Genomic DNA, 56,352 nt, shown 5'->3' with positions numbered 1-56,352 from the left:
CGGACTCGGTCGGCATCGGCCCGATCGACCTGCGCATCCCGACCGGCGGGATCACCGCGCTGATCGGCCCCAACGGCGCGGGCAAGTCGACGCTGCTGACGATGGCCGGCCGGCTGCTCGGGATGGATGCCGGCACGATCGAGGTCGCCGGGCTCGACGTCGCCCGCAGCAGGTCGAAGGATCTCGCCAAGGTCGTCTCGGTGCTGCGGCAGGAGAACCACTTCATCACCCGGCTCACGGTGCGCCAGCTGGTCGGGTTCGGGCGGTTCCCGCACTCCCGCGGACGTCTGACCGTCGCCGACGAGGAGGCGATCAGTCGGGCGATCGAGTTCCTCGAGCTCACCGAGCTCGAGACCCGATACCTCGACGAACTGTCAGGCGGTCAGCGGCAGCGGGCGTACGTCGCGATGGTGCTCGCGCAGGACACCGACGTTGTGCTGCTGGACGAACCGCTGAACAACCTCGACATGCGGCACGCCGTGCGGATGATGGCGCAGCTGCGTCGCGCCGCCGACGAGCTCGGACGCACCATCGTGATCGTGCTGCACGACATCAACTTCGCCGGGCACTACGCCGATCGCATCTGCGCGATGCGCGACGGGAACGTCGTCGAGTTCGGGACACCCGCCGAGATCATGACCGACGAGGTGCTCACCAGGGTCTTCGACACCCCGGTGCAGGTGATCGAGGGGCCCCACGGCCCGCTCGCCGTCTACTACTAGACCTCGACGCCGTTCGACTCGTCGTTCACGCCCTGGTTTCCGCCGCGACGGGACTCCACGGCGATCAGCCAGATCACGGAGACGAACGCGGCGATCGCGATGCCGAGCCACACGTTCTGCAGGATCAGCCCGAAGATCACGCCCAGCACGAGCAGCACCACCGTGCCGCCGAGCCATGTGAAGCGGCCTCGTCGCTTGTTTTCCATGGGCGCAACACTAACGTCTGCGGTGGTCCTCGGGCGCGAGTCGAGGACCGCGGCGGGGCTCGGCCACGCCGCTGGCGAGGATGAACCGCACGGCACGCTGCCGCTGGCCGGCCCATGGGGCCAGCAGCTCGAGCATCCCGGCGTCGTCCGTCCGCGATCCCGTGAGCGCATACCCGACCTCGTGGGCGAGGTGGTAGTCGCCGACGCTCACGGCATCGGGATCGCCGAGCGCGCGCTGGCGAGTCTCGGCCGACGTCCAGGTGCCGACGCCCGGCAGGCTGGTCAGCGCGCGTTCGCGCGCGTCGCCGTCGGATGCCCGGAGCACGGCGCGTTCGACGCTGTCTCCGCGCGCGGCAGCACGGACGAGCGTGCGGGACTGCTGGGGCTGCACGGCCGCGCGCTGCCACGCCCACGACGGGATGCGCCGCCAGGTCTCCGCGGTCGGCGGGACGAACATCGGTCGAGGTGTGGGCCCGGGGACGCGTTCCCCGAATCGGGTGACGAGCTGGCGCCAGGCGCCGAACGCCTGCATCCCCGTGACCTTCTGCTCGATGATCGCCCCCGCGAGCGCCTCGAACACGCGGTCGGTGCGGGTCAGCCGCATTCCGGGATGGCGCTGCGCCGCGGCTTCGACGAGCGGATGCTGCGACGCGTCGAACCCGGAGGAGTCGTCGTCCGCGCCGCACAGTCGCGGGACGGCGTCGAGCGCCTCCGCGGCGCCCGGCCCCCAGGCGGAGGCGTGCACCTCGCCGCGCGCGGCGCGCAGCGCGAGGCTTGCGAGACCGGCATCCGTGCGCAGTGCGAGCCAGATCACGGTTCCGGCGACGGCCGTCGTCGGATCACCGGCACCACGCTGCAGCACGCCGAGCGTGCGGGGCAGGTCGAGCGGATGCCCCGGCGAGTACACGGCCTGCAGCGGAGCGGTCGCGCGCGCAGCGCCGGCATCCGCTGTCAGGGTCATGCGCTCACTCTACGTCCGGTCCCTGACAGTCCCTGCGCCGGGCATCCGGCGGGCGGCAGGTTCGCGATCCGGCAGGTGCGCGCGGCACTCTTCTGCTTGCGCGGCATTTCTCGGCTCGTGCGGCGCGTATCTGCGTCGCATGTGTACGGAACTGCAGCGCGTGCGTTCGGGTGTGTGCGGATAGGTGCAGCACGTAGCGCGATCGTTGATTGGTGAGCCGCGGCCGGCCACAGCGGTGCCGCCGCGGCGACGTCCGGTCTTCTACCGGTTGCGCGGCACCTTTCTGCTCGTGCGGCACCTTTCTGCTCGTGCGGCGCGTATCTGCGTCGCGTGTGCACGGAACTGCAGCGCGAGCGTCCGAGCGCGCACGGAACTGCAGCGCGGGCGTCCGAGCGCAGAGGAACTGCAACGCGAGCCGACCGAGTCGCGGGGCGGAACCTCAGAAGCGGTCGGGCGAGGGGGTGCCGTGGCCGTAGCGGATCACGACGTCGGCGTGCCGGTCGAACCGGTAGCCGACTCCGCGCACCGTGCGCACGATGTCCTCGTAGCGGCCGAGCTTGGCGCGCAGCCGGCGCACGTGCACGTCGATGGTGCGCTCGCCGGGGGCGGCTTCCTCATCGCTGGCCTGCCAGAGTGCGCCGACAAGCTCGGAGCGCTCGATCGTGCGGCCCTCGCGCAGCACCAGGTACTGCAGCAGCTCGAACTCCTTGTAGGTGAACGCGGCGGATTCACCGTCGATGAGCACGCGCTTGCGGGAGATGTCGACGACGACGCCGAGCTCCTCGTCCTTCTCCTCCTCGACAGCGGCCTTGGAGCGGGCGATCGCACCGGGCTCCTGCAGAGCGAGGCGGACGACATCGAGGTCGCGGCCGCCGGAACCGTGCGGGGCGAGGGCGACGGTCGCGTGGGTCTCGGCGCCGGGGGCGAGCTCTGCGAGCGTGCGGCGCAGGGCGTCGACCAGGACCGGAAGGCTCACGCCGGCCTCAGCAGCCTTGATCTCGTCGAGACCGACGTAGAGGGCGAAGCCACGGGGCGAACGGACGGAGGGCAGGTCGGCAGCGGCATCCGAGGGGGACACGACGCGGACGGGGGCGGTGACGGGACGCTCGAGAAGGGCGGTGTTCGACATGATGATGGATCCTCAGAGGGGATGCGAGCCGATGGCTCTGATGCGTTGCAGAAAGACCGGGCGGAGCCGGAAAGAAAGGCACACGGGTGCGGTGCCCTGGCTCACGCTCCGCAGATGGCGGAAGAGGTGAGCGAAGAGGGGTGGTTGCGCCTTAGCAACACATTCGGCAACACATGCCAACGCGACCGGGCATCATCATCCCGGCAGTCCTGTTCGCCTCCTGGGCGGACAAAGGGCTTGCGTTGGTGGTCATGGGGGGATTATTGCCGATCATGACCCGTCATGTCAAAACGTGACCGGTCGACGATTTGGTATCCCGAATTCGTCACACGCCGTCACGACGATTCGGATGCCTGTCACGCCGCGCGTACGCTCCAGAACACCCCTCCCCGAAAAGTGTTCGATAGGAACCGCTCATGAGACTGACCAAGAGATCGATCGCCGCCCCCGCCGCACTGCTGGCGGGAATGCTGGCACTCGGCGGATGCGCCGCCACGGCCGACCCCGGGCCGGATGCCGAGAAGAACGATCTCAGCTCCATGGAGGACGAGTTCTACAAGGCGACGGACCCGAGCAAGAGCCCGGCAGCGGCGAACGCCCGCACCGACGTCTTCGTCAGCACCATCAGCAAACCCGGCGGAGTGTTCCTGCCCGGCTTCTACGACAACGGCTGGGACGGCAATGCCGTGCAGCCGATCTTCGCGTCGCTGGTCGTCACCGACAAGTCCGGTGAGGCGGTCGCCGACCTCGCCGACGAGTGGAAGGTCTCGGACGACGGACTCACCTACACGTTCCACATTCGCGACGGTGCGAAGTTCAGCGACGGCTCGCCGGTCACTGCAGAGGATGTCGCCTTCACGCTGACGCTGCTGAACGACCCGCAGTACGCGGGCGGCGTCGACTTCAGCGCCATCGTGATCAAGGGCACCGACGAGTACAAGAACGGCTCCGCCACCTCGCTCTCGGGTCTCGACGTGGTCGACAAGCAGACGATCAAGATCACCACCGAGAAGCAGAACCCGCTCGCGCTGCGCACGCTCGGCGGCCAGGTCATCTCGAAGGCCTACTACGGCAAGGGATATGTCAAGGGCCAGCTCGACTACCTGAAGGCCCTCTACGGCGCACCGCTCGGCGCAGGTCCCTACGCGCTCGACGAGTATGTCGAGGGGCAGGAGATCCGCTACAAGGCGAACCCGAACTACTACTCGGGCGAGCCGTCCATCCCGCGCCTGATCTTCAAGGTCGTCTCCAGCGACTCCGCACTGCAGAACTTCGAGAACGGCGACATCGACCAGGGCGGCTTCGGCAGCGACCCCGCCGTGCTGGAGGAGCTGCAGGGGCTCGGGTTCGCGAACATCCGCGCCGCCGTGGTTCCCGACATCGGCCAGATCTGGGTGAACAACAAGAAGCCCGCGCTCGCCGACACCGAGGTGCGCCAGGCTCTCTACTACGGTCTGGATCGTCAGCAGATCGTGGACGCCAAGTACAAGGGCCTCGGACAGGTCGCCGACGTCTACGCCGCGCCCACGCAATGGTCCTACACGGACAAGGGCGTGACGAAATACGACTACGACCCGAAGAAGGCCGGCAAGCTGCTCGACGAGGCCGGGTGGAAGAAGGGGGCTGACGGCGTCCGCGAGAAGGACGGCGTCAAGCTCAAGCTCTCGTACATCACCACGAAGGACGACGACCCGATCATCCCGATCGCCGAGAACACCTACACCGAGCTCGGCATCGACTTCGTGCCCGAGGTGCTGGACTCCAACACCGCGTTCGATCGCCTCTACAGCGGCGACTACGACCTCGCAGGGTTCCGCACCAGCGGCCTGTCCGACCCCAACGACGCCGTCAGCGAGTTCGGCACCGACGACCCCGACATCAATGTCACCGGGTACTCGAACCCGGAGGTCACCAAGCTGATCCAGCAGGGCACGTCGACCTTCGACCAGGACGAGCGTCAGAAGATCTACACCGAGCTGTACAAGAAGCTCAGCGAGGACCCGCCCACGATCCTGATCGACTACCGCAAGTCGATCTCGGCGTGGAACGCCCGCATCGAGGGCGGCGAGAAGTACTCCACCGGTGCTGACGATGCGGCGATCGCGCTCGCGCAGCTGAAGATCGCGGAGTAGGACCCAGGATGCTTCCGGACGGGGTGTGGACCCCCGTCCGGAAGCATTCGGTGCGTCCACATCCCGACAGCTGCGTGCAATGACCCGATACATCCTCAAGAGACTCGCCCTGATGGCAGCACTGCTCATCGGCGTCTCCGTCCTCGTCTTCTTCCTGTTCTCCCTCATGCCGGGCGATTACTACAGTTCGAACCGTACGCTCACGCCCGAGCGCAAGGCCGAGCTGCGCGCCCTCGCCGGCCTCGACAAGCCGGTGATCGTGCAGTACTTCATCTGGTTCGGCAACATGCTGCACGGCGACTTCGGCTACTCGCTGGAGCACAAGCAGCCGGTCGCCGAGGTGATCGCACCGCTGATCTGGAACTCGTTCATCATCGCGTTCGCGGCGTTCGTGCTCACCTGGATCATCGCCGTGGTCTCCGGCGTGCTGGCCGCGGTCAAGCAGTACTCCTGGTTCGACAAGCTCGTCACCATCGGCCTGTTCGCGTCGCTCTCGATCCCGTCGTTCTTCATCGGCCTGCTGCTGATCAAGGTGTTCGCCGTCGACCTGCACTGGCTTCCCACCGGGGGAATGCTCGACACCGGCAGCAACTCCACGGGCATGGCCAGGGTGCTCGAGGTCATGCGGCACATGATCCTGCCGGTGGCGATCCTCACCTTCCTCGGCGCCGGGTCGCTGACCCGCTACTTCCGCACCGGGATGCTCGAGGTGCTGCGCGCCGACTTCATCCGCACCGCCCGCGCGAAGGGGCTCAAGGAGCGTTCCGTGGTGTTCTCGCATGGGCTGCGTAACGCGCTGCTGCCGGCGATCACGCTGCTCGCCTTCGAGCTCCCCGGCCTGTTCGCCGGCGCCATCATCACGGAGCAGATCTTCAACTGGCCGGGCGTGGGACGCATGCAGCTGGACTCCGTCGCGACCCGCGACTACGCGGTGCTGATGACCATCACCATGCTGCTCGCCTTCCTCACCGTGCTGGGCAGTTTCCTCGCCGACATCCTGTACGCGGTCGCCGACCCCAGGGTGCGGCTCGTCGACGCGAGGAGCGCATCATGAGCGGCGGCGGAGAGCTCATCGTCACCCAGATCACGGACCCGGAGCTCGGCCCGGCGCCGGAGCCGCCGGCGCCTCGCCGCACCCGGTCCGGCAGGCGGCGCTCGCTGTGGGGCGACTCGTTCGCGCGGCTGCTGCGGATGCCGGCGGCGAGCATCAGCCTCGCGCTGCTGGTGTTCATGCTGCTGTTCAGCTTCGTCGGCCCGCTGCTGACGGGGTACACCGGCGACGAGATCAACCTGCGCATCCAGGACCACGAACCCACGATGGATCACTGGCTGGGCACCGACGGCTACGGCCGCGACGTGCTCACGCGGCTCATGCTCGCCGGTCGCATCTCGCTGACCATCGGCATCGCCTCGATGCTGCTGTCGCTGCTGATCGGCGCGGTGCTCGGCATCATCGCCGGGTACTACGGCGGTCTGGCCGACACGATCATCATGCGCGCGGCCGACCTGCTGATGTCGATCCCCGGTCTGCCGCTACTGATCGTCATGGCCGCGGTGCTCTCCGAGCTGAAGGTCGATCCCTCGCAGCGCATCTACATCGTCATGCTGCTGCTCAGCTTCATCGGCTGGCCGTCGCTGGCCCGCCTGATCCGCGGACAGGTGCTGTCACTGCGCGAGGCGCCGTACATGCGCGCCGCCGAGGTGCTCGGCCTGAGCGCGGCATCCCGTCAGTTCCGGCACCTGCTGCCGAACGTCATGCCGCTGCTGATCGTGGTGGCCACGCTGAGCACCGCATCCGGCATCCTCAGCGAATCCGCGCTCAGCTTCCTCGGCCTCGGCGTGCAGCCGCCGAACGCGTCCTGGGGCAACATGATCAGTTCTGCCAACAACCTCATCGACTTCCAGCAGCACTGGTGGCTGTGGGTGCCGCCCGGCGTCGCGCTGCTGATCACGATCGCGGCGATCAACGTGTTCGGCGATCGGATGCGCGATGTCTTCGACCCGAGGATGAAGAAGTGAGTGCCATGGGAGATCTGCTCGTACAGGTGGAGGACCTCTCGGTGCGGTTCCCCACCGAGAACGGCCCGCGCACCGTCGTCGACGGCGTGGGCTTCGAGGTGCACGCCGGTGAGGTCGTCAGCATCGTCGGCGAGTCCGGATCGGGCAAGAGCATCACCGCGCTCTCACTGCTCAACCTCGTCGATGAACCAGGCGAGGTCTTCTCGGGCCGGGTGCTGTTCGACGGCGACGACGTGCTGAGGATGAAGGGCACAGCGCTGCAGAAGCTGCGCGGCGGGGAGGTCGGCATGATCTTCCAGGAGCCCATGCGGTCGCTGAACCCGGTCTTCACGATCGGCAAGCAGCTGATCGAGACGATCAGGGCGCACGAGAGCGTGAGCGTCGGAGACGCGCACGACCAGTCCGTGGAGTGGCTGCGCCGCGTCGGGCTGCCGAACCCGGACCGCATCATGCGCTCGTACCCGCACGAGATGTCGGGCGGGATGCTGCAGCGCGCGATGATCGCGGTCGCACTGTGCTGCCGCCCCCGGCTGCTCATCGCAGACGAGCCCACCACGGCTCTGGACGTCACGATCCAGGCGCAGATCCTCGACCTGCTGCTGGACCTGCGCGATGAGACCGGCATGGCACTGCTGTTCATCACGCACGATCTGGGTGTCGTGGCCGAGGTCGCGGACACCGTGCTTGTCATGTACGGCGGGCACATCGTCGAGCGCGGCGACGTGTTCGGGCTCTTCGAGAATCCGCAGCATCCGTATACCGATGCGCTGTTGAAGGCGCGGCCGATGCCGGGTCAGCGCTTGGACCGGCTGCCGGTGATCTCGGACGAGGTGCGCCGACTGGCGCTGGCAGGAACGGAGGCGTCGGCATGAGCGCTCCCGTCATCGAAGAGCCCCTCGTCGAGGCGACCGACATCGTCAAGCACTTCGTGTCGCGCGGCGATGGCCGCGGCGGGAAGAAGCGCACTGTCAAGGCCGTCGACGGCGTCACCCTGAGCATCCGCGAGGGCGAGATGTTCGGTCTGGTGGGGGAGTCCGGCAGCGGCAAGACCACCTTCGGGCAGTCGCTGCTGCGCATGCACGAGCCGACATCGGGCTCGGTGCGGTTCCGCGGCGAGGAGATCCTCGGGCTGGGCAAGAAGGATCTCCGCCGGCTGCGGCCGAAGATGCAGTACGTGTTCCAGGATCCGTTCAGCGCGCTGAATCCGCGCCTGTCGATCGCTGCGGCGATCGGCGAGCCGATGCGCGCGCACGGGCTGGCCGGCAGGCACGACGAGCGCGACCGCGTGATCGAGGTGCTGGAACAGTGCGGCATGGAGCAGGACGCCATGGATCGCTACCCGCACGAGTTCTCCGGCGGGCAGCGTCAGCGCATCGTGATCGCGCGGGCGATGGCGCTGCAGCCCGAGTTCGTCGTCGCCGACGAGCCGGTCTCGGCGCTCGACGTGTCGGTGCAGGGGCAGATCGTGAACCTGCTGACGGATCTGCGCGAGCAGCGGCGCACGTCGTTCCTGTTCATCTCGCACGACCTCAGCGTGGTCGAGCACATGTGCACGAGCGTGGCGATCATGTACCGCGGGCAGATCGTCGAGCAGGGCACGCGCGACCAGATCTTCGGCTCGCCGCAGCATCCGTACACGCAGGAGCTGCTCGCGGCCGTGCCGATCGCCGACCCTCGGCAGCGCGGCAGACGCCGCGGCCGCCGGGTGAGCAGGGACTGGGACGATCCGGATGCGGCGCGGCCGACGCTGCAGGACGTCGGCGACGGGCACCTGGTGGCGCTTCCCGGCGCCTCCGGTTCCTGAGCGCACCTCGTTGCGCCTCGCGGATCCTGAGCGAGCGAAGCGAGACGAAGGGCGCTCAGGATCCGCGAGAGCGAGACGAAGGGCCGAATTCGGACGTAGCGTGGAGGGGTGACGATCGACGCGCAGACCGAGGGATTCCAGCTGACCGACGAGAAGGATGCCTCGCGCTACACGCTGACGCACGACGGCACCCTCGTGAGCGTGCTCGACTACCGCGACGACGGCAGCACCGTGGCCCTGACCAGGGCGTACACGATCCCGGCCTTCCGCGGGCGCGGCTACGCCGCCGTCGTCACGGAGGGCGCGGTCGCCGACATCGAGTCCCGCGGTGACCGCGAGATCGATCCGGTCTGCTGGTACGTCGCGGACTGGTTCGAGCTGCACCCGGAGAAGCAGGGGCTGCTGCGCCGGCGGTGAGGGTTCGGGCCCGCGCGGCACGCCTCGGAGGCGATGTCGGAGGCTCTCCGTACCGTGGGGGTATGCGAATCCTGCACACCTCCGACTGGCACATCGGGCGCACCTTCCATGGGCACGCCACGCTCGATGCGCTCGGAGCCGTGCTCGATGCGCTGGTGGCGCAGGTCCGCGAGAACGACGTCGACGTCGTGATCGTCGCGGGTGATGTCTTCGACTCCGCGACGCCCGCCGCCTCGGCCTACACGCTGCTCGACGACGCGCTGATCGCGCTGCACGAGACCGGCGCGACGGTCATCGTCACGAGCGGCAACCACGACTCCGCGGCGCGGCTCGGGTTCCATTCCCGGCTGCTGCGCGACGGCATCCACGTGCTGACCGATCCCACCGCGATCGCGACGCCCGTGACGGTCGAAGACGAGCACGGGGCGGTGCGGTTCTTCGGCATCCCGTACCTCGAACCCGCGATCGTGCGACAGCACTGGCCGGAGGCGTCGCTGAAGAACCAGGCGCAGACCATGGCACACGCGATGGACCTCGTGCGGGACGGCATCGCGAGCGACGAGGGGCGATCGGTGGCGATCGCGCACTGCTTCGCCGCGGGCGTCGATGCGACAGCGGGCCTCGAGCGCGAGGTGCGGCAGGGCGGGCTCGACGTCGTGCCGCTGGCGGTGTTCGACGGGCCCGACTACGTCGCCCTCGGCCACATCCACGGGCGTCAGCAGCTCAGCGACCGGGTGCGCTACTCGGGTGCTCCGCTGCACTACAGCTTCGGCGAGCAGCACAAGGAGCGCGGCTCCTGGCTGATCGAGCTGGATGCCGGGGGACTGGCGTCCACCGAGTGGCTCGCGCTGCCGGTGCCGCGGCGGCTGGTCACGCTGACCGGCTCGCTCGACGAGATCCTCACCGATGAGAACGTCGCTGCGCACGCCGACGACTGGGTGTGCGCGGTGTACACCGATCCCGTGCCGCAGCACGAGCCGATGCGGCGGCTGCGCGAGCGTTTCCCGTTCTGCGCGCTCGTGCAGCACGCGCCGGTCGGTGCCGGTGCCGCAGAGGAGCAGTCCTACGCGCAGCGCCTGCACGGAGCAGTGACCGATACCGAGCGCATCGAGGCCTTCCTCGAGCACGTCCGCGCCGGAGCCGGGGCGAGCGAGCGGGAGGCTGAGCTGATCCGCGACGTGCTCGACGATCGCGTGCGCGCAGAGGCACTCGTTTGAGGCTGCACCGCCTGGAAGTCGAGGGCTTCGGCCCCTTCCGGGCCCGGCAGGTCGTGGACTTCGACGCGTTCGCCGACGACGGCATCTTCCTCATCGGCGGGCGCACCGGCGCCGGAAAGTCGTCGATCCTCGACGCCGTCTGCTTCGGCCTCTACGGCGGTGTTCCGCGGTACGACGGCGGCGAGAAGCGGCTGCGCAGCGACCACAGCGAGCCCGACGACCCCACCGAGGTGGTCGTCGAGTTCAGCACGGTCGCCGGGCGCTTCCGCGTCACACGCTCGCCCGAGTACCTGCGCCCCGCCAAGCGCGGCGGCGGGCTCACCAAGCAGGCGGCCGCGGTCTCGCTCGAGGAGTGGACGGACGCCGGATGGGTCGGGAGAGCGGCCCGCGCCGTCGACGTGGCGAATGAGCTCACCGACATCCTGCAGCTCACCCAGGAGCAGTTCCTGCAGGTGATCCTGCTCGCGCAGAACAGGTTCGCCGACTTCCTGCTGTCCGACAGCCGTGAGCGCCAGCGACTGCTGCGCCGGCTGTTCGGCACCGAGCGCTTCGAGGACTACCAGGCGCGGTTCGATGAGCGTCGCCGGGCTGCGGAGCAGGCGCTCGGCACGCGCCGCGCGACGGTGGAGGCGCGACTGGAGCAGGCCGAGGAGATCGTCGCCTCGGCCGAGCTCGGTGGCGAAGAGACCCCGCTCGCCGCCGGCGCGGGTGCTGACGAGCGCATCGCCGCGCTGCGCCGTGCCGTGGCACGCGGTGAATACCGGTCGGAGAGGCTGGACGCCGAGCGTGACGAGGCAGAGAAGCGCCTCGCCGCGGCGGACGTCGGTCTCGCCGACCTCAAGGAGCTGCGCACGGCGCAGACGGAGCGCGACCGGGCACGCAGGGCACTCGACGCGCTGGAGGCGCAGTCGGCCGACATCGCAGACGCGAAGGAGCGCCGTGATCGGGCACGGGCCGCGGAGTCGCTGCGCAGCGTCATCCAGGCCACGGCGCGGGCCGAGAGGGCACACGAAGCAGCGGTTGAGGCCGAGGCCGAGGCTCGCGCGAGCTGGGATGTCCACGGCATCGTCGTCGAGCCGTGGGGCGAGGAAAGCGCGCCGGGCTCTCGGGGCGAGCGCGGCGCCACAGACCCCGCCGAGCGCGCCGAGGCGGACCACGACTCCGAGGCCGTGGCCCTCCGCGTCTGGGCCACTGCCCGCACCCGCGAGATCGGCGCGTGGAAGCACGCCGCCGAGCTCGAGCGGCAGTCCGACGAGCGCACCGCAGCTGTGGCATCCGCTCGTCAGTCCGTCGACGAGGCCACGGACGCCCTTGCCGCCGTGGGCAGGGAGCGCGAGGAGCTCCCTGCCCAGCTCGCCGAGCTCACCGAACGCCGCGACGCGGCGCGGCGGCTGGCCGACCGCGTCGATGATCTGACCCGGGCGAAGGACGAGGCCGAGCGTCGCCGAGTGGCTGCCGACGACGTCGGCAGACGAGCAGCCGAGCAGACCGACGCCGAACGTGCCGTCGTCGAGGCGAGCGCCGCGCATGCCGCGGCACAGAACGCGCTGGCCGCGCTGCGCAGGCGCCGGCTGGACGGATTCGCGGGCGAACTGGCCGCCGCGCTCGTGCCGGGCGAGGCATGTGCGGTGTGCGGGGCGACCGAGCACCCGAGCCCCGCCGAGCACGCCGACCCCGTGTCGGCCGACGACATCGACGAAGCCGAGGCGGCGCGCGACGCCGCCGCCGTCGCCGAGCGCACCGCTGCCGCCCACGAATCCGCGGTGCGGGCCGCTCTCGCCGCCGTGCGCGAGCGTGCAGACGGCCGTACGGCCGAGCAGGCCGCTGCCGAGCTCGAGAGCGCGACGATCGAGCTGGCCTCCGCCCGCGCGGCGGCGGAACAGGTCGCGCGGCTCGATGCCGACCTGCGCGCGGCCGCGACCCGTCGCGACCAGAATGAGCAGCGTCGGGCAGAGGCCGAGCAGCAGCTCTCCGGCGCGCGCGAGAGACTCGCCCTCGCCGAGCAGTCCGCGAACCAGGCCGACGCCGTCATCGCGGAGGCCAGGGCGGAGCATCCGTCGGTGGCGGCACGCATCGAAACGGTGACCGAGCAGACCTCCGACGCGGGCGCCCTCGCCGACGCGATCGATACCAGAGTGGCGCGCGCCGCCGCTGTGTCCGAGGCCCTTGCGGATCGCACTGCTGCGCTGCAGCATTCGCCGTTCGACGAGCCGACCGCCGCCAAGGCCGCGCTGCTGGCACCCGCCGACCTCACCGCCCTCGAGGAGCGGATCAGCGCGCACGCCGTCGAACTCGGAAAGGAACGCGCGATCCTGCTCGATCTCGAGCTGCGCACGCTTCCCGAGGAGCTGGTCGACCTCGCGCCGGCGCAGCAGGCAGCTGCGGATGCCCGCACCTCCTGGACCACTGCGATGGATGCCGCGAACCGTGCCCGCGGCACGGTCGCCCAGTTGCGCGGGCTGATCGACACGGCGGCATCCGAACATGCCGCCGGTGCCGAGCAGCAGGCCGAGTACGACGTGCTTCGCGGTCTCGCCGACACTCTGGCCGGGCGGGGCGCGAACACGCACAAGATGAACCTCGAGACGTTCGTGCTCGCCGCCGAGCTCGAGGAGATCGTATCGGCCGCCAACCTGCGTCTGCACGACATGTCGGCCGGGCGCTACCAGCTGCGGCACTCCGACGCCCTCGCCGCCCGCGGGGCAGCGTCCGGGCTGGGCATCGTCGTCTTCGACGCCTTCACCGGCCAGACCCGGCCGGCGCGCTCACTGTCAGGCGGCGAGACGTTCCTGTCGTCGCTCGCACTCGCGCTCGGGCTCGCAGAGGTCGTCACGGCCAGGGCCGGCGGCATCCGCCTCGACACGCTGTTCATCGACGAGGGCTTCGGGTCGCTCGACGCGGACACCCTCGAGGTCGCGATGCGCACCCTCGACGAACTCCGCCAGGGCGGCCGCACCGTCGGCGTGATCAGCCACGTCGAGGCGATGCAGGAGCAGATCCCCGCTCAGCTCACCGTGCGGACGCTGCCCGACGGTCCCAGCGTGATCGACGCGCCGGCCTAGACCGCGAAACCCGCACTGGTCTGCGTCCGGTTCGCGCGGCCCGGTCTGGTTCGCGCGGGTACTGTTGTCGCGCGGTCTGGTCTGGTTCGCGCGGCGTGATTCGGTTCGCGCTACACGTCCTGGTTCGCGCTACGCGTATGTCCGCCGCGCGAGCCAGGAACTGGAGCGCGAAGCGCCGCGAGCGCCAGAAACTGCCGCGCGAGACACGAGATGTCGCGCGAAGCGCCGAGCACGAACCGTTGCGAGCGCCAGAAACTGCAGCGCGAGATGCGAGATGTCGCGCGAAGCCCCGAGCACGAAGCGCCGAGTGCGTCAGGAACTGCAGCGCGAAGCGCTGCCATCGAGGAGGCGCCGGTCTAGACCGAGTACTCATCCTTCACGCGCGCCCAGAGCTGTGCGCTGCAGGCGGCGACGACCTCGTCCCAGAGCTGCGTCGCACCGTCTTGCGCCCGGTCGGACACCGCACGCAGCACGCGGATCGGCACCCCGAACTGCTGCGCGACCCAGATGTAGGAGAAGGTCTCCATATCGACGAGCACCCCTCCGAGCGAGCGGATACGGCCGACGGCGTCGGCATCGTCGACGAAGATGTCGCCGGTGGCGATCGTGTGGCCGTCGCGCCCGGTCTCCACGTGCGAGGGCAGCGAGACATGCTGCCCCACGACGCCGTCCAGGTCCTGCACATCGTGCTGGATCGCGGCGCTGACCTCGTAGACCCCGGAGTCCAGGTCGTCATCGACGGCGCCGGCTGTGCCGACCACGAGGATCTCGTCGTAGGCGGCGGCGTCGAGCGCGCGGGTCAGGCCGTAGGCCGCCTTGAGCTTGCCCGGCCCGGTGACCAGACGGTCGAAACCAGGGAGTTCGGCGGGGAAGGCCTGCAGCTCGGAGGCGAGGGCGGCGACGAGGAGTTTCACGCATCCATCCTCTCAGGTACAGACTGGGGTACATCGTCGAAGGAGGATGCCCGTGACCATGCAGCAGCAGATCGCCGAAGCTCTCGGAGTCAAGCCCGAGATCGACCCGCGCACGGAGATCGAGGCCAGGATCGGCTTCCTCGCCGACTACCTGGCCGCCACAGGGGCGAAGGGGTTCGTGCTCGGCATCTCGGGCGGGCAGGACTCGACCCTCGCCGGCAGGCTCGCTCAGCTCGCCGTCGAGCGGATCCGCGCGGACGGCGGGGACGCCTCGTTCCTCGCCGTGCGGCTGCCGTACCGCGTGCAGCACGACGCCGACGACGCCGAGGCCGCACTCGCGTTCATCGCCGCCGATCGGACCGTCGAGGTGAACATCCAGAACGGCGTGGACGGTGTCGAGAAGGACATCGAGAATGCGCTCGGGTCCGACACTTCGGCAGGCTCAGTGCACCGCATCACCGACTTCAACCGCGGCAACATCAAGGCCCGCATCCGCATGGTCACTCAGTTCGCCCTCGCCGGTCACGATCGGATGCTGGTGATCGGCACCGATCACGCCGCCGAGGCCGTCACGGGGTTCTACACGAAGTTCGGTGACGGGGCGGCGGATCTGCTGCCCCTGTCCGGGCTGACCAAGCGTCAGGGGCGTGCCGTGCTGCGCGAACTCGGCGCACCCGAACGGCTGTACCTGAAGGTCCCCACCGCGGATCTGCTGGACGGCCAGCCGGGCCGGGCAGACGAGGACGAGCTGGGTCTGACCTACGAGCAGATCGACGACTACCTCGAGCAGCGTCCGGTCTCGGATGACGTGGCCACCCGCATCGAGGGGAAGTACGTGGCGACCCAGCACAAGCGGCACCTGCCCGTCACACCCGACGACACCTGGTGGCGCTGAGTTCCGGGTCGAGGTGATGTCCGACCCTGCCGATAGCCTCGGAGCAGGCAGCAGAGAGGGGCATCCGTGCGGGTCATCAGGTCGGAGCAGAACGTTGCGACGAGGGTCGTCTGGAGCGCCAGCGATCTGAAGGCGGCCGCCGAGTGCGAGTTCGCCTGGGCGCGAGCCCTCGATGCCAAGCTCGGCCGGGTCCCCGCCGTCGAAGAGCCCGAGGACGCGACCCTGGCCCGTGCCGCACAGCTCGGCGACCTGCACGAACGCCGCACCCTCGAGCGGTACATCGAAGACCTCGGCACCTCCGTGGACGGCGGTCCGGGCGTTGTAGAACTGCCGAAGGTGTCGTCGACCGATGCCGAGGCCCTGGGCACCGTCGTGGCCGACACCGAGCAGGCGCTGCGGTCCGAGGCATCCGTCGTGTTCCAGGCGGCGTTCTCGACCGACGAGTTCGTCGGCTTCGCCGACTTCCTGCGCCGCGACACCGACCTGCGCTGGCGGGTGCAGGACACGAAGCTCGCCCGCACTGCCCGCGTCACAGCGCTCATGCAGCTCGCGGCATACGTCGATCAGCTCGACCGCCTCGACATCCCGCGCGCCGACGAGGTCGACCTCCTGCTCGGTGACGGAACGACCAGCATCCACCTCGTGGACGACCTGCTGCCGCTCTTCCACGTCCGTCGCGCACGGCTGCGGGCACTCATCGCCGACCGGCGCATCGACGAGGGCGCCGCCGGCGCGCCGCTCGCCTGGGGAGACGATCGCGGCGACCTGCAGATCACGGCCTGCGGGCGCTGCGCCACTTGCGAGGAGCAGGTGATCGAACACCGCGATCTGCTGATGGTCGCACGGATGCGCCCGGTGCAGCGGCAGAGGCTGCGCTCCGTCGGCATCCGCACCATCGACGACCTGGCCGCCGCATCGGATGCCCCAGAGGGAATGAACACCGACACGTTCCAGGCGCTGCGTGCGCAGGCCCGCCTGCAGCTCGGGGTCGGCGACGACCCCGCCGCTCCGCCGCCGTTCGAACTTGTCTCCTCGAACGCGATCGGCCTGATGCCCCGCCCCAGCAGGGGAGACATCTTCTTCGACTTCGAGGGTGACCCGCTGTACACCGAGCCGGTCAGGGAAGAGGGGGAGAAGCCCGACTGGGGCATCGACTACCTGTTCGGCTGGATCGACAACGCAGAGCAGTACTCCGCGCTGTGGGCGCACACCTTCGCCGACGAGCGGCAGGCGCTGCTGGACTTCCTCGAGTTCGTGAAGCTGCGAAGGCAGACGCATCCCGACATGCACATCTACCACTACGCGCCCTACGAGACCTCGCACCTCTCCGCGATGGCGGCCCGCTACGGCGTCGGTGAGGCTGACGTCGACCAGCTGCTGAGAGAGGGCGTCTTCGTCGACCTCTACCCTCTCGTCCTGCGGTCGGTGCGGGTGGGGTCGCGCTCCTACTCGATCAAGAAGCTCGAACCGCTGTACATGGGCGCTGAGGTGCGCACGAGCGACGTGCAGAAGGGCGACGACTCGATCGTCAAGTACGTGCAGGCGCGCGAGCTGCTCGCCGCGGGGCAGGAAGCAGAGGCCCGCGGCATCCTCGACGATCTGGCGGACTACAACCGCTACGACTGCGTGTCGACACGTCGCCTGCGCGACTGGCTGATCGGCCTCGCGAAGCAGGAGGGCGTGCTGCCCGCCCCGCCGGACGAGCCCGAGACGCGTGCGTACGAGCCGTCTCCGCTCTCGGTCGCGCTGATGGCAGATGCGGCGGATGCCGCGGACGAGAGCGCTGCCGAGGTGTACCGGGTCGCAGCCGCGGCCATCGACTACCACCCGCGTGAGACCAAGAGTTTCTGGCAGTCGCACTTCCAGCGGCTCCGCGAGCCGGTGTCCATGTGGGAGAGCACCCGCGACGTGCTGCGCATCGACGCTGCGCGCAGCCGGGTGCGCGAGGACTGGGCGATCGCGGAGGGCACCCGCAACCGCTCGTTCACCCGGCTCATCGAGCTGCGCGGAGAGGTCGCCCCCGGCAGCACGCTCGGCATCGGCGGACGGCCGTTCGCGCTGTACCCGATCCCGGCGCCGTTCTTCCTCGAAGCGCCGTCGCGCGTGATCCAGGTGCCGCACGAGGTCGAGATCGCGGAGGTGCTCGATGACGGGTACATCATCCGCGAGCGCGCCGTGCAGGGCGAGACCTGGTCCGAGCTGCCGATCGCGCTCGCCCCGGCGTCGCCGCCGAACGTCGGCAACCAGCAGAGGGCGATCGAGGAGTGGGCGGAGGCCGTGCACCGCACCGCTCCGGCGTTCCCGCACGACGCGGCCACCGACATCCTGCGGCGGTCCGTGCCGCGCACGCGCTCAGGAGCCCCGCTGCCCGAAGTGACCGGCGACGCCGACGATCGCACCATCGACGCGATCGTGCGCGGCGTCGTCGATCTCGACCGCAGCTACATCGCCGTGCAGGGCCCGCCCGGAACCGGGAAGACCTTCACCGGATCGCAGGTCATCACCCGCCTGGTGCGCGACCACGGCTTCAAGGTCGGCGTCGTCGCTCAGTCGCACGCGATCGTCGAGACTCTGCTCGAGCGCGTGGTGGCCGACGGCGTCCCGGCGGTCCAGGTGGCGAAGAGCCCGAAGGACGGCGAGTCCGATCCCTCGTACACGGTGATCCCCAAGGACGGGATGGCAGCGTTCATCGCCGAGCACCCGGAAGGGTTCGTCGTCGGCGGCACCGCCTGGGACTTCGCCAATACCCGCCGCGTCGACCGGGGCGGTCTCGACCTCCTCGTCATCGACGAGGCCGGCCAGTTCTCGCTCGCCTCGACCATCGCCGTCGCGGCCGGCGCGCAGCGCCTGCTGCTGCTCGGCGACCCTCAGCAGCTTCCGCAGGTCAGCCAGGGCACCCATCCCGAGCCGGTCGACACCTCCGCGCTGGGCTGGGTGATGGCGGGCAGGCAGGTCATCGACCCGGCGCACGGCTACTTCCTCGCGACATCGTGGCGGATGCATCCGGCCGTCGCCGCACCGGTCTCGCGGCTGGCCTACGCCGGTCAGCTCGCCTCGGCACCAGGCACCGAGGGGCGCGTGGTCGACGGCGTCGCGCCCGGCCTGCACGTCGTCCCGGTGCGGCACCGCGGCAACGCCACGCAGTCGCCGGAAGAGGTCGTCGAGGTCGGGCGCATCGTGGGCGACCTGCTCGGCCGCGCGTACACCGACGGACTGGCGGCCGCCGCGCCACGGCCCCTCCAGCAGGAGGACATCATCGTCGTCGCGCCGTACAACGCGCAGAAGCAGCTCATCCACGAGTCGCTGGTCGCGGCCGGGTTCGGTCGGGTGGCCGTGGGAACGGTGGACAACTTCCAGGGGAAGGAAGCCGTCGTCTCGATCACCTCGCTCGCCGCATCGAGCGGGAGGGACGCGCCAAGAGGACCGGAGTTCCTGCTGCTGCAGAACCGCCTGAACGTCGCGATCTCGCGTGCGAAGAGCGTCGCCTACCTGGTGCACTCACCGGCGCTGCTCGACGACCTGCCGTGGACTCCCGAGGGCGTCGCCCGGCTCAGTGCCTTCGCCCGCCTGGTCGGCGCGGACAAGGACTGATCGGCGGCTCAGAGCAGACTCTCCACCTCGTCTGCGAGATCGGGGATCGATCGCCGGGCGTCCAGCTCGATCGTCGCGCCGCGCCGCAGCAGCGGCTCGACGTCGCGTGTGTTCCGCCGGATCTCGTCCTGGTCCTCAGTCGAATGGCCATAGGGGTTGTTCGTGCGCCGCGACACCCGTTCGATCATCACGTCGATCGGGGCGCTCAGCAGCACGATGTGCGCGAAGCGATCGTAGAACCGGCCCTGGTTCTCGACCGTCCCCTGCACGATCAGGTGGTCGTGCTCGCGCAGCAGGGCCTGCATCCGCGCCTCGTCCCACAGGCCGTCTGCAGTCGTCCATCCGTCGTAGTCCGTGTCGACCGTGCGATGCCCGCGCCGGGCGAGTTCGGCGAGGAGCGTCGACTTGCCGGTGCCCGACATGCCGGTGACGAGGATGCGCGGCATGGACGCTAGATTACTGGCGTGCACAGCGACGACGAGATCCTTCGAGCCGCAGCGGCGTGGGTGTGGTTCCCTCGGGGGAGCGAGCAGGAGAAGTCCGCGCTGCAGCTCGTGCGTTACCCGGAACGCTTCGGCGGCGGTGTGCGCGCTTCGCAGGTGCGCTCCGAATCGGATGCCGCAGCAGTCGTCGATCACGCTATCGGACGCACCCGCGAGTGGGGCGCGACAAGGCTGACCTTCTGGACGAACCCCTCCGATAGCCCGGACCTCGAGGACGAGTTCCGCCGGCGCGGTGCCGTCCATGAAGACACGGTCACCGTCTTCGCGCGACCGATTCCCGGCGACCCGATCGAGGTCCCGGCGGATGCCTCGGCCGAGGTCGTCCGCACACTCGAGCAGGTCCGTGAGGTCGATCTGGTGAACGTTCCCGTGTGGGAGCAGCATCCGCTCGATGAGGCGGGACTGCAGGAGGAGCTCAACGAGGTCACCGCGGCGCTCGACGCACGGGAGGGAGCCCGCGTGCTCGCCCGCCTCGACGGCAAGCCCGTGAGCACCGGCGGGTGCACCGTCGTCGACGGCTTCGTCCGGCTCTGGGGCGCCGCCACGCTCGCGGAGTGCCGCGGCCGCGGTGCCTACCGCGCCGTGCTCGCTGAGCGACTCCGTGTCGGTGCCGAGTTCGGTGCGACGACGGCCCTCGTGAAGGGCCGGGTCTCGACTTCGGCGCCGATCCTCGCCCGCGCAGGATTCACGCAGTACGGCGACGAGCGCAGCTACGTCCTGACCGTCTGAGCCTCCGACGCATCACCGAGTGCAGGAGAATCGCCCAGAACAGGACCGACGTTCGATCGTCGTCCTGGTCTCGCCGGACCTCCTGTTCCGTTGCCCACGTCGGGCCCGTTTCGGCTTCTGCCGCCGCGAGACCTCAGCGCTTGCCGATCACAGCGCGCAGCGGCGCCCACATCGCCTCGAGCCGCGATTCCCACGGCGGTGCCACGAGACCGTCGTGTAGGCGCGCCTCGACCCCGTCGACCGTCAGCCACTCCGACGCTGCCACCTCGACGGGGTCGACCTCGACGGTGACATCCCCGGTCGCCGTCGCCAGCAACCACCGCATCCTCCTCGTTGCGAGACCGCGAGATCTGTGACGAAAGGCGGATCTCGCGGGAGTCTCGCGAGGATCCCGCCCCGACGGGAACGGACTCAGACGGTGCCGTACAGCCGGTCGCCGGCGTCGCCGAGACCGGGCACGATGTAGCCCTTCTCGTTGAGACGCTCGTCGAGCGCGCCCAGCACCAGGGTCACGTCGCGGTCGCCGACGAGCTCCTCGATCGCGGCGACGCCCTCCGGGGTGCCGAGCAGGCAGATCGCGGTGACGTCCTTCGCCCCGCGGTCGAACAGGAACTGGATCGCCGCGCCGAGCGAGCCGCCGGTCGCGAGCATCGGGTCGATCGCGAAGCACTGCCGGTCGCTGAGGTCATCGGGAAGACGCTCCGCGTATGTGGTGGGCTCGAAGGTCTCCTCGTCGCGCACCATGCCGAGGAAGCCGACCTCGGCGGTCGGCAGCAGCTTGACCAGGCCCTCGAGCATGCCGAGGCCCGCACGCAGGATCGGCACCACGATCGGACGTGGCTCCGAGATCTTCACACCCATGGTCTTCGTGACAGGGGTCTGGATCTCGATCGGTGTGACGTGCACGTTGCGGGTCGCCTCGTAGGCGAGCAGCGTCACGAGCTCTTCGGTCAGCTGGCGGAACACGGGCGACGGAGTGCCCTCGTCACGCAGCACCGTGAGTTTGTGGGTGATGAGGGGGTGGTCGGCCACGTGTACGCGCATGGATACAGATTACTTTGCGGATGCCGCGCGGAGAATCCGCACTATCGTCGAGACCATGACCGCAGCCGACCTCTCCGCGATGGATCGCGCCCTCGCACTCGCCGCTGACGCCGGCTCCGCGGGCGACGTGCCGGTCGGCGCGGTCGTGCTCGACGCCGCAGGCGCAATCATCGGAGAGGGCCGCAACCTGCGCGAACAGACCCACGACCCCACCGCGCACGCAGAGGTCGTGGCGCTGCGCGCCGCGGCATCCGCGACCGGGGACTGGAACCTCGAGGACTGCACCCTCGTCGTCACCCTCGAGCCCTGCATCATGTGCGCCGGGGCGATCCTGCAGGCACGTATCGGCCGGGTCGTCTTCGGTGCCTGGGACGACAAGGCCGGAGCATCCGGCTCGATGTACGACGTGCTGCGCGACCGGCGACTGCCGTACCGCGCCGAGGTCATCGGGGGCGTGCAGGCGGATGCCGCGACCGCCCTGTTGCGTGACTTCTTCGAAGCCCGCCGCTGACGTCGACGGTCGAGTCAGACCGACTCGGCCAGCATCTGCACCAGGTACAGGAACGACTCCGTCCGGGGGTCGAAATACCCCGGCTCCTCGGGCGTGCCGGGCGGGGTGTGCGAGGCGTGCCCGACCGTAGCGATGCCGTTCGTGCCGGCCACGGGGCCGCCGTCCGAGCCGTAGACGACCGCTCCGGGAATCCCACGCGGATCGACCGGATGCTGCGACATCCGCCCGAGCGGGGCGACACCGTCATCCGCCGATTCCGTGGCGAAGAACCGGAAGACCCTCGCGTACAGGTCCGCCTCGATCGCGTCGGCCGCCTCGGTTGTGACCCCGGCAGAGGCGATCGAGAACAGGGCGTCGAGAAGGCGTCCGCCGCCGGCCTCGACGAGTTCGCCGGCCATGGTCGACGAGTACGAGTAGGCGACCACCGCGACGTGCGCGCGGGGTGCGCGGTGCCTGATGCCGGCCAGCAGGCCGGCCAGACGGGCGGCGCCGACCGTCGCATGCGCGGTGCCGAGCGCTGTCAGGTGTGTACCCGAGTCGTAGCCGAACCAGGCGATGGCGGCGACCGCATCGCGCGGAACACCCGCACCCTCGGCGACCTGCGAGCGGATGCGTCGCGCGGTGCGCGACCATTGCGGCAGGCTGTCCAGGTCGGTGACGATCCCGTGCGCGAGCACGACGATCAGCCGGGCGGCATCCGGGTCGCCGAACGAGACGGCGGCGCGCGGCACGCCGCCGTCCAGGAACAGCGACAGCAGATGAGCGCGCGCGGCGCGGCGCAGCTCGGCCGCGACATGCCCGAGCTGCTCGTGCGCCGCCGTGGACAGCTGCGCGCCTTCGGCCAGCATCCGAGCGAGAAGGATGCGGCACGCGGCGTCCTTGTCGTCGGCGGGGATCCCGTTCAGGTTGCCGTACACCTCGGGCGCGGCCTCGATCGCCGCTCGCGCGGGACCGGCGTTCCAATGTCCAGCTGACCCGGCCGAGCCCGCGGTGAGCAGCGCCCAGTGCTCGGACGCGGTCGCCGGATCGATCAGGCCGACGGTCTGGGCCAGGTCGGGCTGCTCTGCGAGCCGTGCCGGAACGCGCTCCGGATCGTCCCGGATCAGCCGATCCAGGTCATCCAGCAGCGGATGCACACCGGCCGCCGCGGGGTCAGTCCGCAGACTTCAGGACGAACGCGTCCGTCGAGGGCTCGGGGTCGAGCGAGGGACGGTAGATGTCCGGCTCGATGTAGATGACGCGGGCGACGGGCACGGACGCGCGGATGCGCCTCTCGATCTCGTCGATGTCGTCGGCTGCCTCGCGCACCGATTTGTCCTGCGTGAGCGCGATCTTCGCAGCGACCATCAGCTCGTCCGGGCCCAGGTAGAGAGTCTTCATGTGGATGAGCTTCTCGACCTCGGGGCCGTTGTTGATCGCGTCCACGATCCGGTCGTAGTCGGCGTCGGTCGCGCCCTCGCCGACCAGCAGGCTCTTCGTCTCCATGCCCAGGACCAGCGCGATCAGCACCAGCAGCACACCGATCATGAGCGTGCCGATCGCATCGAACACGGAGTTGCCGGTGATCACGGTGAGGCCGACGCCGAGCAGGGCGAACGTCAGACCGGTCAGTGCGCCGATGTCCTCGAGCAGCACGACCGGCAGTTCGGGGGCCTTCGCGCGACGGATGAACGAGAACCAGGACTGGCCCTTCTCGCGCACCTGGTTGCTCTCGCGCATCGCCGTGCGCAGCGAGAACGACTCGAGGCCGATCGAGATCACGAGCACGACGATCGGCAGCCACCACCACACCGGGTCGAGGGCGTGCGGGTGGGTGATCTTCTCGACGCCCTCGTAGATCGCGAACAGGCCGCCGAGCGAGAACAGGATGATCGACACGACGAACGCGTATACGTAGCGCTCGCGCCCGTAGCCGAACGGATGCGAGCGATCCGCCGTCTTCTTGGCCTTGCGGCCGCCGAGCATGAGGAGCAGCTGGTTGCCGGAGTCGGCGATCGAGTGGATGCCCTCGGCGAGCATCGACGCCGAACCCGAGAGCGCCCAGGCGATGAGCTTCGCGGCGGCGATGCCCATGTTCGCCAGGAACGCCGCGATGATCGCCTTGCTGCCGCCGGATGCACTCATGGCACGAGTCTACGGCGGCCGATTGCGAGAGGATGGAGGCATGACCGACTCGCTCCCTTCCCTCGCATTCCTCGGCGCCGGCTCGATGGGCGGTGCGATCCTGCAGGGGGTCGTCGCCTCCGGCATCCGCACCGACGGGATCACGGCGACGAACCGCACCACCGCGAAGGCGGCCGCGCTCGCCGCGCTGCCCGGCGTGACGAGCATCGCGCTCGAGGATCGCCCGGAGGGGAACGCGGATGCCGCGGCATCCGCCCGGATCCTGCTGGTCGGCGTGAAACCGGTGATGGTGCCCGACCTGCTGCGCGAGATCGCGCCCTCGCTGCGCCCGGATGCCATCATCGTGAGCCTCGCTGCCGGCGTGACGCTCGACACCTTCGCGAGCGTGCTCGGCGCTGACGCGCACGTGATCCGCTCGATGCCGAACACCCCCGCCACGGTCGGCAAGGCCGTGACCGGGCTCGCCGCGGGCGCCGCCGCGACCGCTGACGACATGGCGCTCGTGCGCCGTCTGTTCGAGACCGTCGGCGCTGTGATCGAGGTGCCGGAGTCGCAGATCGACGCGCTCTCGACCATCTCGGGGTCGGGCCCGGCCTACGTCTTCCTGCTCATCGAGGAGCTCACGAAGGCAGCGATCGGCAAGGGCTTCTCCGAGGCGGACGCCCGGCTGATGGCCGAGCAGACCTTCATCGGCGCGACCGCTCTGCTCGATGCCTCCGATGAGGACCCGGCCGAGCTGCGCCGCCGGGTTACCAGCCCGAAGGGCACCACCGAGCGCGCCATCGCCGTGCTGCAGGACGCGCACCTCGACGAGGTGTTCGCCGAGGCGACGGATGCCGCGCTCGCGCGGGCCCGCGAACTCGCCGCCGGGGCCTGAGCGTCAGCGATCGAGGCCGGCGAAGCGCTCGATGTCGCTGTTGGTGCCGGACACGATGATCAGATCGTGGTTGGTGACCACGGTGTCGGCCTCGGCGTAGCGGAACGGCTTGCCGGGGCTCTTCACGCCCACCACTGTGACGCTGTACTTGGTCCGCACGCCGGACTCGTTCAGTCGCACGCCGCGGATGAACTTCGGCGGGTACATCTTGGCCAGCACGAAGTCGTCATCGAAGCGGATGAAGTCGAGCATGCGGCCCGAGACCAGGTGCGCGACGCGCTCGCCGGCCTCGCGCTCGGGGTAGATCACGTGGTTCGCGCCGACGCGGGCGAGGATCTTGCCGTGCGACTGCGAGACCGCCTTCGCCCAGATCTGCGGGATCTTCAGGTCGACGAGGTTCGCCGTGATCAGCACGGATGCCTCGATCAGCGACCCCACGGCGACCACGGCCACCTGGAAGTCCTGTGCGCCGATCTGCCGCAGTGCGTCGATGTTGCGGGCATCCGCCTGCACGGTGTGGGTGACGCGCTCCGACCACTTCTGCACCAGTTCGAGGTCGCCGTCGATCGCCAGCACCTCGCGGTCGAGCCGGTCCAGCTCGCCCGCGCAGGCCGCGCCGAAGCGTCCGAGTCCGATGACGAGCACCGGGGCGTCGCCCCGCACCATCTCAACCAACGATCGGCCTTTCGACGGGCAGCGCGTAGAGCTGCGAACGGGATGTCGCGGCGACCGCCGCGGCGAGTGTCACTGTACCAACGCGCCCCATGAAGATGGTCGCCGCGAGGATGTACGAGCCGGCATCCGGCAGGGTCGCGGTGACACCGGAGCTGAGCCCCACCGTGCCGAAGGCGGAGATCACGTCGAAGAGCACGTCGATGACGTCGTCTCCGGTGATCTGGGTGATCGCGACCGTCGAGATGGCCACGATCGTCGCGCCCCAGGCGACGACGCTGAGCGCCACGCGCTGCACGTCGCTGGGGATGCGGCGCCCGAACACCTGCACCGACTGACGACCTTTCGCCTCGGACCACACCGCGATCGCGAGCACGGCGAGAGTGGTCACCTTGATGCCGCCTGCGGTCGATGCCGAGCCGCCGCCGACGAACATCAGCATGCACGCCACGAGCATGGACGACCCGTACAGGTCGTTCATGTCGATGACGTTGAAGCCACCCGATCTGGTCATGGCGGAGAGGAAGAAGGCCTGCACGGTCGTGTCGACCGCGTCCATCGACCCGAATGTCTTGGGGTTGCTGTGCTCGAGCAGCAGGAACACCGCCGCTCCGACGAAGAACAGCAGCACGGTGGTGACGATGGTGAGCTTGGCGTGCAGCGACCAGCGCTTGAAATGCCAGTAGTGCTTGGCGAGGGAGTAGATGACGGGGAAGCCGATGCTGCCCAGGAACACACCGGCCATCAGCAGGATCAGGACCAGGTAGTCGTCGGCGAACACAGCGACGCCGCCGTCGTTCGGTGCGAACCCGGTGTTCGTGAACGACATGGCCGCGAAGTACGGCGCCTCCCAGAGCGCGGAGACGGGATCGACGCCCGCCATCACCAGGGCGGGATAGAGCAGCACGGCGAGGCCGATCTCGATGATGAGGGCCGAGATCGCGACAGTGGTGAGCAGCTGTCCGACCTCACCGAGGCGCACCGTCTGGCTCTCGTTGACGGCGCCGCCGTGCGCGCGAAGCGGGTTGGTGTCGCCGGCGGCCATCAGCTTGGCGCTCAGGCCCAGCTTCTTCGAGATGACCATGCCCATCAGCGAGGCCAGGGTCAGCACACCCAGTCCGCCGATGTTGACGCCGATGAAGATCACGGCGTGCCCGAACGGCGACCAGTGCGCGCTCATGTCGACCGTGGTGAGGCCGGTGACGCAGATCGTCGAGACGGCCGTGAAGAGCGCGTCGCTGAGCTTGGTGACCGTGGCGTCCGCCGAGGCGATCGGCAGCGACAGCAGCGTCGTCCAGAGCAGTATCAGCAGGGCGAACACGACGATCGCGAAGCGCGACGGCGACGAGGTCACGAAGTGGCGCAGCTGCGATCCGAGCGCGCGCAGGGAGATGCGGGAAGCGGATGCCGGCACGCTGCTCGACATCGGACCCCCTCTCCGTCTGCGACCCGGGCGGCGGTGCCCGCCGGACCTCCGTCATGGTACTCCGAGAGGCACGGCGGTCCCGGCAGGCTAGGCGAGGCACATCCCGCGGGCTACCCTGAACACATGACGGACATCTTCGACGTGATCGCGGACGGCACGAGGCGCGACATCCTCCAGCTCCTGCTGCGCCGTGAGAACGAGGATGACGGCGGCACCAGCGTCACCGAGATCGTCAGCGAGCTCGGAGTCAGTCAGCCCACGGTCTCGAAGCACCTGAAGGTGCTGCGCGACGCCGACCTGGTGACGGTCCGCGAGGACGGTCAGCGCAGGTTCTACAGCATCTCGGTCGCCCCGCTCGAGCAGGTCGACGACTGGCTGGTGCCCTTCCTCGTCGACGCGTTCGGCGATCAGGCTCCCGACATCGACCTGATGCCGCTCCCCGACGGTGCCGCGCACGCGGCCGAGGTCGTCGGCCGCGCCGCGGCATCCGCCAAGTACGCGGTGACCAGCGCGTTCAAGCGTCTCGGCGCCTGACGCCGGTCAGCGGCTCCGCCGCCGGCCGAACAGCCAGGCGCCCCAGAGCGCGGCGACGGCGATGATCACGATGCACCAGCCGACCGCCCACGCCGGCTGCGTGCCCAGGTCGGTGCCCATCAGCAGTCCGCGGATGGTCTCGATGATGGGCGTGACCGGCTGGTAGGTGGCGATCCACTGCAACCACGACGGCATCGTGTCGATCGGCACGAAGGCGCTGGACAGGTACGGCAGGAACATCAGGATGAAGCCGTACCCGCTGGCGGCCTCCGGACTGCCGGCCGCGAGGCCGATCGCCGCATAGAGATAGGTGATCGCGAGGATGTAGAGCGCGATCACGGCTCCGGCCGCGATCCACCCGGCGACGTTCGCGGTGGGGTGGAAGCCGAGCAGCAGGGCGACGCCGATGACGACGGCGGTGGCGACGAGGTTGCGCACCAGGCTGGCGACGACGTGTCCGGTGAGCACGGCTCCGGCGCGCAGCGGCATGGTGCGGAAGCGATCGATGATGCCGGTGGTCATGTCGCGCGAGACGTAGGTCGCGGTCGTCGCCGCGCCGAATCCTGCGCACAGCAGGATGATGCCGGGAACCACGTAGTCGACGTAATTGCCGTCGGACTGCAGTGCGCCGCCGAACACGAAGGTGAACAGCAGCATGAGCGTCACTGGCAGCATGATCGACATGCTCAGCGACTCGCCGTCGCGCAGAGACTGCGTGAGGCTGCGTCGCACGAATACGCGCTCGGCGGCGAACCCGCGGATGCGGGGACGCGGGGCGGGCAGGACGAGGGGAGCGGCGGTGGCGGTCATGCGGTCTCCTGGGGGATGCGGGCGTCGTCGCGCGGCGCGCCGGTCAGGCTGAGGAACACGTCGTCCAGGGTCGGCCGGCGCAGGGTGACGGATGCTGCGGCATCCGCGTCGTCGATCTGATCGAGTGCACGACGGAGCCCGGCGACGCTGCCGTCGGTGGGGATCTCGCCGAGCACGGCCTCGTCGGGCCCGTGCAGTACGACGGTGTCGCTGCCGACCAGCGCCTTCAGCCGGTCCGGGGTCCCGGTCTCGACGATCCGTCCGCCGTCGAGGATCGCGACGCGATCGGCGAGCAGATCCGCCTCCTCGAGGTACTGCGTGGTGAGGAAGACCGTGGTGCCGGCATCCGCGAGCGTGCGGATCACCTCCCACAGCTCGAGCCGGCTGCGTGGGTCGACGCCGGTGGTCGGCTCGTCGAGGAAGAGCACCTCGGGCACGACGACGAAGCTCAGAGCCAGGTCGAGGCGACGGCGCATGCCGCCCGAGAAGGTCTTCACGCGCTTGTCCGCGGCGTCGGTGAGCGAGAAGCGCGCGAGCAGCTCGTCGGCGCGCTCGCGTGCGGCCCGCGGATGCAGGCCGGAGAGGCGCCCGAGCATCACGAGGTTCTCTGCGGCGGTCAGCATGTCGTCGACAGCGGCACTCTGGCCGGTGAGGGCGATGCGCCTGCGCACCTCCACCGGCTCGGACGACACGTCGTGACCGGCCACGCGGACGGTGCCGGCCGTTGCGGTGAGAAGCGTGGTGAGCACGGAGATCGCGGTGGTCTTGCCGGCCCCGTTGGGGCCGAGGAGCGCGAACACCTCGCCGGGTGCGACCTCGAGGTCGAGGCCGTCGAGCACGGTGTGCGCACCGAACGAGACCCGAAGGCCCCGCACGTCGATGGCAGGAGTCATCTCGGCATCCTTTCTGTATACGTTCCAAACTGTTTATGACGGTAACACACTGTTTATTACGTACACAAGATTAGGATTGCGTGCATGACCGACGTCGAACCGGAAGAGCTTCCCCGCGGGATCGCCCTCGCATGGGGCGTCGCCGCGAACCCGCAGCGCGGGCCGAAGCGCGAGATGAGCGTCGAGCGGATCGTGGACGCGGCGGTCGAACTCGCCGACGCCGAGGGCATCGGTGCGGTCTCGATGGCGGCGGTGGCCGCGAAGCTCGGCTTCACGCCGATGTCGCTGTACCGCTACGTCAGCGCGAAGGACGATCTGCTGCTGCTCATGGAGGAGCAGGCGATCGGCCTCCCGCCGGAGGAGATCCGCGAGCATGACGGATGGCGCGCGCGGCTGCGTGCGTACTTCGAGGCGCAGGTGCTCATCTATCTGCGGCATCCGTGGATCCTGTCCCTGCCGATCACAGGGTCGCCGATCACCCCGAACAGCTCCGCCTGGCTCGACGGCGCGCTCGACGCCCTCGGCGAGACGCCGCTGCAGGCGACCGAGCGGTTGGCCGTGGCGCTCGCCGTCACGGGGCAGGCGCGCTGGTACGGCACTGTCCTCGCCGGGTACACGGAACAGGCGCGGACCAGCGGCATGTCGCCCGAGGAGATCACGGTCCGCGAGGCGGCGCTGTTCGACCGCGTGGTCACCGCCGCCGAGTTCCCCGCGCTGCGCGCGGCGATCGACGCGGGTGTGTTCCTTGCCGAGGGCGACCCGTTCCGGTTCTCGATCGAGCGCTACCTCGAGGGCGTCGAGGTGTACATCGCGGGTCTCGACCGCGGCGACGCCCATGCGGATGCCGCTGCATGGCTGCGCGACGACAGCGCGGCGATCGCCGGCGACAAGCGCGTCCGCGCGGCGGCCAAGAGCGTGCGCGAGGCGGAGAAGGTGCTGCGCGCTGCTCGCAAGGAGGAGCGTCAGGCGCGGCGGGATGCGGCGGCGAGGGAAGCGGCTCGGACGGAGAAGTGACGCCTCCGCAGCAGCGCAGGGGGGAGGTGCCGCTGGCGGAGGCGTCCGGCGGACCCGGGTCCGCCTCTGGGGGAGCGGCCGCCTGGGAGAAGCGGCCGTACGATCAGCCTGCAGCATGCACCTATGCGCGTCATGCACTGCGGATGCGAGCGCGCTGGGAGCGGCCTCCACAACGGGTGTGAGGGCGCACGTCCGGCAGGTCACAGCGATCACACTGGTCACAGAGGTTTACATCCGTCGCAGCGCGGCTCTAAGGTTGGGCAACAGTAGAAAGGGGTATGTGGGATGCCCGATGTTCCTGACGTCCGATTCCTCACAGTGGCCGAGGTGGCCGAGCTGATGAGGGTCTCGAAGATGACCGTGTACCGACTGGTGCACTCCGGCGAGCTGCCCGCCATCCGGTTCGGCCGCAGCTACCGCGTCCCCGAGTCCGCCGTGGCCGAGGCGCTGCAGCGCCCCATCGCGGACGCCGGCTGAGCGAGCGTTCCCGGCACCGCCGTCGGTTTGCTAGACTCGACCGGGGCATTTTTCCATGCCCGTTCCCGGGTGTCCGCAGAGTCGACGCCCAGCCCCTGACGTAAAGAGGTTCCCGTGGGTTCTGTCATCAAGAAGCGCCGCAAGCGCATGGCGAAGAAGAAGCACCGCAAGCTGCTTCGCAAGACTCGCCACCAGCGCCGCAACAAGAAGTAAGCGGCACGACACCGAGCGCTCCTCGACCTCTGGTCGGTGGGGCGCTTCGTGTCTGCGCCGCGGAAGGATGCCATGAAGTCGATCACCGTCGAGCAGCTCGCCGCAGCCGGCGACGTCCCGCTCATCGACGTGCGCGAGCGCGACGAATTCGCGCGCGGCCACGTGCCCGGTGCCCTGAACCTGCCGATGTCCGAGCTGGGCGACAGGCTCGACGAGCTGCCCGCCGAGGCGTTCAACGTGATCTGCGAGATGGGCGGTCGCTCCGCGAGCGTCGTGCAGGCACTCGACGCGCGCGGCTACGACGCCACGAACGTAGACGGCGGCACCGCCGAGTGGCGTGCCCAGGGCCGCGCGGTCGACCAGCCGTGACCACGCTCACGCTGATCGGCAAGCCCGACTGCCACCTCTGCGACGTCGCGTCGGAGGTCGTCGACCAGGTGATCGCCGACATGCCGGATGCCGCGGCCGAGAGCATCGAGATCGTCGAGACGTCGATCGCGGACGACCCCGCGCTGTACGAGCTGTGGTGGGAGAAGATCCCCGTCGTGCTGATCGACGGTGAGTTCCATGCGCACTGGCGGGTCTCGCCCGACCGGCTGCGCGCAGCCCTGGAGGAGAAGGTCAAGTGATCCGTCACATCGTCATGTGGAAGCTCGCGAGCGAAGATGCCGCGGAGCGCGCGGAGCAGGCCGCCGAGGTGGCCCGCCGGCTGAACGCCCTGGACGGGGTGGTGCCGCAGTTGCGTGCGGTGCGTGCCGGCGCGAACGCGGTGCCGATCGACTCGAACTGGGACGTCGCGCTGGTCGCCGACGTCGATGACGTCGAAGCCCTCGACGCCTACCAGGTGCACCCCGCCCACGTGGAGGCCGCAGGCTACATCCGCTCGGTCGTGGCGTCCCGCGTCGCCGTCGATTTCGAGGTCTGACTGCAACGCAATCGTGATCGATCGGTCAGATACGGGTATCACCCGCGCAGGTGCGGCGTGTAAGGATGTATGCACCCGAGACCTGGGAACCCGACCGACCCTGGAGTGACAATGAACAGTCGCCGTCCTCTTCTCCTCGGCGCTGCAGTCGTTGCAGCCGCCGCCCTCGCCCTCACCGGCTGCGCGAGCAACCCCGGCTCCGGTGGCGACTCCGACAAGCCCGCAGCGGGCGCCGAGTACGACCTCGTCGCCGAGGGCACGCTCACGGTGTGCTCGGACATCCCGTACGCCCCCTTCGAGTTCGAGGGCGGCGACAACGGCACCGGCTACACCGGGTTCGACATCGACCTGCTCGACGCGGTCGCCAAGAAGCTCGACCTGAAGCTCGCCGTGATGGACACCGGGTTCGACGCGCTGCAGTCCGGTGCGACGCTCGCGGCCGGCACCTGCGACATCGGCGCCTCGGCCATGACGATCACCGACGAGCGCAAGCAGAACATCGACTTCGCCGACGCGTACTACGACTCTCTGCAGTCGCTGCTCGTGCGCACGGACTCGGGCATCGAGAGCATCGCCGACCTCGACGGCAAGAAGGTCGGTGTGCAGCAGGGCACCACCGGTGAGAACTACGCCAAGGAGAACGCGAAGGGCGCCGAGCTCGTGCAGTTCCCCTCTGACGGCGAGCTGTGGCCGGCGATCCAGGCGGGCCAGATCGACGCGATCCTGCAGGACCAGCCGGTGAACCTCGAGCACGAGAAGGCCGACAAGTCGTACAAGATCGTCGAGACCTACAACACGGACGAGCAGTACGGCTGGGCCTTCGCCAAGGGCGAGAAGGAGAAGCTGCGCGAGGACGTGAACAAGGCCCTCGGCGAGCTGCGCGACAGCGGCGACTACGACAAGATCTACGACACGTACTTCACCGCGAAGTAAGAGGCGGCGAGTAGTCGATGGCGCTGCGCAAGAGAACGCGGAGCAGGCTCTACCAGGGCACGGTCTATGTCGTGCTCGGTGGTCTGCTGCTGTGGATGCTGATCGTCACCGACTGGTCGGCGGTGCAGAAGCAGTTCGCGAACCCCGAGATCGCGATGCAGATGCTCCCGGGCATCATCACGATCGGGCTGAAGAACACCATCGTGTTCACCGTGGTCTCGTTCCTCGGCGGACTGCTGCTGGGCATCGTGCTGGCGCTGATGAAGCTGTCCAGCGTGGGGCCGTTCCGCTGGATCGCGACGGTCTGGATCGAGCTTTTCCGCGGCCTCCCGGCGCTGATGACGATCTTCGCGTTCGCCTTCATGCTGCCCATCGCCCTGAAGGTGCAGTTCCCCGGCGGGTCGGTGGGCGCCGGCCTTCTCGGCCTGATCTGCGTCTCCTCGGCGTACATGGCCGAGACCATTCGCGCCGGCATCCAGGCGGTGCCGAAGGGGCAGACCGAGGCATCCCGCTCGCTGGGCATGTCGCCGATGAAGACGATGTTCTGGGTGGTGCTGCCGCAGGGCTTCCGCATCATCATCCCGCCGATGACCAACGAGTTCGTGCTGCTGCTGAAGGACACCTCGCTGATGTTCATCGCGGGATCCACCCTGTACACCAAGGAACTCACCACCTTCGCGCGTGACGGCATCTCGCAGTTCGCGAACTCCACGCCGTTCGTCATGGCGGCGCTGCTGTACCTGGTGGTGACGATCCCGCTCACGCGCTACGTGGCGTGGCTGGAACGACGGATGGCGAGGCAGCGATGACCACGGAAGCGATCGACACCCACGCTCCTGCGATCGAGGTGCGCGGGCTGGTGAAGACCTACGGCGACAACGAGGTGCTCAAGGGCATCGACCTCACGGTCTCCGCAGGCGAAGTCGTGTGCATCATCGGGCCGTCCGGGTCGGGCAAGTCCACGCTGCTGCGTTCGGTGAACATGCTCGAGGACCCCACCGGCGGGACGATCCTCATCGAGGGCATCGACATCACCGATGAGGACACCGACATCGACCGGGTGCGCCAGCGCATCGGCATGGTGTTCCAGAGCTTCAACCTGTTCCCGCACATGAGCGTTCTCGGAAACCTCACGCTCGCCCAGCGGCGCGTGAAGAAGCGGTCGAAGGCCGATGCCGAGAAGCTCGCCCGCGAGATGCTCGACCGCGTCGGCCTCTCCGAGAAGGCCGATGCCTACCCGAGTCACCTCTCCGGTGGTCAGCAGCAGCGCGTCGCGATCGCGCGGGCGCTGTGCATGAATCCCGACATGATGCTCTTCGACGAGCCCACGTCGGCACTCGACCCGGAGCTGGTCGGCGAGGTGCTGCAGGTGATGCGGCAGCTGGCCGACGAGGGCATGACCATGCTGGTCGTGACGCACGAGATGGGCTTCGCCCGTGAGGTCGGTTCCCGCCTGATCTTCATGGCAGACGGCAACATCGTCGAACAGGGCGACCCGCGCGAAGTGCTGGCGAACCCGCAGGAGCAGCGCACGAAGGACTTCCTCTCGCGCGTGCTCTGACAACGTCTGCACAGAAGCCCGGATGCCGAGGATGACCCTCGGCGTCCGGGCTTCTTCGCGTTCCCGCGTCATGATCCGCGTCGAACGCACTCTGTCTGAGTATGGGGATGCAAAGGGGGAGCGCCGCTCGGGGGAGCGGCGCTCGAGGAACTGGGGTCACGCTGCGGCGCGCCGCGCGACGCGCCGCCGTGGTCGAACCGCACGTGCTGCAGCGCAACGGAGCGGTGCGGCTGCTGCGCGACCGCGTGGGACTGCAGGTCGTACACAGCACCGATTCGCTCGCGGCGCTGCTGGAATGGATGCGGGGCAGGGATCAGAGGCACTGGCCGCACCTGCTGGTCGCCGAGCTGCTGCCGATCGATCCGGCCGGGGATGATCTGCGCGCGCTCGCGGCCCTGCGGCGAGCGGGCATGCGCGTACTGCTGCTGTCAGCGCTCGCCCCACGGCACGACGTCCGCGCGGTGCGCGAGGCCGGAGTGGACGGCATCGTCGCGAAGACAGACGGCGAGGACGTGCTGATCGCCGCGGCGATGCGGGTTCTCGACGGTGAGCGGGTACTCACGGAGGCTGCAGAGACCGCGGCCAGGGACGATGCGCGCATCCCGCGGCTCTCCGTGCAGGAGGCGCGACTCCTGGCACTGTACGCGGACGGCCGGAGCATCTCCGCCGCCGCGGAGGAGCTCGGTGTCCGGCCGGACACCGCACGGAAGTACCTCGCGCGGATCAAGCAGAAGTACTCCGCCGTCGGAGTCGAGGCGCGCACCAAGGTGGACCTGATCCGCCTCGCATGGCGCGACGGACTCGCCGATCCGGGGCAGGCGACGACAGCGCCGTAGCCCGGCACGACAGCGCGGCGTGACGCCGGTCCGGCGGAATGACACACACCGTGGGTCAGGATCTCCGCCGGATTCGGCCTGCCGCGTGGTGCACGCCGACGATGGTGTCGGCTCTAACGCCACAGCGCACCCGACTGGGCGGGGCGCAGCACCATCACGATTCTGGGGAGGATCAGCATGGACTCTTTCGCGTCTCTGGGGGACCGGAACACGAAGTCCGGAACGACACGGCGGACGGTGCTGAAGGGCGCCGCCTGGAGCGTCCCGGTCATCGCCGCGGCCACGGCGGTGCCGTTCGCCTCGGCGTCCGAGGTGGGCGTGGTCATCACGTCGGGAGGGAACGCCTGCAAGCTTCCCGGCGGCTCGTGCAAGGACAAGGGCTGGACCAAGGGCTACCTGCAGCCGCTGACGATCGACAACCCGACCGGCGAGGCCGTCACCGTCACGATTCCGTCCACCGTCACGCTGGCGCTCAACGGCGTCGACGTGACCTTCACCGTCAGCCCGTCGACGTTCACGATCCCTGCGGGCGACAGCCAGCGGGTGCTGCTGAACATCGTCGACCGGGGGAACAGCCCGACGGCGAGCATCACCGGATCCATTCCGTGGTCGCACTCCGACGGTGGATCGGGGTCCGTCGTCATCAGCACGGCGGCGACGCCGCCCTGCGACAACTGCACGGCCTGATCGTCAGGACACAGAGAGAGGGCGGGATACCGAGCATCCCGCCCTCTCCGTATTGATCTCTCAGTCGTCGACTTCGACGACTTCTGCGTCAGCGGCGTTGCGCCTCACCGAGTCGATGCCGTTCAGAGCGCTCGCCTTGGACGAGTAGCCCTGGCCAGTGGCGATGGTCTCGCCATTGCCGGCCTTCAGACGGAAGCGCCAATCGCCGCTCTTGTCCGTGTAGAGCTCGAACTTACCTGCCATAGGGCAACCCCTCTCGTTCGGGTCCGAGGGATGATCCCCTCTGGGATGAACGTAGCGCCGAAAGCGTCAGGAGGGAAGCACCGGGTTCCGCTCAGCGTGGCACGCGGTATTTGAAGCCCACGTGCGAGCCGGTGTAGCCCAGGCGCTCGTAGAAGCGGTGCGCATCGGTACGTGCGGCGTCCGAGGTGAGCTGCACCAGCGCGGCGCCGAGGGCGGGAGCCGCGGCATCCGAGACCCAGCGCATGACGGCCGAGCCGATACCGGAGGATCGCCGTGTGCTGCGCACCCGCACCGCCTCGACCAGCAGGCGCTTCGCGCCCTGCCTGGCCATGCCGGGGATCAGCGTGAGCTGCAGGGTGCCGACGACCGAGCCGTCGAGCTCGACGACGAGCAGGTCGTTCGACGGCTCGGCGAGGATCTCGACGAGCGCCGCCGTGTAGGCGGGGCGGTCGTCGTCGGATGCCTGATCTCCGCGCGATGCGCTGATCGGGTCATCCGCGAGCAGGGCGATCACCGCATCCGCGTCCGCCGGCGTCGCGCGCCGGAGCACCGCCGCCCCGGCACGGGACTCGAACGGATGCGGCAGAGGGAGGGCATCGAGCATGCCACCAGTCTGCCAGGGGGGTGCAAAGCCTTCATCTGGCACCTGTTGTCGCTCTGGAGGCGTCGAAGCGGCAAGAGGTGCCAACTCAACGGGGTGCAGAAGCACGAAGCCCCCGCGGCGCCGGGCGTCGCGGGGGCCTCGTGGGAAGGGTCAGGCCTGGGCCGGAGCATCCTCCGACTCGTCCTCGGGGACGAAGTCGACGCCGGCCTCGGCGCGCTGCTCGGGCGTGATGGTGCCGGGCGCCTCGGTGAGCGGGTCGAAGCCGTTGCCCGACTTCGGGAACGCGATCACCTCGCGGATCGAGTCGGTCTTGGTCAGGTGCTGCAGCACGCGGTCCATGCCCAGCGCGATGCCGCCGTGCGGCGGAGCGCCGAACTTGAAGGCGTCGAGCAGGAAGCCGAACTTCTCCTGCGCCTGCTCCTCGCTGATGCCCATCACCTTGAAGACGCGCTTCTGGATGTCCTCGCGGTGGATGCGGATCGAGCCGCCGCCGAGCTCCGAGCCGTTGCACACGATGTCGTACGCGTAGGCCAGGGCGGAGCCGGGGTCGGTGTCGAAGGTGTCCTCGAACTCCGGCTTCGGGCCGGTGAACGCGTGGTGCACGGCGGTCCAGGCGCCGGCGCCCACGGCCACGTCTCCGGATGCCACGGCATCGGCTGCCGGCTCGAACATCGGGGCGTCCATCACCCAGGTGAAGGCGAACACGTCGGGGTCGAGCAGGTCGAGGCGGCGGCCGATCTCGACGCGCGCAGCCCCGAGCAGCGCGCGGCTGTCCTTGGTCGAGCCCGCGGCGAAGAAGGCGCAGTCGCCGGCCTTCGCACCGACGAGCTCGGCGAGACCCGCCTGCTCCGACTCGGAGAGGTTCTTGGCCACGGGGCCGCCGAGCGTGCCGTCCTCGTTGAACAGGACGTACGCGAGTCCGCGGGCGCCGCGCTGCTTCGCCCAGTCCTGCCAGGCGTCCAGCTGCTTGCGGGGCTGCGAGGCACCACCGGGCATGAGCACAGCGCCGACGTACTCCGACTGGAACACGCGGAACGGGGTCTCGGCGAAGTACGACGTCGCCTCGACGATCGGCAGGCCGAAGCGCAGGTCGGGCTTGTCCGAGCCGTACAGGGCCATCGCGTCGGCGTAGGTCATCCGCGGCAGCGGGGTCTGCACCTCGACGCCGATCGTCGCCCACATCGCCTTGATGACGGACTCCATCATCTCGATGACGTCCTCCTGGTCGACGAAGCTCATCTCGATGTCGAGCTGCGTGAACTCCGGCTGGCGGTCGGCGCGGAAGTCCTCATCGCGGTAGCAGCGCGCGATCTGGTAGTACTTCTCGATGCCGCCGACCATGAGCAGCTGCTTGAACAGCTGCGGCGACTGCGGCAGCGCGTACCAGCTGCCCGGGTGCAGGCGGGCCGGCACCAGGAAGTCACGGGCGCCCTCCGGCGTGGAGCGGGTCAGCGTCGGGGTCTCGACCTCGATGAACTCGCGCTCGTGCAGCACGTCGCGGATGGCCTTGTACACCTGCGAGCGCAGGCGCATCGCGGCGGCCGGCTCCGGGCGGCGCAGGTCGAGGTAGCGGTGCTTGAGGCGCACCTCCTCGCCGACGGGGTCGGTGCCCTCGAGGCCGGTGGAGACCTGGAACGGCAGCGGGGCGGACTCGTTGAGCACCACCACGTCGGTGGCGGTGACCTCGATCTCGCCCGAGGGCAGGTTCGGGTTCGCGTTGCCCTGCGGGCGCAGCGACACCTCGCCGGTCACCTTCAGCACGAACTCGCTGCGCAGCGGGTGCGCGATCTCCTCGTCGCGAATGACGACCTGCGCGATGCCCGAGGCATCCCGCAGATCGATGAACGCGACTCCTCCGTGATCACGACGACGATCGACCCAGCCCGTGAGGGTGACGGTCTGACCGATGTGCTCGGCTCGCAGTGAGCCTGCCGTGTGTGTGCGAAGCACGGAGAATTCCTCCTGATAGGGGACGGGATATCGATCCAGTTTACGTGAGGGGGCGAATGCCGCAGAGCGGCCGATCAGTAGACTCGCGGGCATGCCGGCATCCCGACTGCACCTCGTCCGTCACGGCGAGGTGCACAACCCCGATCACGTGCTCTACGGCAGACTGCCGGACTACCACCTCAGTGAGGCGGGGCGCGGGATGGCGCAGGCAGCCGCCGACCATGTCGTCGCCCTCGGGCGACCGGTGACCGAGTTGCGCTGCTCGCCGCTGGAGCGCACCCAGGAGTCGGCCGAGCCGTTCGCCGCGGCGTTCGCTCTGACGCCCGTGCTCGAGGAGCGGATCATCGAGCCCTGGAACTTCTTCCAGGGCAGGCGGATGCGCAAGGCGCTGCAGAACCCCCTGAACTGGTGGCAGCTGCGCAACCCGAACATGCCCAGCTGGGGCGAGCCCTACGAGTCGATCGCCGATCGCATGATTGCTGCGATGGACGACGCCTGGGATGCCACGGAGGAGGGCGATGTCGTCTTCGTGTCGCACCAGGCACCGATCTGGATCACCCACCGTCGCGTGGCCGGTCTCAGGCTGCGGCACGATCCGCGCACCCGGCGCTGCGCGCTGAGCAGCATCACGAGCTTCGAGCGCGTCGGCGACGTGTGGCGCGAGGTCGACTACGCCGAGCCCGCGGCTGCGGGCATCGATCTCGGGGCTGTCTGAGGCTCCGTCCCGAGGGGGCCGTGGTCACCCGGCCAGCAGGGACTGCACGACGCCCACTGCGGCGAGCTGACCGGCAGCGGCCGCGGCGATCACCGAGGCCATGGGGCCGGGGAGCGCGGCGCGATGGGCCAGATCTCCCGCTGCGGACACCCCGGCGACGGAGGTGCGGCCGAAGTCGTCGACCTCGATCGCGCCGGAGTCCAGCATCCGCAGGCCGAGTGTCTCGGCGAACGGGGCGCGCTGGCGCAGCGAACCGGAGGCCACGAAGACACCGGCGACCTGTGACTCGTCCGTGTCGGTCCGGACGAGAACACCTTCGGTCGACGACGCGACCGAGCGGACCGGCAGCGCGCTCACCCCGGCGCCTGCGCCCTCGAGCATCCGCCGTTCCCCGTCGGTGTACGGCGCGCCGATCGGGAAGGCGGTCACCGATGAGGCGATGCGGCCGAGCAGGCCGATCAGGTGCTCGGCGCGCGCAGCGGCGCCCAGCACGGCGATCGGGCGGCCGGCGTGCTCGTGGCCGTCGCAGAACGGACAGCTGAACGCGCGTACGCCCCACAGGCCGGCGAGGCCGGGCACATCGGGAAGCTCGTCGGCCACCCCGGTGGCGAGGATGATGCGGCGAGACCGGACCACGGCGCCGTCGGCCAGACGCACATCGAACGCGTCCTCTGCGCCGGTGATCTCCTCGGCGGCGATGCTCCTGAGCTCGACGTCGCGGTACGCGGCGAGCTGCGCTCGCGCGGTGGCGCGGAAGTCCGACGGCGGCGTGCCGTCGTTCGCGATCACGTTGTGCATGTGCAGCACCGTGCCGTTGCGGTATTCGCCGGAGTCGAGGAGCAGCACCGTGCGGTGCATGCGTCCGAGGGTGAGGGCGGCCTGCAGTCCGGCGGGGCCTCCGCCGATGATGATCGCGTCGTACATGTCCGGTCCTTCCGACGAATGGGTTGCGTTCGGCCCCAGTCTGTGACTTCATGTCAACATGAAGTCAAGCGCCGTGCATCCGTGGTCCGTGGGCGAGGTCGCCGCCCGCTTCGATCTGCCCACCAACGTGCTGCGGCACTGGGAGAGCGTGGGGCTGCTCCGGCCCGTACGGGACACCGCCGGGCGGCGGAGGTACGGCGAGGACGAGGTCGTCCGCATCGCCGTGATCCAGCGCAGCAAGGCCGCGGGGATGAGCCTCGAGCAGATCGGCGTGCTGCTCGACGACGGAAGCGCCGGACGGCATCAGGTTCTCCAGGCGCATCTGGACGACCTCGATCGCCGGATGGACGAGATGCGGCGCTCGCGTGAGATGACCGAACACGCCATGGGATGCCGCTCGCACGACATCGCCACCTGTCCGCGGTTCCGGGCGGGCGTGGCGGACGTGCTGGCACGGTTCGAGGAGCCGTACCTTACAGAGCGTGCATAGGGTTCACGCGTACGATTCCCAGCGTGTCCCGCCGTGTACGTCCCGTGATCGCCGCCGCGCTCGCCGCGGTGTTCGCCGTCGGATTGAGCGCCTGCACGGCCAATGATCCGGCCGCCGACGAGTTCGGCAAGGGCGACACCGTCTACAGCTCAAACGACGTGCGCGTCTCCGAGATCAAGCCCGCCGAACGCGGCGAGCCGATCGAGTTCTCCGGCACCACCGAGGACGGCGCGGAGTTCGACAGCGCCGATTCGCTCGGCGATGTCACCGTGGTCAACTTCTGGTACTCGTCGTGCGGCCCGTGCCGCCTCGAGGCGAAGGACCTCGAGAAGGTCTGGCAGAAGCATCAGGACGACGACGTCGCGTTCGTGGGCGTCAACATCTACGACGCAGCCGACACCGCGAAGGCCTTCGCCGACAAGTTCGGTGTCACCTACCCGAGCGTCATGGACGCCGAGAGCGGCAAGGCCAAGCTCGCCTTCGCCAAGGTGACGCCGATCCAGGCGCCGCCGGTGACCCTCGTCCTCGACCGGCAGGGCCGCGTCGCCGCGCGCATCGTCGGCCCCATCGACGGGCCGTCCGTGCTCTCCACCCTGATCCAGGACACCCTCGCGGAGAAGGCGTGAATCCCGTCGACGTCATCGGGTCCGGTGCGCTCTGGCTCGCCGTCCCGCTCGCGATGCTCGCGGGACTCGTGTCGTTCCTGTCGCCGTGCGTGCTGCCGCTCGTGCCGGGCTATCTCGGTTTCATCGGCGGCGCGGTGGGCACGGGCCCTGCGACAGGCTCAGGGACCCAGGCGACAGGCTCGTCGACACGCGGGAAGGGCCGCCTGCTGCTCGGCGTGCTGCTCTTCATCGCCGGTTTCACCGTCGTCTTCGTGTGCATGACCGTGCTCTTCGGCACCGCAGGCCTGTTCCTGCTCGAGTGGATGCCGCTGATCACCCGCATCCTCGGTGTCGTGATCATCGCGATGGGACTGGTCTTCCTCGGCTTCTTCGGTTTCGCGCAGCGGGAGCGGCGACTGCACGTGAGCTCGGCCACCGGCCTGATCGGCGCGCCGCTGCTGGGTGTCGCGCTCGGCCTCGGCTGGGCCCCCTGCCTCGGCCCGACGCTCGCCGCGATCTCGGCGCTGTCGGTGAACGTCGGCACTCCAGGACGGGCGGCGCTGCTCGGCGTGGCCTACTCGCTGGGCCTCGGCATCCCGTTCCTGCTCATCGCACTCGGCTTCGGCTGGGCGACCCGGACGGTCGGCTTCCTGCGCCGTCACATCCGTGTCATCAACATCATCGGAGGCGTTCTCCTCATCGTGCTCGGCGTTCTCATGGTGACCGGGGTCTGGACCCAGATCATGTCTCGTGTCGGGGCGGTGATGGGCAATGTCGTCCTCCCGCTCTGACGTCACCGACGCGAAGGAAGGCGCCTCGGCCGCGACCGACCCGCTGCGTCCCTCCGACCACATCGACTCCGCGGAGGTCGCGGACGACATCAATCAGCCGAAGCTGGGCTTCACCGGCTGGCTGCGCTGGGGCTGGCGCCAGGTCACCTCGATGCGCGTGGCGATCATCCTGCTGCTCGTGCTCGCCATCGCCGCGATCCCCGGCTCGATCTTCCCACAGCGCTCCGCCGATCCGAACGGCGTGATCAAGTGGCAGACCGACAACCCCGATCTGTTCCCGGTGCTGGACAGGTTCAGCCTGTTCGACGTGTACTCGTCGCCGTGGTTCTCGGCGATCTACCTCTTGCTGTTCCTGTCGCTCATCGGCTGCATCATCCCGCGCATCAAGCACCACCTCAAGGCGCTGCGCGCGCAGCCGCCGCGCACGCCGGCGCGGCTGTCACGCCTGGACGACCACATCGAGACGGTCCGCGAGGCCGCGGACGCCGACGCCGAGGCCGGTCGCGCGATCGACGCCGCGCAGAAGCAGCTGAAGGCGCTGGGCTACCGGGTGGCGCGCTACGACCGAGGCACGGTGCGCTCGGTCTCGGCAGAGCGCGGCTACCTGCGCGAGACCGGCAACCTGGTGTTCCACATCTCGCTCGTGGGTGTTCTGGTCGCGGTCGGCGTGGGCGGCGGACTCGCCTACACCGGGCAGAAGGTCGTGATCGAGGGCAGGAACTTCGTCAACATCCTCACCGACTACGACTCGATCAACCGTGGCCGATTCGTGAGCGACGAGGCGCTGCAGCCCTATCGGATGACGCTGGACTCCTTCGACGTCACCTACCAGCCCCCGGGCACCGCCGGCGCCGGTCAGGCCGGCGACTTCTCGGCGAACGTCACCGTGACCGAGGCGGACGACTCCCAGCACGAGGGCGCGGTCAAGGTGAACCACCCGCTGAGCATCGGCGCCGACAAGGTGTACCTGCTGGGCAACGGCTACGCCCCGAGCATCACCGTGCGCAACGCCGAAGGCGAGGTCGTCACCAGCGGACCGGTCGCGTTCCTGCCGCAGGACAACAACATGACCTCGCTCGGCGTGCTGAAGGTGCCGGACGGGATGCCGGAGCAGATGGCGCTGACCGGCTTCTTCTACCCGACGGCGGGCAAGCTCTCGACCGGGGCGTACACGTCGGCCTATCCCGACCTGTACGGTCCGCTGCTCACGCTCGACGTGTACGTCGGCGACCTGGGCATCGACGACGGCACCCCGCGTTCGGTGTACGTGCTCGACACCAGCCCGATGGACAAGCTGACGGGGCGTGGCACCGACGTGGAGTCGATCGAGCTCGAGCCCGGCAAGACCGCAGAGCTGCCGAACGGCATGGGCACCGTCACGTTCGAGGACGAGTCGCCCGCGGGCGCGAAGGACTTCACCCATTCCGTGAAGCGATACGTCTCGCTGCAGATCCACCACGACGAGTCCGCGGTGTGGGTGCTGGTGTTCGCCGTGCTCGCACTGGTCGGCCTCGCGCTGGCCCTGTTCGTGCCGCGTCGGCGGATGTGGGTGAAGGCGACGCCCGGTGACGGCGGCGTCACCCTGGAGTACGCTGGCCTCGCCCGAGGCGAGGATCCGACTCTGGCCGCCGCCGTCGACGACCTCGCCCGCGGACACGAGCGGCTGCTCGACGGCTCCGCACCCCGGAAGTCCCCGACCACTCCGAAGGAGAGCTGACATGGCCGATCTGGAATCCCTCTCCGTCGTCCTGATGTGGACGGCCATCGCGATCTACGCGCTCGCGTTCCTCGCATACGCGTTCGACCTCGCCAGCCGCTCCGCGAAGACGGCGGATGCGAAGCTCGAGACCGCCAAGGCGAAGCAGCTCGTCACCGCCGGTGGCGGCGGGGGAGCGGCGGCGGATGCCGGAGACGCCGCGTCCGCGGCATCCGACGCCGATGAGGCGAAGCCGCGCTACGTCATGGCCCGGATCGGCACGTCCCTGACGGTGCTGGGCTGGCTGTTCCACCTCGGCGCCACCGTGACTCGCGGCATCGCCGACGGGCACGTGCCGTGGTCGAACCTCTACGAGTTCGCCATGATCGGCACACTGCTGATCATCGCGGTGTACCTGATCGTGCTCACCCGCCTGGATGTGCGCTACCTCGGTTCGTTCATCCTGGGGCTGGTGGTGGTGCTTCTCGGACTCACCTCGACGAACTTCTACGTCGTCATCACGCCGCTCGCCGAGCCGCTCAAGAGCGTCTGGCTGATCATCCACGTGTTCGTCGCCTCGCTGTCGACGGCGCTGTTCGCCCTGGCCTTCGCGCTGTCCGTGATGCAGCTGATGCAGATGCGGCGCGAGCGGCTGGTCGCCGAGGGCGCCGCGAAGACGGGACCCGGGTTCCTGCGCACGATCCCCGACTCGAATCGCCTGGAGAGCCTGGCCTACCGCTTCACGGTCGTCGGCTTCATCGCCTGGACCTTCACGCTGATGGCCGGCGCGATCTGGGCGCAGGACGCCTGGGGCCGCTTCTGGGGCTTCGACGTCAAGGAGACCTGGACGTTCATCATCTGGGTGCTCTACGCGGGCTACATCCACGCGCGGGCCACCCGCGGCTGGCGCGGCTCGCGGTCGGCGTGGCTGTCGATCGTCGGCTTCGCGGCGGTGCTGTTCAACTTCACCATCGTGAACGTGTTCTTCAAGGGTCTGCACTCCTACTCCGGACTGAGCTGAACCAGTAGTCTGACGGGATGATCCGTCTGCTGCTCCGCGCCGCCATCTCCCTGGTCACCGTCGCGGTCGCCCTGCTCATCTGCCTGTGGGTGCTGCCGGGGTTCTCGATCGGCTTCGCGGGCTTCCTCGTCGCCGTCATCGTGTTCACGATCGCGCAGGCCATCCTGGCGCCGCTGATCCTGAAGATCGTCACGCGTCACGCCGAGGCGCTCGTGGGCGGCATCGGGCTGATCTCTACCTTCGTCGCCCTGCTGATCGCGTCGCTGTTCCCCAGCGGCGTGCACCTGTCAGGCATCAGCACCTGGCTGCTCGCGACGCTGATCATCTGGGTGGTCACCGCGCTCGGCGGCTGGCTGCTGGCGGCACTGATCTTCAAGAAGAAGACCTCGGACGCGCGCGGACGCTGAGGTCGGGGGCTCCGGCACGCAGATTTCCGCGTGACGATTGCCGGAGACACCCGGGTTCGCCAGGATAGGGACGACCGCCGTCGCGGTCCGGACGAAGGAGCCCCCGGGTGAGTGCAGCATCGGATCTGGCGCCGCAGGCGCCGCAGAAGGGGTTCCTGAACTGGATCGAGAAGGTCGGCAACAAAGTGCCGGACCCGACGATCATGTTCGTGTACCTGATCGGATTCATCGCCGTGCTGTCCGCGATCCTGAGCTGGGTCGGGGTGTCGGTGACCGACGAGGTGGCCACTCCGGTGGCCGCGGACCAGGTCGGGCAGCTGAACGACCAGTTCGGCTCGCACTGGGTGATCTGGGACACCGCGACGGGTGAGCCCGCGGATGTGCCGGAGTACGTCGTCGAGACGCGCACGTTCGCGGTGCAGAACCTGCTGTCCATCGAGGGCCTGCGGTTCTTCTTCACCTCCTTCGTCGACAACTTCGCCGGCTTCAGCGTCGTCGCGACGGTGCTCATCGCCATGGCCGGTGTCGGGGTGGCCGAGCACGCCGGTCTGATGGGCGCGCTGATCCGCCGGGTCGTGAAGGTCGCTCCGCGTCGCTGGCTCGCCGCCATCCTGCTGTTCGTCGGCGTGCTCTCCTCCGTCGCCACCGATGCCGGCTACCTCATCCTGGTCCCGCTCGCCGCTGCCGCGTTCCTCACCGTCGGAAGGCATCCGCTCGCCGGTCTCGCCGGTGCGTTCGCCGCGGTGGGGGCGGCATTCGGTGCGAACCTCATCATCACGCCCAGCGACAGCATGCTCACCGAGATCACAAACGGTGTGCTCACCGCCGCGGGGATGGAGCCGATCCAGGTCACGCACAACCTCTACTTCGGCATCGTCTCCACATTCCTGCTCACCTTCGTCGCGCTCTTCGTGACGATGTTCGTCACGGAGAAGCGCCTCGGCGCCTACGACCGCGCAGAGCTCACGATCGTCGACGAATCCGCGAACGTCGACCACGACGCTGAGGCCCGCGGGCTGAAGTTCTCCGGCTGGGCGCTGCTGGGTTTCGTGCTCGTGATCCTCGCCCTGACTCTGCCGCCCGGTGCACCGCTGCGGGCGCCGTCCGACGGCGACATCTCAGGCACGTCGCCGTTCATGGCCAGCCTGGTGTTCATCATCTCGCTGGCGTTCCTGGTCTGCGGTGTCGCCTACGGCGCCGGCGCGAAGACCCTGAAGGGCGGATCGGCCACCGTCGCCGCGATCGCGAAGACCTTCGGCAGCCTGGGCGGCCTGCTGGTGATGTTCCTGATGATCGCCCAGTTCATCGCCCTGTTCAACTGGACCAATCTGCCCACCGTCGCAGCGATCTCGGCCGCCGAGGCGCTGCAGCACGCCAACGTGCCGGCGATCGTCCTGTTGATCGCCTTCATCCTGGTGATCCTGATCCTGGACTTCATCCTTCCCGGCCTGGTGCCGAAGTGGGTGATCTTCGCGCCGGTGTTCATCCCGATCTTCGCCTCGCTCGAGGTCGCGCCGCAGACGCTGCTCGCCGCGTACCGCGTCGGCGACTCGCCGGTCAACGTGCTGACGCCGCTCATGGTGTACCTGCCGTTCATGGTGACGGTCGCGCAGCGGTACAAGAAGGATGCCGGAATCGGCACGATCATCGCCCTGATGATCCCGTACGCGCTGTGGATGCTGCTGGCGTGGGCCGCCCTGTACGTGGTGTGGTTCCTCACCGGGATCCCGTGGGGGCCAGGATCCCCGGTCCAGATCGGCTGACCGGCGCCGTCTTCGAGAACTGATCCGTGAACCACTGATTCGTGAACCAAGGAGATGCCATGACTCGCAGTCCGAACAAGCTCATCCCGGCCGATTTCGCGACCGTGCCGGGGCTGGACGCCCTGGACGCCGCCGAGGTGCGGGTCGGGTCGGCCGACGGCGACGCGGGAGCGGTCGGCTTCGGCGTGCGCACCGACGGCGACGTGCCCGCCGGGCTCGGGTTCAGCCGCGAAGCGCTCGAGGCGGCCGGTTTCGACGCGAAGCCGGGGGCGACGCTCGTGCTGCCGCAGGCGGACGGGCCCGACCTCGTGGCGGTCGGTCTCGGCGCGGCATCCGACAGCTCTGCCGCGCTGCTGCGTGACGCGGCGGCGTCGTTCGTGCGCGCGGCCGCGCGGCACGGCCGGCTCGCGCTGCAGATCGACCTGGAGGGCGCGGACCGGGCGTCGGCCCTGACCGCGCTCGCCGAGGGTGCGCTTCTGGCGCGGTACCGCTACACGGTGCTGATCGGCGACTCGAAGCACGTGCCGCTGGCCGCGCTGACGCTGGACGCCGGCGAGGGCGATGCGACGGCGGATGCTGCCGCCGTCGCCGCGGCAGCCGTCACCGCCCGCGCGGCGATCGTGGCGCGCGACCTGGCGAACACCCCTCCGGGGCACCTGACCGCGACCGACATGGCCGACATCGCCGAGGTGCTGGGGACGAGGTTCGGGTTCGAGGTGACCTCGTACGACAAGGCGGCGCTCATCGAGCTCGGGTGCGGCGGGCTGCTCGGCGTGAACCAGGGCTCGGTCGAGGAGCCGCGCATGATCGTGCTGCACTACACGCCCTCCGGCGCGGCGACCGGGAAGCTGGGGCTGATCGGCAAGGGCATCATGTACGACTCGGGCGGCATCAGCCTGAAGCCCAGCGATCCGATGCACCTGCTGATGAAGATGGACATGGGCGGTGCTGCCGCGGTGCTCGGCGCATTCACCGCGCTGCGCGACGCCGGCGCGATGGCCGAGGTGTTCGGCTGGCTGATGTGCACCGACAACATGCCGTCGGGCACGGCGTACAAGCTCGGCGATGTGCTCACCGCACGCGGCGGGACCACGATCGAGGTGAAGAACACCGACGCCGAGGGGCGCATCGCGATGAGCGACGCCTTCGCCCTAGCGAACGAGCAGGGGGTCGACGCGATCGTCGACATCGCGACGCTGACCGGGGCGGCGCTGGTCTCGCTCGGTGGCCACGTGGCGGCGCTGCTCGGCAACGACGACCGGATGATCGACCTGCTGCGCGAGTCGTCTGCGACCACCGACGAGAAGATCTGGCAGATGCCCCTGGAGCGCAAGTACCGGGCGCAGCTCGACAGCAGCATCGCCGACATCTCCAACCTGGGCGGCCCCTACGGCGGCGCGATCACGGCGGCGCTGTTCCTGGACCACTTCACCGGCGGAACGCCCTGGGCGCACCTCGACATCGCCGGCACCATGCAGGTCGAGAAGGACGACTCCTGGCGCACCCAGGGCGCGACCGGCTTCGGCGGCCGCCTGCTCCTCGACCTGGCGAAGGACTTCTCGTCACCCGCCTGATCTGACCCCCGGAGTTGTTCACGGGGTGCCGAGGGGGAAGACCTCGCGATGTTCGGCGGCGTTGGAGTATGTGACGAACTCGACCTCTCTCACCGTCTCGGTGGCGGGGGTCTTGTAGTCGTGATGCGTCGACGCAGCGAGGCGTTCCCAGTCATCGGGCGAGAGTGTCTTCGCGTAGACCGCCGACAGGTGGAACGTCCAGTCCTCGAGGGCGAGCTCGCCGATTCGGCGCAGATCGGTGCGATCGAGTGCGGCGGTGAGCGACGCGTAGGCGTGCAGCAGGCCGGGAGTGCGCCCGAGCCGTGCGATCACGATCTGCCACGGCGCGGGGAACGCATCGACGGCCTCGAACACCAGATCGATCGGATGCTGCTTCGCCGCCCACTCGCGCACGACCTCGCGCACGACCTCGGTGCGCTCCGGCTCGTACAGGCCGCGCAGCGTGACGTGCGCCGCTCCCGGATAGCGGACGGTGTCGTCGAGCCGCCGGCGCGCGGCATCCTGCACCGCGTCGAACTCGCGCATGACCGCGTCCGTCGGCCGCAGCACGATGTACTGCTGGCCCTCCAGATCACGGAGCTGCCCGGGGTCTGTCATGAAGTCGCGCGCCATCCGACGACGCTACCGCCCCGGGCGGCGACGGTTCGACGTGCGTGACGTGCTGACGGCTCCGGTCTCGACGGATGCGGGTGTCGGGGGGAAACACCCGCATCCAGTGAGACCGGAGCAGAGAAGGAAAGGTCAGGCCGCGGCGGTGGCGAGCACGGCCTTCGCGGAGGTCGTGCGGCGCAGGGTGACCGAGAGCGTCGTGGCCAGCAGCGCCAGCACGCCCCAGACGATCAGCCCGGCCACGGCCGTGCCGCTCGCGTCGATCAGACCGCTCAGTGCGGGCGCCGTCGGCATGGCCGCACCGACGGATGCCAGCCAGCCGGGCACCGTGGAGACCAGACCCGTCGCGACGGCGAGCACGCCGACGAGCACACCGATCCAGCGCCCGATCCCGCCGAACAGCGCGACCAGCGCCTGGTTCACGGCGGCGAACGAGACGCCGGCGAGCACCGCGATGCCGGCGAACGACCACCAGTGCGCGGCGTCGTACGAGGCGACCATCTGCACGATCAGCGAGACGAGCAGGCCCTGCGCCGCACCGATGAGCGCAGCGGGCCAGAACCCGCGCAGTGCCAGCGCGATCGACGAGCGCCGCGAGGTGAGCACGCGCTCGGGCATCGCCCGCATCACGACGTACGACGCCAGCGACCCGAACCACAGTACGAGAGCGACGAGCAGCGGGATGGCTGTCGCGCCGAACAGGCTCGAGGTCGCCACATCGCTCTTCACCGGGTTCGCGACGACGGAGGCGAGCGAGGTCGACTCCTTCTCGCTGAACGACGGCAGCGAGGATGCGGCGGTGTGCAGGCCGTCGGCGAGGTCGCTCGTGCCGCCCGCCAGCTGGTCCAGGCCGGTGCCGAGCTGGGTGGTGCCGTCGGCGAGCTGGGTCGCCCCGTCGCCGAGTTGCGCGGCGCCGGTGGCGAGGCCCCGGTTTCCGGTGGCGATCTTCGAGGCGCCGGTGCTGAGGCCACGAGCGCCGTCGGCCGACAGGTCGATGCCGCCGGCGATCTGGCCGAGGCCGGATGCGAGGGAGGCCGCACCGGTGCCGGCGTCCGCGAGTTGCTTGGCGATCTCCTTCGCGCCTGCGGTGTCGAACTGCCCGAGAGCGTACGCGGTACCGGCCGCCGCGTCCTTCGCGCCGTTCGCTCCGGTGGTGAGCGCGGGCATCTTGCTCTGGAGCTGCTTCAGCCCAGCGCACACCTTGTCGTCCGTCGGGTAGTCAGCACAGAGTTTGACGAGGCCGTCGATCCCTGCCGAGACCTCGCTGACGCCCGCCGCGACGCCGGCACCGGCCGCCGCGGATTTACCGGCCAGGTCTGTGATCGGGTCGGGGACGATGCCGTTCTTCTCCAGCGCCGCAGCCCCATTGGTCAGGCCGGAACCGATCTGGCTCGCACCGGCACCCGCCTCACGCGTCTTGTCGGCGAGCGTGTCCAGTCCGCTGCCGAGCTGGCTCGCACCCGCAGCGACCTGCCCCGCGCCGTCGCCGAGCTGGGAAGCGCCCGAGCTCAGCTGGTTCGCACCGTCGGCGAGCTTCGTGGCCCCATCCGGCAGTGCGGCGGCGCCGTCGGCGGCGTCCTGCGCGCCGTCGGCGAGCTTGTCGGCACCGTCGGCCGCCTCGCCGATCTTCGAGCCGAGCGTGTCGAAGCCGATCAGCACATTGCTGAGGGTCGCCTCGGAGAGCATCGAACCCATCGAGGACGCCGCGACGTTCGCGATCTGGCTGGTGATGAGGTCGTCCGCGACGCGGGCGTCCTGCGGGGTGGTCACCTGGATCTGCGCCTGCTGCGCGGAGCCGCCGCCGTCGGCGATCGCCTGACCGCCCGAGGTGGCGTTCTTCGAGAAGTCCTTCGGAATCGTCACCACAGCCTGGTACGTGCCGTCGCTGAGCCCGTCGGCGGCGTCGTCCTTGTTCGAGATGACCCACGTGAGGTTGGAGTCCACCTCGTCGGATCCCTCGACCAGGCCAGACGCCAGCTCGCGGCCGAGCGGTGTGTACTGGTCATTGATCGTGACCGGCTCGTCGAGGTTGACGATCGCCGCCGTCATACGGTCGAGGTTCTGCGTCGGGTTCTGCAGCGCGGCGACGAGCAGACCGCCGATGACGACCGGCAGCAGCAGCACGCCGATGATGGTCAGCCAGGTGATCGGCCGGCGGGAGCGGGCGCGTTCGATGAGGGTCATGCGGTCACCTCGGTGTTCTCAGATGCGGATGCGTCCTCCCGAGACCCCGGGTTGTCGTCGACACCCCGGTCTGCGGACGTCAGCACGGCGGGGTCTCGGTGCGAAGGCGGGGTCTCGGCGGGCGTTGCGGGCTCGCGCACGTCGACGACGGATGCCGCATCACGGCCCGCATCGGCGAGCAGCGCCTTCGCGACATAGGGGTCGGCAGCGGTGGCGAACACGGCGGCGTCGGTGTCGCGCAGCGCGGCGGCGATCTGGTCGCGGTCTGCGCCGGAGAGCCGGTCGATGCCGTCGATGACGACGAGGCCCGTCGAGCCGCGCAGGGCCGCGGCCAGCTCGCGAGGAGCGGATGCCGCGTCGTCGACGATCACGCAGCCGACGTTGCGGCGCACCCAGGCGGCGCGGCCGGGCAGCAGATGTCCGGTCACCCGCAGGCGTCCGGCATCCGGCTTGACGCGGCCGGCGACCGCGAGTGCGAGGGCACGCAGCTCACGGGCATCCGCTCCGGTCGCGACGAGCGCGCCGCCGGGCGCAAGGCGCAATGTGACGCCGGCGACGGCGGGAGTCCCGACGCCCAGTCCGTCCGCGGCCACGACGCTGTCGTCGCCCGGCCAGGAGGCCAGGTCGCGCTCGCGCTCTACGGCCTCGCCCTCGATGTCGACGTGCGGCAGCACGCGCTCCATCCAGCGCGGGATGCGCCAGGCGCGGTCGCCGAGGATCGCCATCAGCGCGGGGATGAGGGTCATGCGCACCAGGAAGGCGTCGATCGCGATGCCGGCAGCCAAGCCGAGGGCGATCGGCTTCAGCGAGGAGTCGCCCTCCGGCACGAACGCGACGAACACGGCGAACATGATCAGTGCGGCGGCGGTCACCACCTTGGCGGAGCCGGCGAAGCCGGTGCGCACGGCGCGGATCGCGGCATCCCGTGCGGTGGCGGCGTCCCTGGGGCCGTTGGGTCGGCGGATGGCGGGATCGTGGACGTAGTCCTCCCGCATGCGCGAGACGAGGAAGACCTGGTAGTCCATCGCCAGGCCGAACAGCACGCCCATCAGCACGATCGGCATGAACGAGATGATCGGGCCGGTGCGGGCGACATGCAGCAGGTCGGCGAACCAGCCCCACTCGAACACCGCGGCGACGACGCCGAAGGCGGCGACGATCGACAGCAGGTAGCCGAGCGCGGCGGTGATCGGCACCCAGATCGAGCGGAACACGATCGCCAGCAGGATCAGCGACAGGCCGATCACGAAGATGCCGAACGGCAGCAGTGCGGCGCCGAGCTGGTCGGAGATGTCGATCGCGACCGCCGTGAAGCCAGTGACCTTCAGATCGATGCCGTACTCGTCGAGCCACTCGTCGTGGTGCGATCGCAGCTCGCGCACGAGCTCGGCGGTCTTCGGGTCGTCCGGTGCCGTGGTCGGCACGATCTGCACGATGCCGGTGTCGGCAGTTTCGTTCGGGGTCGCCAGGGGGACGGCGGCGACGCCGGGCAGCTTCTCGACCTCGTCGCCGAGATCCTGCATGAGGTTCAGCGGATCCTTCGAGGTGACGATGGTGCCGGTGAGGATCAGCGGTCCGTTGAATCCGGGACCGAAGTGCTCGGCGGTGAGGTCGTAGTTCACACGCGCCTCGGAGCCCTGCGGCAGCTGGCCGGCGTTCGGCAGCGCGAGGTTCAGGCTCAGCGCCGGGACCGCGACGATGCCCAGGCCCAGCACGACGGCGATCGACACGATAACCGGGTGCTTGGTCACGCCGCCCACCCAGCGCCGGCTGAAGGAGCGCCGCGGCGCGGCATCCTTCTTCGCCTTCTTGACCTTCTTCGGTCGCCCCACGACCTTGCCCTTCACGAATCCGAGGAGGGCGGGGGTGAGCGTGACGGCGATCGCCACGGCGATCGCGACGGCCACGGATGCCGCGATGCCCATGGTCGTCAGGAACGGGATGCCGGCGAACCCGAGCCCGATCAGGGCGATGAGCACGGTGACGCCGGCGAACACCACGGCGGAGCCGGCGGTGCCCACGGATCGTGCCGTGGACTCCTCAGGATCGACGCCGGCTCTGACCTGGTCCTGATGCCTCGCGACGATGAACAGCGAGTAGTCGATGCCGACCGCGAGACCCAGCATGAGGGCGAGCAGCGGGGTGGTGGACGAGACGGTCGCGAATGCGGTCGCGGCGAAGATTCCGGCCATCGAGATGCCGACGCCGAGGATCGCGGTGAGCAGCGGGAGTCCGGCGACCACGAACGACCGGAAGGTGACGATCAGCACGAGCAGCGCGATGATCAGGCCGACGGCCTCGGTGAGGGTCACGGTCGGGATCGACATCGCGAACAGGTCGCCGCCGAGCGCGGTCTCGGAGCCCTTCGGCAGCTCGTCGCCGAGATCGGACACGATGCCCTCGAGCTCGGCCTTGGCCTCCGGTGTGACGTCGGTGGCCTGCCCCTCGAACTGCAGGCGGACGATCGCGGCGCTGTCGTCATCGCTGACCATGCCGTCGATGTTCTCGTCATAGGGCGAGGTGACGGCGAGCACGCCATCGACCTTCTCGAGCTCGGAGACGGTCTGCTCGATGTCGCTCTTGTACGGGTCGTCGGTGACCTGGTCGCCGTCGGCGGCGACCACGATGAACTGGGCGTTGGTGCCGCTGACCTGGGGGAAGGTGCGGGAGAGCTGCTCGAGCCCCGCCTGCGACTCGGTGCCGGGGATCGAGAACGTGTTGTCTGTGCCCGCGCCGAGCACGAGAGCGCCACCGCCGGCGATGCCGAGCACCAGCAGCCAGGAGACGAGCACCCGCCAGGGGTGGCGGAACGACCAGCGTCCGAGCGAGGACAGCAGAGTGGACACGGGGCCTCCCCAGGCAGTTGGATGCATTCGCGAACTCGATACAGACGTGTATTGAGTACGTCAATGCATCGTATTCCCAGATGTTCGTGAGAGCCTGTGTGCCAGGTGTGAAAGGGAGTGCAGCTGTGACGACGATCGCGACGCGGAGCCGTGAGAACACGCGTGCCCGCTTGCTCGAGGCGGCGGCGCAGGTGTTCGCCGAGGTCGGTCTCGAGGGCGCCACTGTCGAGGTGGTGTGCGAGCGAGCCGGATTCACCCGCGGCGCCTTCTACTCGAATTTCGCGTCGAAGGATGAGCTGTTCCTGACTCTGGCGGCGTCCGTCGGCGAGGCGCGTGTGAACGCGGTGCGCGAGCGTGTGCAGCAGATGACGGAGTCCGGCGCGCTGGCGCTCGACGACCCGGTCTCACTCGTGCAGCAGGTGATGGACTCCGCGGGCGACGACCGCCTCGGCGTGATGCTCATGAGCGAGATCCGCATCCGCGCGCTGCGCGACGCGGAGTTCGGCGCCGCCTACCTCGCCGGCGAGCGCGAGATGGTCGCCGGCATCGCGCGGATCATCACCGACATCGTCGACAACGAATGCCTCGCGCTGCGTACGGATGCCGAGGAGACGGCGCGTCTGCTGATGATCGTGTGGGAGGGCATGACGGTGCGCGGTGCGATGGACGGTGCAGACGACGAGCAGCTGCGTCAGACCGGCAGCGCCGAACTCGGCCGCCTCGTGTCTCTGCTGCTGGAGCCGGTCAGCCCGCGCTGAGAACTCCGTGGCACCGCTCCAGCCGTGAGATCCACCAGTCCTGGCGGTCGGCCGGCGCGGCCAGGCGGTCCAGCGCAGCGGCATCCGGAACGACGCGCGCAGCGCTGACCGAACCCGCCACGGGGCGGGCATCCGCGACGTCGTCGGCGAACAGCGATGCCGTGCCGAGACCGCAGTCGTAGTCCAGCGTGGGCAGGGCGGCGGCCAGGGCCGCGCCCTGCGCGAGCCCGACGGCGGTGTCGAGGGCGCTCGACACGACAGCCGGCAGGCCGGCATCCGCCACGATCTGCAGCGCACGACGGATGCCGCCCAGCGGCTGCGCCTTGATGATGATCAGGTCCGCCGCCTTCGCCTGCGCGACGGCGAGCGGATCGCTCGCCTTGCGCACGCTCTCGTCGGCCGCGATCGGGATGCCCATGTACTTCACGCGCCGGCGCAGCTCGGCGAGCTCGTCGACGGAGGCGCAGGGCTGCTCGGCGTACTCGAGGTCGCACTCGGCGAGCGCGTGCAGGGCGTGCTCGGCCTCGTCGACGTTCCAGCCGGCGTTCGCGTCGATGCGGATGCGGCCCTCCGGACCCATCGCATCGCGCGCGGCGCGAACCCGGGCGACGTCGTCGGCGAGGCTCTGCCCGCGCTCGGCGACCTTGACCTTGGCGGTGCGGCATCCGTCGTAGCGCGCGAGGACGTCGGCGACGCGGGCCGCCTCGACGGCCGGCACCGTGGCGTTCACCGGTATGCGGGCGCGCAGCGGCGCCGGCTGCTCGCGCCACGCGAAGTCGATCGCCGCGGCGAGCCAGGTCGCGGCCTCGGCGTCGCCGTATTCGACGAAGGGGGAGAACTCGGCCCAGCCCTGCGGGCCCTCGAAGAGCAGCGCCTCGCGGACGTCGACCCCGCGGAACCGGGTGTGCATCGGGAGGGCGACGACGCGGGCGGTGCTGAGGATGTCGGCGAGCGGCGGCTGCATGCGTCCATCATGCCGCTTCGAAGGCTGCACGATATCGGGGTCTTGACAATAGTGTGCGACACACAATATGGTGACAGACATGAACGACAGCGAGTTCGACACACATCTGCAGGAGCTGCGGCGCGGCACGATCGTGCTCGCCAGCCTGCAGCTGCTGCGCGAGCCGGGGTACGGATACGGTCTGCTGGAGCAACTCGCGGAGGCCGGGTTCCCGACCGACGCGAACACGCTCTACCCCCTGCTGCGCCGTCTCGAGAAGCAGGGCTATCTCGACAGCGAGTGGAACACCGAAGAGGCGCGTCCGCGCAAGTTCTACCGCACCTCGGCATCGGGCATCCGCCTCGCCGACACTCTCACTCAGGAGGTCGCG

The 56,352-nt window shown here is 69.4% G+C and carries 58 protein-coding genes (2 of these 58 cut by a window edge); 37 read left to right on the top strand and 21 right to left on the bottom strand.

Going from position 1 to position 56,352, the window contains the following annotated elements; translation table 11 throughout:
• Positions 1-722 carry the 3' portion of an iron ABC transporter ATP-binding protein gene (locus tag GON06_RS11455; protein WP_116242566.1) on the top strand. 40 nt of this gene lie to the left of the window's left edge, so only the last 722 of its 762 coding nucleotides appear in the window; its start codon lies off the left edge, out of view; its stop codon occupies positions 720-722.
• Here the strand turns inward: GON06_RS11455 and GON06_RS11450 are convergent.
• From GON06_RS11450 to GON06_RS11440, 3 genes are all read right to left on the bottom strand, one after another.
• Positions 719-928 carry a hypothetical protein gene (locus tag GON06_RS11450; protein ID WP_157312428.1) on the bottom strand — a complete coding sequence of 70 codons (210 nt, stop codon included), beginning with the start codon at positions 926-928 and terminating at the stop codon, positions 719-721. The two genes, GON06_RS11455 and GON06_RS11450, sit on opposite strands and share 4 nt — an antisense overlap.
• 10 nt (positions 929-938) lie before the next feature.
• Positions 939-1,889 carry a DNA-3-methyladenine glycosylase family protein gene (locus tag GON06_RS11445; protein WP_157312427.1) on the bottom strand — a complete coding sequence of 317 codons (951 nt, stop codon included), beginning with the start codon at positions 1,887-1,889 and terminating at the stop codon, positions 939-941.
• A 439-nt stretch (positions 1,890-2,328) separates the two neighbouring features.
• The gene (locus tag GON06_RS11440; RefSeq protein ID WP_157312426.1) at positions 2,329-3,018 is read right to left on the bottom strand and encodes a winged helix-turn-helix domain-containing protein; all 690 of its coding nucleotides are present in this window, start codon (positions 3,016-3,018) and stop codon (positions 2,329-2,331) included.
• A 416-nt stretch (positions 3,019-3,434) separates the two neighbouring features.
• Between GON06_RS11440 and GON06_RS11435 the strand changes: the two genes are divergently transcribed.
• From GON06_RS11435 to GON06_RS11400, 8 genes are all read left to right on the top strand, one after another.
• Positions 3,435-5,150 (top strand): ABC transporter substrate-binding protein, encoded by a 1,716-nt coding sequence (locus tag GON06_RS11435; RefSeq protein WP_157312425.1) that lies wholly within the window; start codon positions 3,435-3,437, stop codon positions 5,148-5,150.
• 79 nt (positions 5,151-5,229) lie between these two features.
• Complete coding sequence (locus GON06_RS11430; RefSeq protein WP_157312424.1) at positions 5,230-6,204, top strand: ABC transporter permease; 975 nt, start codon at positions 5,230-5,232, stop codon at positions 6,202-6,204.
• Positions 6,201-7,169, top strand: a complete 969-nt coding sequence (locus GON06_RS11425; protein WP_157312423.1) for an ABC transporter permease — start codon at positions 6,201-6,203, stop codon at positions 7,167-7,169. Before GON06_RS11430 ends, GON06_RS11425 begins: the two co-directional genes overlap by 4 nt.
• A gap of 5 nt (positions 7,170-7,174) precedes the next feature.
• Complete coding sequence (locus tag GON06_RS11420; protein WP_232528453.1) at positions 7,175-8,041, top strand: ABC transporter ATP-binding protein; 867 nt, start codon at positions 7,175-7,177, stop codon at positions 8,039-8,041.
• Positions 8,038-8,973, top strand: a complete 936-nt coding sequence (locus GON06_RS11415; RefSeq protein WP_157312421.1) for an ABC transporter ATP-binding protein — start codon at positions 8,038-8,040, stop codon at positions 8,971-8,973. The genes GON06_RS11420 and GON06_RS11415 overlap by 4 nt, the downstream gene beginning before the upstream one ends.
• Positions 8,974-9,081: 108 nt before the next feature.
• A complete protein-coding gene (locus GON06_RS11410) occupies positions 9,082-9,390 on the top strand; it encodes a GNAT family N-acetyltransferase (RefSeq protein ID WP_332837444.1) in 309 nt (102 codons plus the stop codon).
• 62 nt (positions 9,391-9,452) lie between these two features.
• Complete coding sequence (locus GON06_RS11405; RefSeq protein ID WP_157312420.1) at positions 9,453-10,607, top strand: exonuclease SbcCD subunit D; 1,155 nt, start codon at positions 9,453-9,455, stop codon at positions 10,605-10,607.
• Positions 10,604-13,669: an AAA family ATPase gene (locus GON06_RS11400; protein ID WP_157312419.1), complete on the top strand. Its 3,066-nt coding sequence runs from the start codon at positions 10,604-10,606 to the stop codon at positions 13,667-13,669. Before GON06_RS11405 ends, GON06_RS11400 begins: the two co-directional genes overlap by 4 nt.
• 356 nt (positions 13,670-14,025) lie before the next feature.
• On the opposite strand, the gene GON06_RS11395 is transcribed toward GON06_RS11400, so the two are convergent.
• Positions 14,026-14,583, bottom strand: a complete 558-nt coding sequence (locus GON06_RS11395; RefSeq protein WP_332837443.1) for a phosphorylase family protein — start codon at positions 14,581-14,583, stop codon at positions 14,026-14,028.
• Positions 14,584-14,641: 58 nt separating this feature from the next.
• Between GON06_RS11395 and nadE the strand changes: the two genes are divergently transcribed.
• Both nadE and GON06_RS11385 read left to right on the top strand, forming a co-directional pair.
• Positions 14,642-15,478 carry an ammonia-dependent NAD(+) synthetase gene (gene nadE, locus GON06_RS11390; RefSeq protein WP_378736755.1) on the top strand — a complete coding sequence of 279 codons (837 nt, stop codon included), beginning with the start codon at positions 14,642-14,644 and terminating at the stop codon, positions 15,476-15,478.
• Between the two features lie 66 nt (positions 15,479-15,544).
• Positions 15,545-19,069, top strand: a complete 3,525-nt coding sequence (locus tag GON06_RS11385) for a TM0106 family RecB-like putative nuclease (protein WP_332837442.1) — start codon at positions 15,545-15,547, stop codon at positions 19,067-19,069.
• Between the two features lie 8 nt (positions 19,070-19,077).
• Here the strand turns inward: GON06_RS11385 and GON06_RS11380 are convergent, their stop codons facing one another.
• The gene (locus GON06_RS11380; RefSeq protein WP_157312417.1) at positions 19,078-19,515 is read right to left on the bottom strand and encodes an AAA family ATPase; all 438 of its coding nucleotides are present in this window, start codon (positions 19,513-19,515) and stop codon (positions 19,078-19,080) included.
• 18 nt (positions 19,516-19,533) lie between these two features.
• Here GON06_RS11380 and GON06_RS11375 point away from each other — a divergent pair, with 18 nt between their 5' ends.
• The gene (locus tag GON06_RS11375; protein ID WP_232528423.1) at positions 19,534-20,301 is read left to right on the top strand and encodes a hypothetical protein; all 768 of its coding nucleotides are present in this window, start codon (positions 19,534-19,536) and stop codon (positions 20,299-20,301) included.
• 133 nt (positions 20,302-20,434) lie between these two features.
• Here the strand turns inward: GON06_RS11375 and GON06_RS11370 are convergent, their stop codons facing one another.
• Positions 20,435-20,626: a hypothetical protein gene (locus GON06_RS11370; protein ID WP_157312416.1), complete on the bottom strand. Its 192-nt coding sequence runs from the start codon at positions 20,624-20,626 to the stop codon at positions 20,435-20,437.
• A gap of 86 nt (positions 20,627-20,712) precedes the next feature.
• Positions 20,713-21,345: a uracil phosphoribosyltransferase gene (gene upp, locus GON06_RS11365; RefSeq protein ID WP_157312415.1), complete on the bottom strand. Its 633-nt coding sequence runs from the start codon at positions 21,343-21,345 to the stop codon at positions 20,713-20,715.
• A gap of 55 nt (positions 21,346-21,400) precedes the next feature.
• On the opposite strand from upp, the gene tadA reads away from it, so the two are divergent.
• Positions 21,401-21,856, top strand: a complete 456-nt coding sequence (gene tadA, locus GON06_RS11360; RefSeq protein WP_157312414.1) for a tRNA adenosine(34) deaminase TadA — start codon at positions 21,401-21,403, stop codon at positions 21,854-21,856.
• A 14-nt stretch (positions 21,857-21,870) separates the two neighbouring features.
• Here the strand turns inward: tadA and GON06_RS11355 are convergent, their stop codons facing one another.
• Positions 21,871-22,992, bottom strand: coding sequence for an alpha/beta hydrolase (locus tag GON06_RS11355; RefSeq protein WP_157312413.1), 1,122 nt, complete (start codon positions 22,990-22,992; stop codon positions 21,871-21,873).
• Positions 22,993-23,008: 16 nt separating this feature from the next.
• Positions 23,009-23,980 (bottom strand): cation diffusion facilitator family transporter, encoded by a 972-nt coding sequence (locus GON06_RS11350; RefSeq protein ID WP_157312412.1) that lies wholly within the window; start codon positions 23,978-23,980, stop codon positions 23,009-23,011.
• Between the two features lie 40 nt (positions 23,981-24,020).
• Between GON06_RS11350 and proC the strand changes: the two genes are divergently transcribed.
• Complete coding sequence (gene proC / locus GON06_RS11345; protein WP_157312411.1) at positions 24,021-24,857, top strand: pyrroline-5-carboxylate reductase; 837 nt, start codon at positions 24,021-24,023, stop codon at positions 24,855-24,857.
• Between the two features lie 3 nt (positions 24,858-24,860).
• Here the strand turns inward: proC and GON06_RS11340 are convergent, their stop codons facing one another.
• Positions 24,861-25,523: a potassium channel family protein gene (locus GON06_RS11340; protein ID WP_378736752.1), complete on the bottom strand. Its 663-nt coding sequence runs from the start codon at positions 25,521-25,523 to the stop codon at positions 24,861-24,863.
• Position 25,524: 1 nt separating this feature from the next.
• The gene (locus tag GON06_RS11335) at positions 25,525-26,955 is read right to left on the bottom strand and encodes a TrkH family potassium uptake protein (RefSeq protein ID WP_157312409.1); all 1,431 of its coding nucleotides are present in this window, start codon (positions 26,953-26,955) and stop codon (positions 25,525-25,527) included.
• A gap of 123 nt (positions 26,956-27,078) precedes the next feature.
• On the opposite strand from GON06_RS11335, the gene GON06_RS11330 reads away from it, so the two are divergent.
• Positions 27,079-27,489: an ArsR/SmtB family transcription factor gene (locus tag GON06_RS11330; protein WP_157312408.1), complete on the top strand. Its 411-nt coding sequence runs from the start codon at positions 27,079-27,081 to the stop codon at positions 27,487-27,489.
• 6 nt (positions 27,490-27,495) lie between these two features.
• On the opposite strand, the gene GON06_RS11325 is transcribed toward GON06_RS11330, so the two are convergent.
• Both GON06_RS11325 and GON06_RS11320 read right to left on the bottom strand, forming a co-directional pair.
• Positions 27,496-28,299: an ABC transporter permease gene (locus tag GON06_RS11325; protein ID WP_157312407.1), complete on the bottom strand. Its 804-nt coding sequence runs from the start codon at positions 28,297-28,299 to the stop codon at positions 27,496-27,498.
• Positions 28,296-29,192 (bottom strand): ATP-binding cassette domain-containing protein, encoded by an 897-nt coding sequence (locus GON06_RS11320; RefSeq protein ID WP_157312406.1) that lies wholly within the window; start codon positions 29,190-29,192, stop codon positions 28,296-28,298. Before GON06_RS11320 ends, GON06_RS11325 begins: the two co-directional genes overlap by 4 nt.
• An 84-nt stretch (positions 29,193-29,276) precedes the next feature.
• Here GON06_RS11320 and GON06_RS11315 point away from each other — a divergent pair, with 84 nt between their 5' ends.
• From GON06_RS11315 to GON06_RS11265, 11 genes are all read left to right on the top strand, one after another.
• The gene (locus tag GON06_RS11315) at positions 29,277-30,206 is read left to right on the top strand and encodes a TetR/AcrR family transcriptional regulator (protein WP_157312405.1); all 930 of its coding nucleotides are present in this window, start codon (positions 29,277-29,279) and stop codon (positions 30,204-30,206) included.
• 285 nt (positions 30,207-30,491) lie between these two features.
• Positions 30,492-30,683, top strand: coding sequence for a helix-turn-helix domain-containing protein (locus GON06_RS11310; RefSeq protein ID WP_157312404.1), 192 nt, complete (start codon positions 30,492-30,494; stop codon positions 30,681-30,683).
• A gap of 114 nt (positions 30,684-30,797) precedes the next feature.
• Entirely contained in the window at positions 30,798-30,896 is a 99-nt protein-coding gene (locus GON06_RS11305; RefSeq protein ID WP_003792170.1) for a 30S ribosomal protein bS22, read from the top strand.
• A gap of 72 nt (positions 30,897-30,968) precedes the next feature.
• Entirely contained in the window at positions 30,969-31,265 is a 297-nt protein-coding gene (locus GON06_RS11300) for a rhodanese-like domain-containing protein (protein WP_157312403.1), read from the top strand.
• Positions 31,262-31,525 carry a glutaredoxin family protein gene (locus GON06_RS11295; protein ID WP_332837438.1) on the top strand — a complete coding sequence of 88 codons (264 nt, stop codon included), beginning with the start codon at positions 31,262-31,264 and terminating at the stop codon, positions 31,523-31,525. The genes GON06_RS11300 and GON06_RS11295 overlap by 4 nt, the downstream gene beginning before the upstream one ends.
• Positions 31,522-31,821 (top strand): Dabb family protein, encoded by a 300-nt coding sequence (locus tag GON06_RS11290; protein ID WP_332837437.1) that lies wholly within the window; start codon positions 31,522-31,524, stop codon positions 31,819-31,821. Before GON06_RS11295 ends, GON06_RS11290 begins: the two co-directional genes overlap by 4 nt.
• Positions 31,822-31,932: 111 nt before the next feature.
• On the top strand, positions 31,933-32,754 hold the full coding sequence (locus GON06_RS11285; RefSeq protein WP_157312402.1) for a transporter substrate-binding domain-containing protein: 822 nt from the start codon (positions 31,933-31,935) through the stop codon (positions 32,752-32,754).
• A gap of 17 nt (positions 32,755-32,771) precedes the next feature.
• Positions 32,772-33,563: an amino acid ABC transporter permease gene (locus GON06_RS11280; RefSeq protein WP_157312401.1), complete on the top strand. Its 792-nt coding sequence runs from the start codon at positions 32,772-32,774 to the stop codon at positions 33,561-33,563.
• Positions 33,560-34,315, top strand: coding sequence for an amino acid ABC transporter ATP-binding protein (locus GON06_RS11275; RefSeq protein WP_157312400.1), 756 nt, complete (start codon positions 33,560-33,562; stop codon positions 34,313-34,315). The genes GON06_RS11280 and GON06_RS11275 overlap by 4 nt, the downstream gene beginning before the upstream one ends.
• A gap of 188 nt (positions 34,316-34,503) precedes the next feature.
• A complete protein-coding gene (locus GON06_RS11270; protein ID WP_157312399.1) occupies positions 34,504-35,151 on the top strand; it encodes a response regulator in 648 nt (215 codons plus the stop codon).
• A gap of 177 nt (positions 35,152-35,328) precedes the next feature.
• The gene (locus tag GON06_RS11265; RefSeq protein WP_157312398.1) at positions 35,329-35,838 is read left to right on the top strand and encodes a hypothetical protein; all 510 of its coding nucleotides are present in this window, start codon (positions 35,329-35,331) and stop codon (positions 35,836-35,838) included.
• Positions 35,839-35,898: 60 nt separating this feature from the next.
• Here the strand turns inward: GON06_RS11265 and GON06_RS11260 are convergent, their stop codons facing one another.
• The 3 genes from GON06_RS11260 to aspS all read right to left on the bottom strand — a co-directional run bounded on the left by GON06_RS11260 (position 35,899) and on the right by aspS (position 38,635).
• The gene (locus GON06_RS11260; RefSeq protein ID WP_157312397.1) at positions 35,899-36,081 is read right to left on the bottom strand and encodes a YegP family protein; all 183 of its coding nucleotides are present in this window, start codon (positions 36,079-36,081) and stop codon (positions 35,899-35,901) included.
• Between the two features lie 91 nt (positions 36,082-36,172).
• A complete protein-coding gene (locus tag GON06_RS11255; protein ID WP_157312396.1) occupies positions 36,173-36,685 on the bottom strand; it encodes a GNAT family N-acetyltransferase in 513 nt (170 codons plus the stop codon).
• Positions 36,686-36,835: 150 nt separating this feature from the next.
• A complete protein-coding gene (aspS, locus tag GON06_RS11250; RefSeq protein WP_332837434.1) occupies positions 36,836-38,635 on the bottom strand; it encodes an aspartate--tRNA ligase in 1,800 nt (599 codons plus the stop codon).
• Between the two features lie 91 nt (positions 38,636-38,726).
• Between aspS and GON06_RS11245 the strand changes: the two genes are divergently transcribed.
• A complete protein-coding gene (locus GON06_RS11245; RefSeq protein ID WP_157312394.1) occupies positions 38,727-39,350 on the top strand; it encodes a histidine phosphatase family protein in 624 nt (207 codons plus the stop codon).
• Between the two features lie 24 nt (positions 39,351-39,374).
• On the opposite strand, the gene GON06_RS11240 is transcribed toward GON06_RS11245, so the two are convergent.
• Positions 39,375-40,274 (bottom strand): NAD(P)/FAD-dependent oxidoreductase, encoded by a 900-nt coding sequence (locus GON06_RS11240; RefSeq protein ID WP_157312393.1) that lies wholly within the window; start codon positions 40,272-40,274, stop codon positions 39,375-39,377.
• A gap of 58 nt (positions 40,275-40,332) precedes the next feature.
• On the opposite strand from GON06_RS11240, the gene GON06_RS11235 reads away from it, so the two are divergent.
• The 8 genes from GON06_RS11235 to GON06_RS11200 all read left to right on the top strand — a co-directional run bounded on the left by GON06_RS11235 (position 40,333) and on the right by GON06_RS11200 (position 48,621).
• Positions 40,333-40,764 carry a MerR family transcriptional regulator gene (locus GON06_RS11235; RefSeq protein WP_157312392.1) on the top strand — a complete coding sequence of 144 codons (432 nt, stop codon included), beginning with the start codon at positions 40,333-40,335 and terminating at the stop codon, positions 40,762-40,764.
• Positions 40,765-40,787: 23 nt separating this feature from the next.
• Positions 40,788-41,390, top strand: a complete 603-nt coding sequence (locus GON06_RS11230; protein ID WP_332837433.1) for a TlpA family protein disulfide reductase — start codon at positions 40,788-40,790, stop codon at positions 41,388-41,390.
• Positions 41,387-42,160 (top strand): cytochrome c biogenesis CcdA family protein, encoded by a 774-nt coding sequence (locus GON06_RS11225; RefSeq protein WP_332837432.1) that lies wholly within the window; start codon positions 41,387-41,389, stop codon positions 42,158-42,160. Before GON06_RS11230 ends, GON06_RS11225 begins: the two co-directional genes overlap by 4 nt.
• The gene (gene resB / locus GON06_RS11220; RefSeq protein WP_157312390.1) at positions 42,141-43,877 is read left to right on the top strand and encodes a cytochrome c biogenesis protein ResB; all 1,737 of its coding nucleotides are present in this window, start codon (positions 42,141-42,143) and stop codon (positions 43,875-43,877) included. The genes GON06_RS11225 and resB overlap by 20 nt, the downstream gene beginning before the upstream one ends.
• Position 43,878: 1 nt before the next feature.
• Positions 43,879-44,877, top strand: a complete 999-nt coding sequence (ccsB, locus tag GON06_RS11215) for a c-type cytochrome biogenesis protein CcsB (RefSeq protein ID WP_157312389.1) — start codon at positions 43,879-43,881, stop codon at positions 44,875-44,877.
• Positions 44,878-44,894: 17 nt separating this feature from the next.
• A complete protein-coding gene (locus GON06_RS11210; RefSeq protein WP_157312388.1) occupies positions 44,895-45,284 on the top strand; it encodes a phage holin family protein in 390 nt (129 codons plus the stop codon).
• Between the two features lie 107 nt (positions 45,285-45,391).
• Positions 45,392-47,047, top strand: a complete 1,656-nt coding sequence (locus GON06_RS11205; protein ID WP_332837428.1) for an AbgT family transporter — start codon at positions 45,392-45,394, stop codon at positions 47,045-47,047.
• A gap of 59 nt (positions 47,048-47,106) precedes the next feature.
• Entirely contained in the window at positions 47,107-48,621 is a 1,515-nt protein-coding gene (locus GON06_RS11200; RefSeq protein WP_157312387.1) for a leucyl aminopeptidase family protein, read from the top strand.
• A gap of 18 nt (positions 48,622-48,639) precedes the next feature.
• On the opposite strand, the gene GON06_RS11195 is transcribed toward GON06_RS11200, so the two are convergent.
• From GON06_RS11195 to GON06_RS11185, 3 genes are all read right to left on the bottom strand, one after another.
• Positions 48,640-49,233 (bottom strand): 2'-5' RNA ligase family protein, encoded by a 594-nt coding sequence (locus tag GON06_RS11195; RefSeq protein ID WP_232528422.1) that lies wholly within the window; start codon positions 49,231-49,233, stop codon positions 48,640-48,642.
• 129 nt (positions 49,234-49,362) lie between these two features.
• Positions 49,363-51,414 (bottom strand): YhgE/Pip family protein, encoded by a 2,052-nt coding sequence (locus GON06_RS11190; protein ID WP_157312386.1) that lies wholly within the window; start codon positions 51,412-51,414, stop codon positions 49,363-49,365.
• The gene (locus tag GON06_RS11185) at positions 51,411-54,260 is read right to left on the bottom strand and encodes an efflux RND transporter permease subunit (RefSeq protein WP_332837427.1); all 2,850 of its coding nucleotides are present in this window, start codon (positions 54,258-54,260) and stop codon (positions 51,411-51,413) included. Before GON06_RS11185 ends, GON06_RS11190 begins: the two co-directional genes overlap by 4 nt.
• A gap of 125 nt (positions 54,261-54,385) precedes the next feature.
• Here GON06_RS11185 and GON06_RS11180 point away from each other — a divergent pair, with 125 nt between their 5' ends.
• Complete coding sequence (locus GON06_RS11180; RefSeq protein ID WP_332837426.1) at positions 54,386-55,018, top strand: TetR/AcrR family transcriptional regulator; 633 nt, start codon at positions 54,386-54,388, stop codon at positions 55,016-55,018.
• On the opposite strand, the gene GON06_RS11175 is transcribed toward GON06_RS11180, so the two are convergent.
• Complete coding sequence (locus GON06_RS11175) at positions 55,005-55,982, bottom strand: o-succinylbenzoate synthase (RefSeq protein ID WP_157312383.1); 978 nt, start codon at positions 55,980-55,982, stop codon at positions 55,005-55,007. The genes GON06_RS11180 and GON06_RS11175 overlap by 14 nt on opposite strands.
• A gap of 79 nt (positions 55,983-56,061) precedes the next feature.
• Between GON06_RS11175 and GON06_RS11170 the strand changes: the two genes are divergently transcribed.
• Positions 56,062-56,352: the 5' portion of a PadR family transcriptional regulator gene (locus GON06_RS11170; protein WP_157312382.1), read on the top strand. Its footprint extends 45 nt past the window's final position; the window shows 291 of its 336 coding nt (coding positions 1-291); it begins with the start codon at positions 56,062-56,064; its stop codon lies beyond the right edge, outside the window.

Source organism: Microbacterium sp. MAH-37 (assembly GCF_009758255.1).
Lineage (GTDB): Bacteria > Actinomycetota > Actinomycetes > Actinomycetales > Microbacteriaceae > Microbacterium.
The sequence above is the reverse complement of the archived record's forward strand: the minus strand, read 5'-3'. Positions and strand labels throughout refer to the sequence as shown.

Coding starts and splice junctions, on each gene's coding strand:
- GON06_RS11450 (WP_157312428.1), bottom strand. CDS start 928: ATGGAAAACAAGCGACGAGGCCGCTTCACATGGCTCGGCGGCACGGTG.
- GON06_RS11445 (WP_157312427.1), bottom strand. CDS start 1,889: ATGACCCTGACAGCGGATGCCGGCGCTGCGCGCGCGACCGCTCCGCTG.
- GON06_RS11440 (WP_157312426.1), bottom strand. CDS start 3,018: ATGTCGAACACCGCCCTTCTCGAGCGTCCCGTCACCGCCCCCGTCCGC.
- GON06_RS11435 (WP_157312425.1), top strand. CDS start 3,435: ATGAGACTGACCAAGAGATCGATCGCCGCCCCCGCCGCACTGCTGGCG.
- GON06_RS11430 (WP_157312424.1), top strand. CDS start 5,230: ATGACCCGATACATCCTCAAGAGACTCGCCCTGATGGCAGCACTGCTC.
- GON06_RS11425 (WP_157312423.1), top strand. CDS start 6,201: ATGAGCGGCGGCGGAGAGCTCATCGTCACCCAGATCACGGACCCGGAG.
- GON06_RS11420 (WP_232528453.1), top strand. CDS start 7,175: ATGGGAGATCTGCTCGTACAGGTGGAGGACCTCTCGGTGCGGTTCCCC.
- GON06_RS11415 (WP_157312421.1), top strand. CDS start 8,038: ATGAGCGCTCCCGTCATCGAAGAGCCCCTCGTCGAGGCGACCGACATC.
- GON06_RS11405 (WP_157312420.1), top strand. CDS start 9,453: ATGCGAATCCTGCACACCTCCGACTGGCACATCGGGCGCACCTTCCAT.
- nadE (WP_378736755.1), top strand. CDS start 14,642: ATGCAGCAGCAGATCGCCGAAGCTCTCGGAGTCAAGCCCGAGATCGAC.
- GON06_RS11380 (WP_157312417.1), bottom strand. CDS start 19,515: ATGCCGCGCATCCTCGTCACCGGCATGTCGGGCACCGGCAAGTCGACG.
- GON06_RS11370 (WP_157312416.1), bottom strand. CDS start 20,626: ATGCGGTGGTTGCTGGCGACGGCGACCGGGGATGTCACCGTCGAGGTC.
- upp (WP_157312415.1), bottom strand. CDS start 21,345: ATGCGCGTACACGTGGCCGACCACCCCCTCATCACCCACAAACTCACG.
- tadA (WP_157312414.1), top strand. CDS start 21,401: ATGACCGCAGCCGACCTCTCCGCGATGGATCGCGCCCTCGCACTCGCC.
- GON06_RS11350 (WP_157312412.1), bottom strand. CDS start 23,980: ATGAGTGCATCCGGCGGCAGCAAGGCGATCATCGCGGCGTTCCTGGCG.
- proC (WP_157312411.1), top strand. CDS start 24,021: ATGACCGACTCGCTCCCTTCCCTCGCATTCCTCGGCGCCGGCTCGATG.
- GON06_RS11340 (WP_378736752.1), bottom strand. CDS start 25,523: ATGGTGCGGGGCGACGCCCCGGTGCTCGTCATCGGACTCGGACGCTTC.
- GON06_RS11335 (WP_157312409.1), bottom strand. CDS start 26,955: ATGTCGAGCAGCGTGCCGGCATCCGCTTCCCGCATCTCCCTGCGCGCG.
- GON06_RS11330 (WP_157312408.1), top strand. CDS start 27,079: ATGACGGACATCTTCGACGTGATCGCGGACGGCACGAGGCGCGACATC.
- GON06_RS11325 (WP_157312407.1), bottom strand. CDS start 28,299: ATGACCGCCACCGCCGCTCCCCTCGTCCTGCCCGCCCCGCGTCCCCGC.
- GON06_RS11320 (WP_157312406.1), bottom strand. CDS start 29,192: ATGACTCCTGCCATCGACGTGCGGGGCCTTCGGGTCTCGTTCGGTGCG.
- GON06_RS11315 (WP_157312405.1), top strand. CDS start 29,277: ATGACCGACGTCGAACCGGAAGAGCTTCCCCGCGGGATCGCCCTCGCA.
- GON06_RS11310 (WP_157312404.1), top strand. CDS start 30,492: ATGCCCGATGTTCCTGACGTCCGATTCCTCACAGTGGCCGAGGTGGCC.
- GON06_RS11300 (WP_157312403.1), top strand. CDS start 30,969: ATGAAGTCGATCACCGTCGAGCAGCTCGCCGCAGCCGGCGACGTCCCG.
- GON06_RS11285 (WP_157312402.1), top strand. CDS start 31,933: ATGAACAGTCGCCGTCCTCTTCTCCTCGGCGCTGCAGTCGTTGCAGCC.
- GON06_RS11280 (WP_157312401.1), top strand. CDS start 32,772: ATGGCGCTGCGCAAGAGAACGCGGAGCAGGCTCTACCAGGGCACGGTC.
- GON06_RS11275 (WP_157312400.1), top strand. CDS start 33,560: ATGACCACGGAAGCGATCGACACCCACGCTCCTGCGATCGAGGTGCGC.
- GON06_RS11265 (WP_157312398.1), top strand. CDS start 35,329: ATGGACTCTTTCGCGTCTCTGGGGGACCGGAACACGAAGTCCGGAACG.
- GON06_RS11260 (WP_157312397.1), bottom strand. CDS start 36,081: ATGGCAGGTAAGTTCGAGCTCTACACGGACAAGAGCGGCGATTGGCGC.
- GON06_RS11255 (WP_157312396.1), bottom strand. CDS start 36,685: ATGCTCGATGCCCTCCCTCTGCCGCATCCGTTCGAGTCCCGTGCCGGG.
- GON06_RS11245 (WP_157312394.1), top strand. CDS start 38,727: ATGCCGGCATCCCGACTGCACCTCGTCCGTCACGGCGAGGTGCACAAC.
- GON06_RS11240 (WP_157312393.1), bottom strand. CDS start 40,274: ATGTACGACGCGATCATCATCGGCGGAGGCCCCGCCGGACTGCAGGCC.
- GON06_RS11235 (WP_157312392.1), top strand. CDS start 40,333: ATGAAGTCAAGCGCCGTGCATCCGTGGTCCGTGGGCGAGGTCGCCGCC.
- resB (WP_157312390.1), top strand. CDS start 42,141: ATGTCGTCCTCCCGCTCTGACGTCACCGACGCGAAGGAAGGCGCCTCG.
- ccsB (WP_157312389.1), top strand. CDS start 43,879: ATGGCCGATCTGGAATCCCTCTCCGTCGTCCTGATGTGGACGGCCATC.
- GON06_RS11210 (WP_157312388.1), top strand. CDS start 44,895: ATGATCCGTCTGCTGCTCCGCGCCGCCATCTCCCTGGTCACCGTCGCG.
- GON06_RS11200 (WP_157312387.1), top strand. CDS start 47,107: ATGACTCGCAGTCCGAACAAGCTCATCCCGGCCGATTTCGCGACCGTG.
- GON06_RS11195 (WP_232528422.1), bottom strand. CDS start 49,233: ATGGCGCGCGACTTCATGACAGACCCCGGGCAGCTCCGTGATCTGGAG.
- GON06_RS11190 (WP_157312386.1), bottom strand. CDS start 51,414: ATGACCCTCATCGAACGCGCCCGCTCCCGCCGGCCGATCACCTGGCTG.
- GON06_RS11175 (WP_157312383.1), bottom strand. CDS start 55,982: ATGCAGCCGCCGCTCGCCGACATCCTCAGCACCGCCCGCGTCGTCGCC.